This is a genomic window from Acidisarcina polymorpha, from assembly GCF_003330725.1.
Taxonomy (GTDB): Bacteria; Acidobacteriota; Terriglobia; order Terriglobales; family Acidobacteriaceae; genus Acidisarcina; species Acidisarcina polymorpha.
Genome location: NZ_CP030840.1, coordinates 5,467,948 through 5,525,618 on the forward strand (window position 1 = coordinate 5,467,948; position 57,671 = coordinate 5,525,618).

Here is a 57,671-nt window from a genome sequence, read left to right on the forward strand (position 1 = left end):
CTGCGGAACATCAGCATCGATTATGAGATTACGATGCCGCGAAATGCCAATGTCGAAGCGGGTACCGGTTCGGGGGATCTGCGTATCAGTGAGATTAGCGGCGGCCTCAAGGCTGGGACTGGTTCGGGCAGCATTGATGTCCACGGGATTGGCGGTGCCGTCGAACTTAACACAGGCTCCGGCGACATTCACGCCGAGCTGGTCAACCCGAGCATGACCAAAGCGCAGACCGGAAGCGGCAGTATTCGGCTGTACGGCGTGGTTGGATCGCTGAAGGCCGACACTGGTTCAGGAGAGATCGAGATTGAAGGCCAGCCAACCTCCGACTGGAAGCTACAGACGGGCTCAGGGAGCGTAGGCTTGGCGGTTGGCAATTCTCGCTTCAGCCTTGACGCCTCAACGGGTTCGGGAACCGTCCACAGCGATCCGCCGATCACCACCCACGGAAGTCTGGAGCGTCACCACGTGGTGGGAGATATCAACGGCGGCGGCCCAACGGTTCGCGTCGAAACCGGATCGGGCGACGTTCGCATTAAGTAGCGGCGGTTTTCAGCTTGATTCTGCTTACCGTTCACAACGAAATCTTATCAGGCGTCAACGAGAACAGCCTCGGCATGTGACCGAGGCTGTTCTCGTAGTGCTCTTAGGCTTCCTGCTTATCTCGGGTGATCCTCATCTTCCTTCTTTTGAGGAGCCGGCTTCGGCGCTGGTTTGGGGGTTGGTTTTGCCTGCGGATGGGCGGCGGCCGGAGGCGCCGGATGGGTTGCCGGGGCAGCGGCCGGACGAGTCTCCTTCGCTGGCGCTGGGTGCTCTTGGGGCCTTGAATTCTCCTCTGGTCTCGGTGTTTCTGGAGTCGCGGGGCGTTCCGTCGCCGGTCGTTGCGCCGGAGCCGCTTTCGGTGGAGCTTCGGTTCGGGCGGCTGGAGTTTCTGGCTGCGTTTTCACCGGCGCGGGCGCTTTCTCTGTTGGCTGGCCGGGACGTGCGCTGGTCGTCTCGGCGGGTGATGTCGGCTTTGCGACTGGGGTTTTCGCGGCCGGCTCCGGTGCTGCTGCTGACGTTCCTGCCTTCGGCTGCGGCGAGACCGCGGGCTTGCCTGGAGCAGATTTGAGAGCAGCCGCCTTCGCGGCTGGGGGTTGCGCGGTTGCCGGCCGTCCGGCCACCGCACCGGGGACGGGTTTCGGCAGAGAGGTAGCTGGCTGCGGTTTAGGCAGATTGACCGGAGCGAGTCTCGCCGGGTTTGCAGCGGGTGTCGCCTTGGCCAGACCGCGTGGTGTCACCAATGTTGGACGCGCAGCCGGGGCAGCGACATTCTGCTTGGGAACCAGAAGCGGATGGCTCGGCGCGGGCGCTGGAGGCGCGGCGTGCACAGGCGCGGCGGCGAGTTGCTGCTGCATGGCCGGGGTCAACTTTACCGCGGCTTGAGTCACCGGGCGTCCCGAGGACATGGCGGCAACGGGCACCGCCGTCACCTGCGCACGATGAGCGTATTGAATGTTGTTAGTGTTGATCTGGTTGATGTTGTTTACGGTCCGGGTGTTTGTGATGTAGGTGTTGTAGTTGTTGACGATCGTAGTGTTGTGGATGTTGGTGATGTTCACGTTGGTGACGTTAACCTGCCGCGCATAGGCCGGGCTGGCATGGTACCAGGGAACGAAGGGCTCGCCGACGCCGAGCGGGAACCAAGCGGCTACACCGCCACCTCCGCCGCCAATGCCGATGCCAATCGAGATGCCGGGTCCGCCGACGAACGCGACCAGTGCCGGGGAGTAAACGGGTACGACGGCGGGAGGTCCTGGAACCCAGCCCCAGCGCCCTTGAATGCTTGCCCAGCGCCCATAGTGGAAGGGAGCGTAACCCCAGGCGGCATCGTCGATCCAGGTATATCCCCAGGGGGCGACATACGCCCAGTGGCCAAGACTGTAAGGCCTCCAACCAGAGGGCACGCTGGAGGGATACCAGACCGGACCATAATCCGGGGTGGGCGCCCAGCTTCCGTTGGCGTCCAGATCGGAGAATCCTGGTGTTTCCCGGCTGACGTACTGTGCCGATTGTGAATTCAGAATGTCGTGGTCGCGGTTGATGCTCCATTGGTCGAGGGCGTCGAAGGCGGGTAGACCCACTGGATAGATGGTGATCGGGTCGGTCCCCGTCATCTGAACTGCCTGGCCTGCCGTCACTTCTTGATTGAGGCCTTCAGGGCCGGTGATCTGGACGGCGCCTGCATTGACGATCGCATCCGACCCCCCGTCGCCGGAAAAAGCATCGAAGCGGTAATCCCCTGGCTGGGTGATGATCGCCGAGCCATTCGGCGTATCGACCTCGACCGTGCTGCCCGGGTTTAACCCATAGATCCGGACGCGGATCGACCCTGCCGCCAGGCCAATCTGCTCATATTGGTCAGTGAGGTTGGTCAGCGTCACATCGGTACTTTGCCCCATACGGATGTCGGTCGAACCGGCGCCGATCTCGGCGCGCGAATTCTGATCGCAATAAAGGCGATCGCCGCTGGTCATCGGGTAGTTGTTCACGCCTGCTGCCCACTCAGTGGTCCCTGCAGCCATGAAAGAGACGTCTCCCTGGGTGTAGCCGATGCGGGCAACGAGCGCTGGCGGATCGTTAAGGGCGGCTTGAGAATTGTCTTGAGCGAACAGTGCAGCGGCGAGGAAAAAGGGGGCTGCTGCCGTGATTACGGCGAGACCCCGGAGCGTGCTGGTCTTGTTTATGTTAGCTATCTTCAACATGTTTCGTCTCTCCCGGACGTAATGGCCCGTTGCTGCTTGAAACCCAGCTTATTGCGAAATGATTTGGTGAATTGGAGGTGGAGGGTAGACCATCGCGAACCTGTTTTCTGTCTTCCGGCAGGCGAGTAACTGAATGGCTGCGTGTCTATTCCTGGCTTACGACAGCCTTAAGAGCTCTGCGGCGCCAGAGTTCTTCCGCACTCCTGGCTGATCCGACAGGGTAATGCCTTAGAACGTTCCCGAGTATACATCTTGAGGAATTGTGCTCGGAAGTGGTCAGCCAGGTGCCGGCCCTGCGCTACTACCTACTTACATAGCAGTAAGGTCGCACTTTATTCTGGCTAGCATCGGTAATGAATGAATCCATAAATTAGTGATGAGTGAATATTTTGCCACTTGTGCTTGCGACCCATTTCCAAGTAAACGTCTTCTAGGAGAACTCGTACACGATGCTGACAACTCGCGCTTACGCCGTACATTCCGCCACCACCTCTGCTGTCCCTTTTCAGTTCACCTATCGCGACCCGCGCGCCCAGGAAGTGGCGCTCGATATCCAGTTCTGTGGCATCTGTCATTCCGACATTCACCAGGCGCGCAACGAGTGGGGAGGCTCTCTATATCCCATGGTGCCGGGTCATGAAATCGTGGGGACGGTTCGCGCCGTCGGGGCGGAAGTCACGAAGTTCAAGGTTGGAGACTGGGCAGCGGTCGGCGTGATGGTCGATTCCTGCCGGGTGTGTGCCGCGTGCAAAGACGGCGAGGAGCAATACTGCGAAGGCACAGGCACAGTAGCCACCTACAATTCGCGCGATAAACAGGGCAACCTGACCTTTGGCGGCTATGCGGATCACATCGTTGTCGATCAGGCGTATGCATTGTCTCTGCCGAAGAAGCTCGATCCAGCGGCAGCCGCTCCGCTGCTCTGCGCCGGTATAACCACTTATTCGCCATTGAAGCACTGGAAAGCCGGGCCGGGAACGAAGGTTGGGATCGTAGGGCTGGGTGGACTCGGGCATCTGGGACTGAAGTTTGCTCATGCATTTGGGGCACATGTCGTCCAGTTCACTACGTCCGCTGCAAAGGCCGAAGATGCGTTACGACTCGGAGCGGATGAGGTAGTCCTTACAAAGGAAGAGGGCTGGGAGGCAAAGCATAAGCGGAGCTTTGATTTCATTCTCGACTGCGTATCGGCAAAACCACGACGTGAACACTTATCTTGGCCTGTTGAAGAGGGACGCAGTGATGTGTTCCGTCGGTATTCCAGAGGTTCCGGTATCCATTCGCACCTTTGCGGTAATGGGGCGTAGGACGTTTACAGGCTCGGGGGTCGGCGGTATTCAAGAGACCCAGCAGATGCTGGACTTCTGCGGGGAACATGGCATCGTTGCCGACATCGAGATGACGAGCTTTGAGAAGCTGGATGAGGCGTGGGATAGAGTGGTCAATGGCGATGTCAAGTACCGATTCGTGCTGGACACGAAGACTCTCTAGAACGTTGCCAGCCGGGACGATTGCCGGGAGTGGTGTTGCTCCATGGCGCTCCTCTTAGATGACTTGTCGTTAGAGGAGCGCAAACCCAAGCGCTGTGTTGACGATGGTCTTAACGACGCCGAGCGCAGCGTTGATGGCGGCTTCGACGGCCAGCAGCGCCAGGCCCTTCAGTGTTAGCAGTACATTCCGGGAGGCGTTTTTCTGGATGTCGAAGAGGATTGCGGCCTGTTGCTGGTTGATCTGGCCGGCTTTCAGTTGCGCCTCTAAACCAGCCAAGGTCTGGGCGATCTTGAGGAACTCCGTCTTGGCAAATGACTCCGCGTCACCGGCATCGTTCTCCAGAATGGGCAAAGCAGCACCGAGCATCTGAGAGGCGAGGGTTGCTACATCGAGCGCCATTGGCTTACTCCTTTTCCGGACGTGGTTATTTTTGGGTAGCAGGCGCAAGCGCTGCCTTGGAGGTCGTGCCGGTGCGCTTCAAGGCTATTTCGAGCTTGAGAATACTTTCGAAAGAGACCGAGATTCCAGACTGCGCGCTGCTGACGATGGCCGCGGAGATGGGACGGCCGGCACTCTTGTCGAGTTGATGAAAGTCATCGAACTGAGACTGCAGGTTTGTGATCTGCTGGACGAGGATGTCGTATTTCGGCATCGCGACTGCTCTCGCTTTGAGAACGGCCAAGCGGGCGGTGATGTCGTCATAGAAGGCTTGATCGAACGGAGTATCGGGAGTTGATTTTAATTTCGCGAAGTAGAGTTCTGCTTTTTGCTCTATGTCGGTGACGCCTTTGTCGAAGGTCTCATCATAGTCGCCAATGAGTTTGACGGCGCAGCCGCTCAGTGCTGAGCTTAAGATCGCCAACAAAAGTAGAAGACCGGTGACAGAGAGGAGTTGGCCTTGAATGGGCTTGGCTCTTCGGATGGCATTCATTGGCTTGGTCACAGGTTAGATCCAAACGACAGCTTTAAAGCACGGCAAGTATGCATGATCGGGAGCGCGGTTGTACTCAAAAATCTTTAAGGACGTCTACCTGGCTGCGACGAACCCTCATTAATCGGCAACCATGAGCTCGCCGGGAACGATCGGGCGGGTTCGCGGCAGAGCTCCGCGATAGGCTGCAAATCCCATCAGCAGAAGCGCCCCAGCAAAGACGGCCAGTTTGGCGAGACTGGCGGCGCGAGTTTGAGGCAGGAGCTTCCAAAGCACGAGTAGCAAAACCTGAGATACGGTAACTGCCCAAACTGTTCCATAAAAGTAGCGGCGTTCGGTGCCTTCTCCTTTGGTCGAAGTTCCGACGCGGGGCAACGCGCCGAGCGCTCCGAGCAAGAGAATGACTGCGCAAAGCGGCGAGTAGGCATGTTGATAGATTTGCTTCATGTACCATTTGCCAGTGGCTGCGGCGATAAACAGCCCGGCCAGGTTCAACAGTCCAAAGCTAAGCGCGGCGTTCCAGGCAAACGTATAGCAAACCCGCCGGTAGAGTGGGTTCGGCTTGTCTTCATCGAAGCGCAGGATGTAGGGTCGCGGTTCAACCCCAGGCAAACGTCCGCGCAACCCGGCGATCCCTGTAGCCGCTAACACAGCGGATAACCAGAGTAAATTGGCTCGACTGAAACCATGAGCGAAGAGCGTGAACGTCAAGGGCCCGGGCGCGAGAAAGAAGACAAAAATCCAGATCGGCCAATGGGCGAGCCGATAGAGAGCAGTGTTTCGCTCCCGGATCTTCCGTGCCTGGGCGTATTCAAGCTTGCCGGCATATCGCATATCTGAGAATTATGAGGCAATCGATCAGGAGCCGCCGCTATGCTCCGCCGCTGCGTCCGGCTCGGGATAATCGGTATCGTTGTCCTTGATCTGTTCATCTTGATCACGGTGGCCAAGCTGGCCATTTAAAGACTCATCGCTAGGGGATTGGCGTCGATCGGATTCAACGGCGCCCTTGTGCACATCGCTATCTGGGTGGTTCTCTTGTGGGGTATGTTCGGTCATGGCAGTGAGTGGATGAAGCATTGGGACCGGGGGTTGCATACTCGACGTTTGGATGGCCGCTACGCGACTACTGCCGAGAGGCTGACGGTTTTGGAGTGGGGTTGATGCGAACGCCCAGGGCATTCAGGCGGCTGCGCGCCTGCTGGGCTTCCGGGGTTTGAGGATAACGCTGGATGAGGCTGCGGAGCTCGCGAACGCCCGCGTCGCGCTGATTGAGGGCGATAAGGGCCTCTCCTTTGCGAAGCTGGGCTGCCGGGATCTTCGGATTTCCGGAGTACTGCTCGACGGTGGAGTCATAGGCTTTGATGGCGGCCTGATAGTTGCCCTGGCGGTAGGCAATCTCGCCGAGATAAAACTGGGCATTGCCGGCGAGATCGTCCTGGGGATAGTAGTGGAGCAGGTCAGTGAACTCCGATCCAGCGACGTCGTAGCGGGCTGAGTTGTAATCGCGCAGCGCACTCTGGTACAGATCTCCGACCGGCGGAGCCTGGGGGGCGGCTGCTTGCGGCGCCGGGCCCGTCGACGGGCTGGGCGCTGGCATTCCGCTCCCTGGCGCAGCGCCGGTTGGAGCTGCTTGAGGCGTGGAGAGATTCTGCGATTGCGATTGCAGATCCTGTATGGCCTTGTTGAGAGTGGCAACTCTGGCCTTCAGCTCATCGACCGAGTCATTGAGGGTTTGAACCTGGCCCGAGACTCCATCGACCTTGGTCGAGGTGGCATCGCTTTGCGCCTTCACGGTCTGCGACAAGCTTTCCATGGTCGAGGACATTTTGTTGACGCTGTCGGCGGTCTGTTCAACGAGGTGCTGCAGAACTCCCATGCTTTCGGCATTGGCGCGCTGCATCTGCTGCAGACTATCCTGCAAAGCCTGCACCTGGGTCTGCAGCTGGATCATGTCCTTGGACGCGGCAAAGGCGGAGGGAAATGAGAGAAAGATCGCCATGGCAGCGATCGGGGCGATCCTCAGGACTTGGAGTCGAGTCTTCTTCATCGGTTTTAGTCTATTCCACAGAACTGGCCGGAACTCTCATCGACCCAGACGTAACACCAAGAACTTGCAGTCCGGGCCGGCTTGAGTGGTGTCAAACCTAGCGATCGATCGAGAACTGGCCGCGGCGGTTCTGTTGCCAGCAAGTTTCATCGTGTTCGCTGCAGAATTGCTTTTCCTTGCCATAGCTGACAGTACGGATGCGGTCGGGACTGATGTGAGCATCGATCAGGGCCTTCTTAACAGCACTGGCGCGATTTTCACCCAGAGCCAGATTGTATTCGGTAGAACCGCGCTCGTCGCAATAACCTCCGATGACCACTTTAATGTTGGGGTGGGCGGACAGGTAAGCAGCGTCTTTAGCAATGACGCTCTGGGTCTGGGCGGTCACGTCGTAGCTGTCGTAGTCGAAGAAGACGTCCTGGACGTTCTGGCGGAAGCTAGCGTCGTCAGTCATGTTGTTACCGGAATCGCTGGTCGAGGAAGCCATCCCCGAGTTGACCGTGACCCGGGTCGTCGCATCAGCCGAGCCGCCGTCGCCGCGAGCGACCAGGTGGTAATTGGTCGAAGAAGTCGGATTCACGGTCTGCGTTCCCGAACTGGGCACTTTGCCAATGCCATCGATCGAAACATCTGTAGCGTCTGTCGTGTGCCAGGTGAGAGCGACTGCATCGCCCGGACTGACGACTGTCGGTGCGGCCGTGATGCTGGCTGTAGGCGCGGGAGATGTCATTGCCGGCGGCGGTGGAGGAGGGGGCGGGGCCGCTTTCTTTTTGCAGCCGCTCACGACCAGCAATGAGGCCAGAATGGCGAAGGATGCAAGATATTGGCGATGGTAGGTTTTCAAATGTTTTACCCTCTTTAAGAACTGCATGGTTTCGATCTCGTGTGCAAAATCAACCGGAATCATTTCCAACTCCAGTTTGGCATGGAGCTGTTGCTGCCGTGAGTGAGCTGTTGCTGTTGGCTGCCGTCCGCCAGCATGCTCCAGACCTCGGCGCGATGGTTGGTCTCGCGCTCGAAAACGATGTGCCGTCCGTCAGGCGCCCATGACGGAAAGTCGTTGCGGCCAGCGTCATGGGTGAGCTGGGTCCAGCGCTTGCTGGCAATATCCATGATGTAGATGTCTTGTCCTCCCGGCGCTCCCGGCCCGTACTTCCGGTCCCAGGCGAAAACGAGGAATTGTCCATTGGGCGACCAGGAGGGTGAGGTGGCGTAACCGCCGTCGGTCATCCGCTGGACATTGCCGCCATCGGTGTCGGCGGTATAGATCTGGGGCAGGCCGGTGCGGCCGCCGACCCAGGCTATCTGGGAGCCGGTCTTGGGATTCCAGCAGGGCGAGACATTGGGCCCTCGAAAGGACGTCACGGCGCGGGCGCCGCCACCGTTGGCGTCACTGATGTAGATCTGCGTATCTCCGGAGCGGCTGGATGAATAGGCCAGCTTGTTGCCATCGGCGGACCACGCCGGAGACTGGGTCGTTCCACCCGGTGATTGAAAGGCAACGGTCCGGTTCAGCACCAGCGAGTACATGCGGATGCTCCATCCACTGCCGCCGAGCGAAGTGAACGCAATGCGGGAATTGTCGGGCGAGATGTGGGGCGAGAGCGAGATGCTTCCTAGGTGAGTGACCTGACGGGCCCCCTGGCCGTCGTAGTCCATCTCCCAAACTTCTTTCGTGCCACTTTTCGAAGACACGTAGAAAATGTGGGTCTCGGCGATGCCGTTGATGCCTCCGCCAAGGCGGAGGATGATCTCGTCGGCAAAGCGGTGGGCGACGAGGCGGGCATTGTCCTGCGTGGCGACCTCGTTATATTGCTTGCCTAGCACCTGCGGACTCTGCGCGTTCTTGGCGTCGAAGAGCCAGCCGGAGACGACAACCCGGCCCCCGTTCACCGCCAGAGACCCGAAGGCGACCATCTCTGCGTTGCTGGGTGCGTTGGCCCATTCGCCAAGGTTGATCTGTTGCGGCGAGGCGGGAGTGGAGGGCGGCGCGATGCTCTTCGAAACCAGGTCGAAGATGCCGGCGTTGTTCAGGTCGTTGAAGAGGGTGGCGTCGAAGGTCGTCTTGAGCGCCGGGGTCTGCGGATCTTGCGAAGCCGGGGCGAAATCGGCGGCGGCTATGCGGATCTTTTGCGCGCCGAGATTGGTGCCGGTGCGCACCCAATCCTGGGCTCTGGCAACGCTAGAGGCGAGGAGTAAAACAGCGATCGAAACTGCCGACAGTGATACGGCACCAGGGAAGCTGGAAATCCGGGCGATGTTCTTCGTCATGCTCATTTCATGCTAACGCCAAGTCGTTCCTTGCGCTGGTCAATTGATAACCGGCTAGTGCCTTCCCAACTACGTCGAAACCAGCAGCGAGGCTCAATTTCCTTTCATCAAAGCGAACGCTAAGGCAAAGACAAGCGTGTTCCCTCGGCCTTCATCGCGAAGCGCGGCTAGTGATTCGGTCCCGAATATTCACAGTAGTATTCAACGCTGATACTGCTCTGGTTGTACCCGCTCGGCAGTGGACCGAAGGTGTCCACGCGCTGAACGGCGCGTAGACAGGAGGTGTCAAGTGTCGGGCTGCCGCTTGAGGCCATCACATGAACGTTGCTGGGCACGCCATCTCGCGAAACGCTGAAGTTGAGAAAGACACGCGCGCCTGCGGGGGTCGTGGGCTGGACTTCCTGCTGGTACCAGTTGCGGGCGACCGTACGCTTGATGATGTCCACGTAAAAAGGGAACTGCGAGCCGAAGTCGCCGCCTTTGATGTTCACCGGGTTGCTCGGGCCCTGGTTCGAACTGAGGCTGCGGGCCATGTTGGGGGCTGCCTCCCCGTAGGTTGCACGGTTCTGTGGGACGGGCACTGGGCTCGGATAGCGACTGGCCCGGGAATCGACCGGCTGACGCGGCTGCGGCTTTGGAGGAGGCTCATTCTGAGCTACTTTTTTGGGAGGCGCCGGCTTCGGCTGCTGTTTCACCGGGATCGGTATGGCGTCTGGCTCAGGCTGCTGAGTGGCTTTCGGTTGCGGCGCATCCGGCGCCGGAGCGGGGCTCGGTGTCGGCGTCGCCAGCACGCTCGGGGTGGGAGGCTGTTCCTGCGGGAGTGGGACGGCTGGCGCATTGCTGACTAAAGTCGCCTGGATGGCTCCCTGAGTGGTATTCGAGCCCCAACTTTCCCGGTGCAGATGCCCATGGATGAAACTCCAGCCCGCAATCGCCGCCGCCACGGTCAGGTGGAGCGCCAGAGATCCCGCGGTGAACTTGCCGATGTGGTCGTCTTGAGAGTCGAGTTGGATATGTGACGGCAAGGCTCTCTTAGTTTAAGGCAAGCGGTCCTGATGAGATTATTTTGTAGGTTTCGCCGATGCTTCACGCCATTCTTCTCGTTTCGGATTTTGCGCAGCGAAGTGGCGTTTGCGGAAGAGAGTGAGTTCTTCCATCGAAAGTGATGAGCACGCCCGGTGCAGGTGCAATAGCTTTGATAAACTAAGGGAACCGGAGAAACAGGCCGACGTAGCTCAGTTGGTAGAGCAGCCGATTCGTAATCGGCAGGTCAGCGGTTCAAGTCCGCTCGTCGGCTCCACAAAACAGAAGATTCACAGCTTTCTGTCCTCCGCTGCTCGTCTGTAAAAGCCGCTCATTTCAGTTGACAATATGCCGTATCTTTAAGTGCCGCCGTATCGGGTGACTTTCCGATTGAAGTGAACCGTGAGTACTCCGAAGTGACTCCCCAACCATTCTCCGGACTCTGGCCAGGCGTGACATAACGGTTCCGATTGGGATCTACAATGTATCCACAATTTTCCGGTAGGATGCATCCTTAACGTCACCCAGCAAAATGACGTCGCGAAGGATGACGGGCAGCCGCCCGATCGCGCCTCTAACCGCCTTCAGATCGGCGTACGCCCAATGTTACTCGGAACAAATAAACAGGTTGGCCTACGAATAAAAGTCGCCTAAGTCAGTTCTAAAGTTGAGATCCATCCGGGCAGGAACTTTACTGTTCCACCTCGGTGACGACACCGCGTCAAATCGAGGATCTCTCCCAAGGAGCGCTTACTTGCTTAAGTATCGAGCATCGACACGACAAGCAATTTTCTCGCTTCTTCTCCTCCTTTTTCTGCGCCCAGTCAGTTGGACCCAGGAGACTAGCAGCTGGACGCAAAGAGAATTGGCCTGGCGAGAGCATCGTACCGCGCTTCTGCTAAGCGAGCCTCCCCAAGGATGGCTCTCTGTGGTGGGCTTGAACTGGCTTACAGAAGGGGTGTCCGTCTCTGTAGGGTCGGCGAGTGATAACACCGTTCGCATGGATGACTGTTCACAACATCTGGGTGTCTTCCGTCTCAAGAATGGGAAAGTTACCATCTCGCCCCCGGTGGGAGGATTCCCCGGCAGCGTACACATTGACGGTCAACGAGCGAGCGAGCAGACCCTGCGTCCTTACTATGCATCAGAAGAGCCGTCGACAATCAGGGATGGCTCCGTAACGATCTACATCTTGTCGGATGGTGACAAGCTTGGCCTTAGCATCTGGGATACAAAGGCTCCCACCAGGCTACAATTTCGTGGCTTGCAGTATTTTCCGGCAAGCTCCAAGTATTTGATCCACGCTCGCTGGATCCCCTACAATCCGCCTCGGGTGGAAACACACACCTCAATCTTAGGGCTTCCCTCTGAAAGCACGGTGCCTGGAGCGGCGGAGTTCGTCCTCGAAGGCGAGACATTCCGGGTGGAGCCACTTGACATGGACGAAAGTCTGCTGCAGTTCGCCCTGGCCGATCGTACCAACGGGTCTACAACGTATGGCGGCGGTCGCTATCTCACCACCGCTTATCCCGATCACGGCCTGCGAAATCCAGGGGAGATAGTGCTGAACATGAACAGGTTGTACAATCCTCCGTGCGCCTTCACGCACTACGTCAACTGCACACTGGCACCAGCTCAAAACCGGCTCTCGATCAAGTTAGAGGTCGGCGAGAAGAAATACTAGGATGGATAAAGTTGGGCTTTGCCTCGGCTCGTCAAGCTGACGATACAGTACAAAAATGACGCATAGAGAGACGCTGAATAAGAACTCCCAGACGATCATTGTTTGGCTACTCCAAGGGAGTAGATTGTGGATCGCCGTGTTCTAGCATCAGGTGTTTTATAGGCGCCTGCCGCCTCTGGGCTCCCGCCGGTCCTTGGCAGTCGTGCTTGCTCAGCTATTGCCGTGATGTAATCCATTGCTCCCACGTCGAACCGCTCGTCGGCTCCAAGAAGGTCAGTCTTTACAGTAGTTTTAGCTGGTGCCTACCAGCCCGCAGCCCTGACGTCGTGTCGAATGTCTAACTGAGCCCTCGTTCCACCATCACGACTAGGCGCTCGCCCAGCGCCAGCACCATCTCTCGCGGCATCTTGTAGAGCGGTCCTTCGAGCACCAGAAGTGCCAGGCCGTGAACTGTCGACCATGCGAGGTATTCCGCGTCCTGGCGACTCTGCTTGCTGAGAAGACCGCTATCCTGCATGCGGTCCAGAGATAGTGAGAGCAGTTGAAACGGATTCAGCCCCATGGAGGCCGTGTTCGCCGGGTTTTGTTCATGCACAGGAGGGGGGACCGAGAATGCCGTTCGAAACATCCCCGGCTCTTTCATCGCGAATCCCAGATACCCCATACCCACCGCACGCAGACTCTTTCGCGCAAACCCTTGCGGATCGCGTCCTGGACGGCACTTTTTCATCTCAGCTTCGATTGCCCCGGCAAGCCGGGACAGACAGGCCGACCGTACCGCCTCCAGCAGTTCAGCCTGATTGGTGAAGTGCCGATATGCCGCATTGGGCGAAACCCCCGCCTGCCGGGTTGCCTCTCGCAGAATGACCGCATTGGGCCCTCCAATCTGGGCCATCTCCAGGCCGGCCGCTATGAGGGCGTTACGCAGATCGCCATGCCGAAAAGTCTTGCGTTTGCCGGTCGAAATTGGGTTTTTCATCGTCTGTTCAACGAAGAGTGTAACGCGGAAAGATCTCCTTGTGGACAGCATCCACTTTTCGATAGTAATGTATGTGGACAGTGTTTACTTCATTGCGACGAAAGGAAGGTGCAACATGGCAGACGGTTTCATCTGGTACGAACTCGTAACCAACGACGTGGACAAGGCAGCCAGCTTTTACAAGAAAGTAGTCGGCTGGGACATCAAAGACTCAGGCATGCCGGGCATGAAGTACATGATCTTTGGTAAAGACGGCAAAGATGTCGGTGGCATGATGACCTGGGCTGGCGCTGGCGCTCCTGACCTTCCTGCGCAGTGGATGGGTCACATCCACACCGCGGAGCTCGACGAAGAGCTGAAGGCTGTAGCCGCCGACGGCGGGACTATTTTGAAGGACGCTCAGGATATTCCGGGCGTTGGACGTTTCGCGGTCGTGCTCGATCCACAAAAGGCGAAATACATGCTCTTTGAACCGGGTAAACAAGATGCTCCGCCTCGCCTGGATCAGTTGGCGGTGGGTAATGTGGGATGGCACGAACTACTCACCGACAATCAAGCGACGGCTTTTGACTACTACTCCAAGCATTACGGTTGGCAGAAAGATCTCGCGCACGACATGGGCGCCATGGGTACCTATCAAACTTTTCGGACCGATAAGCCTCTTTACACCGGCGGAATGATGAACCGTAAAGGGCCCGGCATGCCAGAAGATATTCCCGCACACTGGCAGTTTTACTTCACCGTCGACAACATCGAGGGGGCTGAGAAACGTGTGATCGAAGCGGGAGGCACGATAGTGCTCCCTCCGATGGACGTGCCCGGAGGTTCGCGCATCCTGCAGGCCACAGACGACCAGAACGGGCACTTTGCTCTCATGCAGGGACCCAACTCCTAACCGCAATTTGCTTCATGCCCAATGCAGCTGCGCTTTGCTCGCACGTGAACGGCTGCAGACCTACGGCGAGTTCCAAAACTGAGAGGAGAGAGCACATGTCTGACAAAATGATCACATGCCTATGGTTTGACCACGGGAAAGCACACGAAGCAGCCGAATTCTACGCCGCCACCTTTCCCAACAGCCGCCTCGGTAAGACCAGCGCCTCGCCCGCGGACACGCCGTCCGGTCCCGAGGGTCAGGAACTCATCGTTGAGTTCTCTGTTTGCGGGCGCGATTTCCTCGGGCTTAATGGCGGCCCGAAGTTTGTCCCCAACGAAGCCGTCAGCTTCGTTATCGTCACCGACGATCAGGCAGAGACCGACCGTCTGTGGAACGCGATAGTTGGCAACGGCGGCAAGGAAAGCATGTGCGGCTGGTGCAAAGACCGCTGGGGCTTTTCATGGCAGATCACGCCGCGTGCCGTGCTCGTCGCGACCCAGGACCCCGATCGAGCTGCCGCCAAGCGTGCGATGAACGCCATGATGACGATGCGAAAGATAGACATCGCCGCGATCGAGGCTGCTCGAGCCGGCTGATACGCGTGAAACCCAGTCTAACGATCCATCTGCAGGGACCGTGACTGCGGATCCCTCGCGTTACTAGACTGAACCCCGCACGACCAGCGATAAAGGAGCCCCGAATGGCCTACAACGCTAATCTCATCCCCGCAGCTGAACTTTCTGCAAAAAACAAAGCGCGCTTCCCCAATGAGAGCCCAGAGTATCGTGAAGCTCGCAATCATCTCCTTACCGAGGAGATCGAACTCCGCCGGCATGTAGAGCGGGTCGCCGCGCATCGCCGCGCCCTCCCTCCCGGGGGTGAAATTCCGGAAGACTATGTCTTCGAAGGATCCAATGGAGCGGTTCGCCTTTCGCAGCTGTTCGGCGACAAGGATACGCTTGTTATCTACAGCATGATGTTCGGACCGCAACGCGAGAGAGCGTGTCCCATGTGCACCGCTATGCTCACGTCATGGGACGGAACTGCCAGAAACCTGCGCGAACGTGTCGCTCTTGCGGTCACCGCGCGCTCACCGATCAAACGTCTCCTCGACTTCAAGAGAGAACGTGGCTGGCAGAACCTCCAGATTTACTCTGACCTGAAAGGCGACTACACCCGCTCCTATATCAGTCCAGACGATGGCGACATACCTGGCCTTACTGTCTTCGCTCGCGGCGGTGGCAAGGTTCGTCACTTCTGGAGCGGAGAGATGAATGATGAGATGGCCGACCCCGGCGAGGATCCGCGCGGAGCCCCTGACCTCGACTCTTTGTGGACCATTCTCGACCTCACGCCCTCAGGCCGCGGCGCTACTTGGTACCCAAAGCTCGAGTATCCCAGCCTGGCAACGATCACATAGTCTCAGACTCTTCGCTACGGAGCTTTATCTCGCAATTCCTCCTGCCGCGAAGTTATCGTCAGCGCATACGACAGTCTACCGATCCTTGGTGATCAGCGAATCGAACCGGTTCGGGGTGACCGCCATCACCCGCGTCACCCTTGCTAGCCACGGTTTCATGGAACAACCGCGTGTTACTGCTCAAGGGGAGCGAGAGCGGTTAGATCAAAGCGATTACGCGAATTGAGGCCTCGACGCAAAGGCGTCCCATGGATGGTCAGATGAGTAGATTGGCGATCGATACATTATGAGACTCTGGTGAAAATGTCCTCGCATATGAATAGGTACTGGGTTATCCACCGCATTTTCACGCAAATCTCTTGAACCTCGGCTGGGGACTCAGCATAATCGAAACAGCGCAAGAGCTGAGGATTGCCGCGAGAGCCACGTGACCCGAATCCGACGTCAAGACGTTCTCCGTTATCTAAAGCTTCACGCCAGGCAACTTCAGGCGTGGGAGCATAAAGGCCTCGTAGTCCGGCGTGATTCGTACTCACTTGAGGAATACGGGCAGCTGCGGACCCTGCGCGATCTCTCAGCAAAATTCTCCTCTTCCAGCATTTGCGCGTCGGTTGGCGCCATGAAGAGTGTTGCCGGCATCGAAAATCCTCTCCTGGAAGCGAGACCAGTGGTCGCAGGGTCGCGTGTGCTTTTCCGTCACCGCGGCTGCGTAACTGAGCCTATCGCTCGCCAGTTCGTCTTCGATTTCGAGCCGGCGTGGAGCGATCCCAATGGGCCGGCGACCGGTAAGTCGGCGACCATCGAGATGCACTCCAATGCGAGGGAAGGTCGGATTACCGAGATGTTCCTCCAGGCCATCCGCTACGAAGATGCGTCGGAGCTCGACCAAGCTTGTGAGGTGTACGAGCGAATCATCGAGAAAGATCCAGGGCATGCGCCAGCTTGCATCAATCTTGGCACGATATGTTACAACCGCAGGCAGTTTGTTCGCGCCGAGCGACTCTATCGAAGCGCGACCGAAGCCGATCCGGAGTATGCTCTGGCTTTCTTCGATCTGGGCAACGTTCTTGACGAGCTCAAGAGACTGCCTGAGGCGATTGCCGCCTATCGTACCGCTATTCGCCTGGTACCTGGCTATGGAGACGCGCACTACAACCTCGCTCTTGCTTGCGAACGAACGGGGGAGCGCCGACTGGCGCTGCGCCACTGGACGGCGTACCTGAAAGTCGACAGCAACAGCCGCTGGGCAGCCCACGCCCGGAAGCAGATCAAGAAAATCCTCGGTACCGAGAGCCTCTCGGTAGTTCACCGTTCTCCCCGCGTGACCGAGCCACGGGCCCTCCGCCGTGCTTCTCCACTTGAGAGTGCGACCGTGCCAACGGCCGGTTAGTCTGCCTGTCTCGGTATTCGGTGGCCGGCTGCCAGCCAAGTCTCTTACCTGCTAAACTCCAGTGTTTGCTCCGCAAGGAGGATGAGTCGAGGCTCCCATTCGCTCATACACCCGTCCATTTGCAGTGACACCCGTGCTGAGGTATCCGAATGTCAGACCTTCTCCATGCCGCTTCCGCCCCGATTGAATCTACTTTGGCGCCGCTAACTCGGTTGAGCGATGACGAACAACTCTTCTGCTCCACAGTCCGCGACTTTGCCCTTGAAAACATTGCTCCGCTGGTCAGGCAGATGGATGAACAACAATGCTTTGCTCCGGGACTAGTGGAGCAGCTCTTCAATCTTGGGCTCATGGGAATTGAGATTCCGATTGAGTATGGCGGGTCGGGTGGAAGTTTCTTTGAGGCCATTCTTGCTGTCGAAGCTATCTCCGCGGTCGATCCTGCGGTGGGCGTTCTGGTGGACGTACAAAATACTCTTTGTGCGAACGCGCTGCGCAGGTGGGGCTCCGAAGAGCAAAAGCGACGCTTTCTGCCTCGCCTTGCCAGTGATTTAGTCGCGGCGTATGCGCTCAGTGAGGCCGGGTCCGGCTCGGATGCCTTCGCCTTGCAGACCAAAGCTGAGAGGCGCGGAGATGGTTTTCTTCTCAACGGTCAGAAGCTGTGGATTACGAACGCCCGGGAGGCGGGATTGTTTATCGTCTTCGCCACGCTTGACCCAGGCGCCGGATACAAGGGCATCACCGCCTTCCTGGTGGAAAAAAACACCCCGGGCTTCTCGGTCGGCAAGAAGGAAGACAAGCTTGGCATTCGCGCCTCGTCTACGTGCGAAATCATTCTGGAAGATTGCCAGGTCAAGGCCGAAAGCCTTCTCGGAGAACCCGGCAAGGGTTACAAAATCGCGATCGAAACTCTCAACGAAGGGCGCATCGGGATCGGTGCACAGATGCTCGGGCTCGCTCACGGAGCCTGGACCCACGCCTTGAGTTATGCCAAGGAACGCAAGCAATTCGGCCAAGCCATTGCGGACTTTCAGTCGATCCAGTTTTCGCTTGCCGACATGGCCACGGAGATCGAAGCAGCCCGCCTGCTGGTCTATAACGCCGCTCGACTCAAAGATGCGGTGCTGCCCTATGTCAAGGAGGCCGCCATGGCAAAATACTTCTCATCGCAGGTGGCAGAGCGAGTGGCCAGCATGGCGGTAGAGATTTATGGCGGCTATGGCTTTGTTAAGGACTACCCCGTCGAAAAATACTACCGAGACGCGAAGATCGGAAAGATCTATGAAGGCACTTCTAACATGCAGTTAGCCACGATCGCGAAGCTGCTCCTGGCTTGATAGCAGCAGAAGATCTAAAATGCTCTCATGATCTGATAGTACTTAGTAAGTAGAAGTATCTAGAAGTTAGATTTTAGTAACTGGGAAATTGCATTCAAGAGGCGATCGGATTGTTCTTGCGCGCCGACCGCGACCCGGAAATGTCCTGGAGACAGCGCCTCATAGTTCGAGCAGTCTCGCAAAACGAAGTGATGTTCCACAATCATGCGCCGCCAAAAATCGGCCGAAGGAATGCGATCGGGAAGCCGAAAGAGCAGGAAATTTGCTGAGGAGGGATAGGGATGGAGGCATAATCTTTCCAGTCCCGCATGAAGATAGACGCGTCTTTCCTCGTTCTTTGCACGCGCGCTTTCGGCGAAGGGCTGATCGGCCAAGGCTGCTGCCACTGCACGAGCCGCGAGAGTTGTAATGGGCCATGGCGGCAGACCATCATTGATCTTGCGGACTATCGCCTCATTTGCGGCCGCGTAGGCCACGCGAAGCCCTGGAACTCCGTGAAACTTAGTCACTGATCGAAATACAATCAGGTTGGAGAAACGATCGACGTCGGCGACGACGGAAGCTGACGGAGTGTAGTCGATGAAGGCTTCGTCAAGAAGAACGGTGATGTTTTCCACCGCCGCTTTCTGCACCAGATGAACGAGGAACTCCCTGTTCGTCAAAATCCCTGATGGATTCTGCGGGTTGGCGAGCAAGATGGCATCGTGGCCGCCTGCCAGGAGAGCTTCGATGCTGTAGTTAAAGTTCGACACCTCGGTGAGGATATAGGGAATGACTTCGATCCGGGCCCGTTCCAGTGTGCGGCGATACTCGACGAAGCCCGGCACCGGAAGCAGACAGCGCTTGATTTTCAAAGCGCGCAGCCCTGCGTCAAGCAGTGGCACAAATCCATTGGCGACGGCGACATTGGAGAATGAGACACCGGCATATTCTGCAATGGAGTCTTTTAGTTCGGTCTCTTCGAGGTCGGGATAAGCGTTCAAGGTCGAGGAATCCTCGAGACTTGCCTGTAATGATGCCAACACTGTGGACGGCGGCCCGTCGGGATTGATGTTCGCGCTGAAATCAATAAGGTCCGATTCCGGTATGTTAAACAGCGCAGCGATCCTGCGTAGCTGACCTCCGTGGATGGGCAGATCCGCGATCATGTTGGGAGCTTCCGCTGCCGGCGTTGACTCCAGAGAAGAAGGCCAGTCGCGGCGGCAACGCCAGCTATGGTTACCAGAGAGACAAGGCGAATTGCCGTCTTTGCCTGAGCAAGCGATGCAGCGGGAAATTCCTGGCCGATGCGTGGCATCGACACGACTTCACCAGCGTAGGTGTTATCTCCCCCGAGCTGCACGTGCAAAGCTCCGGACATGGCGCTCTCGGGTTGACCGGCATTGGGACTCTTGTGTTTGGCTCCGTCCAGCCTCCAGATACGCCATGCTGCTCGAGCGTCGGCTGATCGACCGAGTGCCGAGGTGGCGATGATGCAAGCCGCCGTCAGTCGCGAGGGAAGAAAATTGGCAGCGTCATCGAGCCGGGCAGCAGCCTTGCCGAAGTAGAAATACTGCGTGTCCGCGTGGCCAATCATGGAATCCAGTGTATTCACGGCCTTATAAGCCATGGCAAGAGGAGCTCCGCCGATCGCCATGTAGAAGATTGGAGCGAGGATGCCATCGGAGGCACTTTCAGCCAAAGTCTCGATCAGCGCGCGGCAAATTTCCGCCGTGTCGAGATGTTCGGTATCGCGGCCGACAATTCTCGCGAGCTGGCGACGAGCCCGCGGCAGGTCGTCGACCTCGAGCGCACGAGTCACCAACAAGGCCTCCTGTTGAAGGTTGCGGCCAGCGAGGCATGTCCAACCGAGGAGTACTTCGACTGCAATTCCAAGCCCAGTCGAAGTACGATTGGCAGATTGGACAACGTGTCGAGTCGCGCAATAGCTGGCGCCGACGATGGCAAGCGTGAGAGTTCCGCCGGCGAGTAGTTCGAAGAAACTGCTTTGGCGACGAGGGCGAAGTGCCGCTTCCCCAAGCGTGGTCGCAAGACCGATCATGCGAACAGGATGCGGGAACCACTCGGGATCACCGGCTACTTGATCGATGACCCAGGCGGCAGGAATCAGGACGCTGCGATTCAATGGGCGTGTTCCATCACCACCGACTCGACGCGGGGCTGATAAGTAAGACCCACCCAGTCGAAGATGCGTGGTAAGTCCAGCGACATCCGAACGGCGTCCGCCAGCCGATCTAGGGCTTCTTCCCGTTGCCGCTTCCAATCTTGAAACTCCAGCGCAGGCGTAAGGGCGTGGAAGGCTCGGGCCGCGGTAATGAAAGTGTGCCGGAAGCCATCGTCGTCGAAGATGCCGTGCAGGTAGGTCCCAAAGATGCGCTTGTCCGGCGAGATGCACCCGTCAGGTTGGCCATTATGGAGGACCGAGAATGTCTGAGCGCCCGCAGCGTAGAAGGTCTCTCCGAGATGTATCTCGTAGCCTTGCAAACTCATGGAAGGAATGGCTTCCCCGAATAGCGATGTAACGGCCAGGTATCCGCTTGCCTGCCGGGTGACCTTGTCCGGGTTCATGCGAGTGACGAAGGGAAGCAGACCAAGTCCTTCAGCCTCGTCTTCATGTTCGATGCCGTGAGGGTCGAGAATCCGTTGACCCAGCATCTGAAATCCGCCGCAGATACCAACAACTAATCCTAGCGCTGCCTGGCTGCTGACGACGGCGTCCAGGCCATGCTGCCGCAACCATAGCAAATCGTCAACGGTTTGTTTGCTGCCGGGCAGCACCACGACGTCGGCGTTCGCAATCTCCGAAGAGTTGCGAGAGAAGCGCAGATCGACGGAAGGTTCGTTGCGGAGAGCGTCAAAGTCGGTGAAGTTCGAGAAGGAGGGAAGCGCAACGACGGCAATGCGCAAGGGCCGATCCTTCTCATCTCCGGCAATCCAAGGGCGGAGCTTCGACACGTCGCCGGCTGGTAAGCCGAGGCTGTCCTCTTCATCGAGAGTCAATTGATGAAGAAAAGGAACGACGCCCAGGCAACGCCGTTGCAGCCGATCTTCAATCATGCGAATGCCGGGCTGAAGGAGCGCGATGTCGCCGCGAAATTTGTTGATGACGAACCCGCGAATGCGCGCCTGTTCCGAGGGGTCCAACAATTGGACGGTCCCCAGCAAAGAGGCGAAGACACCGCCGCGGTCGATGTCGCCGACGAGAATACAGCTCGCATCCGCCATCTCTGCCATGCGCATGTTAACGATGTCATTTTCTTTCAGGTTGATCTCAGCAGGAGAGCCCGCACCTTCGAGCACGATGACGTCATTCTGGGAAGCGAGGATCTCGTAACTTTCGCGGATCACGGGCATGAGCTCTTCGACCCGGCGCCGGTGATATTCGAAGGCCGAGAGACTGCGCCATACTTTACCCCGCACAATAACCTGCGAGGTCATGTTTCCAGCAGGTTTTAGAAGGATCGGGTTCATGTGGACCGAGGCTGGGACGCGGGCGGCCTCGGCCTGCAGAGCCTGGGCGCGACCGATCTCCAGGCCCTCAACCGTCGCGGCGGAGTTCAGCGACATATTTTGCGATTTGAAAGGAGCCACCCGAATGCCCTGATCGGCAAAGATACGGCAGAGCGCCGCAGTCAAAAGCGATTTGCCAACATGAGAACTGGTCCCGAGGACCATGATGGAGCGGGCCTTCATGCGGACTTGGCCTCAGCGTTCTTCGAGCCGTCTTGTTCGTGATACATGTCGTAGTGCACCACGGAGTCGAGGGGCACCCGCCTCTCCCAACCACTGCGTTCCAATTCCGGTTCGGTACCGAAGCAGTCGACGTACCCAAGGCAGAGATAGGCGACGGGCACGATCTCCGCCGGAATGTGCAGGATCTCGCGAAGACGAGCCGGATCGAGGATGCTGACCCATCCGACGCCGACTCCTTCAGCCCGGGCGGCGAGCCAAAGATTCTGTATAGCGCAGACGGTCGAATAGATCGCGGTTTCTGGCATGGTGTGACGACCGAGCTGATGGCCGCGGTCGCTTTGCGGATCACTAAGGATGCAAAGATTCTGGGGCGCCTCGAGGATCCCTTCGAGCTTCAAACTCGCGTACTGTTCCCGTCGTTCGCCGGTGTAGCTTCGTAAGGCCAACTCGTTGGCCTCGAGGAACGCTGCGTGAACGGCTTGGCGAATGGCTAAATCGTGAATGACGATGAATCGCGAAGGCTGCATTAGACCAACGGATGGGGCTTTATGTGCGGCGGCCAGCAGGCGGCGCAGGAGTTCGCTGGGCAGAGCTTCGGGAAGAAATCCTCTCCGCACATCGCGTCGCGCGGCGATCGCGCGGTAAACGGCATCGCGCTCCTGCAGTCCAAACTCGTTCGTCACCATGCTCTCGACCATTTTGGCCCGGTTTTTGTATCATCCCGCAGCCGGGCGTCAATGCCTGCGTTGAATTCAATGAGTCGGCCAAAGAGCCAAATCACATCGGATAGGCGATTCATGTAGGCCAGGACCTCCGGCTGAACGACGCCACCATTCTCAACGAACCGGACGGCGCTACGCTCGGCACGACGGCAAACGGTGCGAGCTACCTCGTAGGCCGCGGATTCCGTATGCGCTCCGGGAAGAGACCAGTCGGAGAGAACACCCTCAATGGCTTCGATCTTGTGAACCAGCTCGGTGAGCATGGTGACATCTTCCGCCGAGATGACCGGAGGCCGCTTCTTGCTCTCAGGGGGAGTGGCAAGTGCGGAGCCGACCCGGAAGAGAGTACGCTGAATGGTCTCCGTCCATTCGGCGATCTCCTTGTGTTGGCAGATACTCCGGGCAAAGCCGAGAACGCTATTCAGCTCGTCGACGCTCCCGTACGACTCGACGCGAAGATCGGCCTTTGAAACGCGGATGCCGCCGGCGAGACCGGTCTGGCCGCCGTCGCCTCGTGTAGTTGCAATGCTCATGGTTGCACTCCTGAAAGTTGGGTGGGTTGCACGGTTGCGATGCTCTCTTCGATCGTGACCCGAAGGGTTTTGACAATTGGAGGGCGATCATATTCGATCGTCAACGAGCCATTGAGGAAGTCGGTGACAAACGGGGGCTGTTCACCAAGAAGAACGGATTCAGTGAAAAACCAGGGTTTGATGGCGCCGAGTTCCCCCAAATTGCTGGCCTTGACGATGACGGCAGGAAGCCGGAAAACGCCTGCCCGCAATAGAGCGTAGGCCCTGTGATAGCCGTCGCGCAAGAACCAACGATTCCGATAGGAGGCGACTTCAAAGAAGGGGCTGCCGCTGTCGACGGAAATTGGCGCTCCAGGATCATCGGTCGCGCGTACATGGAGGTTTGGATTCGTTGATCGAAAGATGACCGTGTTGCGAGCGGCATCGCGAACAACTTCGCAGCTGACGGGATCGCGTGATGCAAAAGCGATATCCATCAGGCCGGGCCAGTCTGACTGACGTGGGACTGTGACCGGGGACAGTTTGGGATTGAAAGATAGTCTGCGTTGAAAAGCCAACAGGCGACGGAGATCGACGATGCCGAGCGACCAGTCGAGTCCTAGCATCTCCGTTTGCAGATCGCGTCGCGAAATATGGCGATCGAAGGCCTCCCGGAAAGCGATGGTCTCATCGACGCACACCGGATCGAGGCTCTCAAACGGCGGACGCTCCGCGACCAGCCTGCGTGCCTCTCTGTTTTTTCTGCGGCTTAAGGCGTGTGGACGAAACTCGTAATCGTCGAGCCCCCATGCTGCGATTTCCAGGGTGCGGATCGGCAACATCATAAGAGCACCTCTTGAAACGATCGGCTCGATTGAAAATAGCGCAGCGTGGAACAGTAAGGGATGCTTCGCGCCCATGAGTCAGTGCCGTCGACGCCGCACAGCAAGCGAAGAACGCTGCGTATCACTCCGGCATGGGTGACCACAGCGAGTAGCCCGCTGTTGAGCCGATGAAGAAGATTTTCTGTCTCCGCACACACTCTTCTTTCAAAGGATTCGATCGATTCACCTTGCGGTGCGGAGAGTTGCGGAAACTCATTGACCCAGCGCGCCGCATAGTTCGAGTCGAGCGTCTCGATCTGCTGCCAGGTGAGCCCTTCCCAAAGACCAAAATGTATTTCCCGCAACCCTCTGCTGGTGAAACAAGGAACGGCATGTGTCTCAGCCAAAGCCCGCGCAGTTGTATGGCAGCGTTGCAGGTCACTCGAGTAGACGGCATCAATGCGCTCAGAACGCAGGGAGTGGAGGAGCCGTTCGACTTGCCGAAAGCCGTCGTCATTGAGGGCAGGATCAGAGTGCCCGCAAAAAGTTCCGGCCATATCTGTCTCGGCATGACGGATGAACAATAGATCGTTCATGCCACCCACACTCCGGTAAGGTACACAGCGATCTCCGTCAACTGATTCGTGGCGCCAAAACAGTCTCCAGTGACCCCGCCTATTCTGCGTTTGTAGTAGCTAGCACTTAATAGTGCGATTAGCAGCGTTGCCGCGATCGCGGCCACCGAACTTCGCTTCAACGCGATGAGGACAATCCCGAAGCTGAGGATGGAAGCTGCAATGAGGGTTCCTCGAGTAGTCAGTCTGGCGATGCGTGCTCCTTGACTTGCCGCTGGCTCTTCCACGGGGTGGCGAGCGGGCGCGAGATAGTAGCTTAGGGGGAGCGTCGTCCAGCGGCATAGAACGTGTGCGGCAATGAGGTACTGGGCTATCTGGTTCAAGGGCAGTGCCGCCAGCAAAAGCACGCGTGCAAGGATGCTGAGAATCAGGGCTGCGGCTCCATAGCTGCCGATCCGGCTGTCCTTAAGAATCGCGAGGACCTGCTCCCGCTTCCACCCTCCTCCGAACGCGTCTGCGGAGTCGGCGAGACCGTCTTCATGCAGGCATCCGGTAAGCAGCACGAGTAAGGATATAACCAGCAGCGCAACAATCAGCCGGGGCAGATGCGGTGCGAGGAGGAGATGCGCCACCGCCGCCGCGCCACCAATAAGCAGGCCCACGACCGGAAAGAACTTTACCGCTCGCGAGAGTGAGCCGGGATCATAAGCTAGTTTTGGTACCGGGATCCGAGTCAGGAACTGGACGGCGACGAAGAAATCCAAGCCGCTTCTTTTCAGGTAAGTTGCTCCGCTCATGCAGAAGCCTCATTGACTCCAGCGGAAGCGAAGGTGGCCATCTGCGAATATAGAGCGATGGCCGATTCAATGATGGGCATGGCGAGCACAGCGCCACTCCCCTCGCCGAGGCGCATTTCCAGGGTAAGGACCGGAGTTAGCCCGAGGTAATCGAGTAACAACTGGTGGCCTGGCTCTTCGGATCTATGTCCGGCGATAAGGTAGCCGCGAACATCGGGGCAGAGCGCAACCGCAAGGGCGGCGGCTGCAGTAGAAATGAAGCCGTCAATCACGATCGCGATGCGGTGTCGTGCTGCGACCAGGACCATTCCCGTAATCGCGGCGATCTCAAGACCGCCGACGCAGCTTAAAATCCTGAGCGGCGATGGTGACCCCTTGACCAGAAAGTGTTTCTGGAGGATGGCTCCGACCATGGCTATCTTTCGCCGATGCGCTTCGGCGTCCAGGCCCGTGCCGCGGCCGGTCGCCAGCGCTGCAGGGGACCCGGTGAGAGCGCTGGTGATGGCGCTGGCCGAGGTCGTGTTGCCAATGCCCATTTCGCCGACCGCAAGCAGCGTGTGTCCCGCAACAGCGGCATCCTCGGCAAGTTCGGCACCTACCTCGAGCGCCCGCGCGAGCTGTTCGTCCGTCATCGCCCGGACGTGCAGCATGTTTCGTGTTCCTCGGCAGACCTTGCGGTGCAGCAAGCCAGTGTCGTCAGCGAAATCTGCGTCGACACCAACATCGACGACATGCAACTCGACGTCGTGCGCTCGCGAAAGGACGCTGACTGCGGCTCCTCCATTGAGGAAGTTGAACACCATCTGCTGGGTGACCGCGCTGGGGTAGGCGCTAACCCCTTCGGCGGTAACGCCGTGGTCGGCGGCGAAGACATACACGGCCTTGCTGAGTGGCAGAGTTGGAAATTCCGGCCGGATGGCCGCTATCTGCGCGGCGAGATCTTCAAGTCTGCCGAGACTGCCAAGGGGCTTCGTGAGAGTGTCCAGATAGGAACGGGCGTGCGTTCGCCGAGCCTCTTCCGGCGCCCTAATCCCCTCGACGAATTTGGCTACGGCCTGTTCGCTGATCGCTGTCATAAGGCTTCTCGCACGAGCCGCTCTTCCCCAAAAAAGGGAACGCCCCGATGGACAGCCAGCCGACGGACAACCAAATGGATAACCTGTGATCTCATGACCGTGTTATTCAACAGGCGGGGGCCGTGGATTGGCAATGCTACAGAGAGACTGGGAATGACAGCCAAGCTAGTGCGCCTCATGAAGATACCAGGCTGTTGGATTGGCTGGCGAGCGCAGCTTCAACCAAGCTTAGAGCGATCGACGGCTGCGCGCGAAAGTGCAGGTGGATGTAACTGGCGAGTACGTTGGCCACCCAGTAACCTTCGTCCTCTTCCCGTCCGGAGAGGGAATAGCGAACACGATAGCGGGTCTTCACATTTGCTTCGTTCACGATGCGGGAGTGGTGGAAGCTGTGGCCACGGATCGTCTGACCACGATGACCAAGCAGGCAGTCTTCTGCGAGTTCGACAGTGACGTAGCCAAAGTTGACCAACCCGCGGGTCATCTCCACCGCGAAGGGTAACAACCCAGCCATCGGATAAGCTGCGCCGTCAAGCGTCGTGAGCTGCTGAGACAGAAAGATCATGCCTCCGCACTCCGCATAGACAGGTCGCCCCGATGCGGCAAAGCTCCTCACTGCATCGAGCATTGCGGAATTCGATGCAAGATGGCCGGCATACAGTTCCGGATAGCCGCCACCAAGATATAACCCATCCAAATCCGGGGGTAGGGAAGTGTCTTCCAAAGGGCTGAAGGGAACAATCATCGCGCCGAGCCGGCGAAGCAGATCGAGATTGTCTTCGTAGTAGAAGGAAAATGCCCGGTCACGTGCAACTCCAATGCGAACTTTGCCGGAGTTCGACAGCGCTGATGTAGCAGCGTTCTGATTCCAATCGAGCCCGCATTCGAACGTAAGCAGCCGATCCATGTCCAGGTGTTGTTCTACGAGCGCCGCCATTTGATCCAGGAGGTTTTCAAGCGGTTCACCAGTCTCCGATTCTTCTGGAGTGTAGAGTCCGAGGTGCCTCTCCGGTATAGCGATCGCTGGCTCGCGCGGCAGCCAGCCAAGAATCGGGGTTTTGCAGGAGGAGGCAATTGCTGTTCGCAGCATCTCGAAGTGACGCCCGCTAGCGACGCGGTTGAGGATGACTCCAGCCAGGTGCAGCTCTGGATCGAAGAGTTCAAACCCGAGTACCACCGCGGCGATGCTTCGTGCGCTCTTGCTTGCGTCGAGCACCAGAACGACGGGCAATCTCAGCAGCTTCGCGATCTCGGCGCTGCTGCCTGCTTCTGTCCCGCCGTCCTTCCCGTCGTAGAGGCCCATCATGCCTTCCACGAGGAGAATATCCGCTCCCACGGAAGCCTGTTGAAGCACGTCGCAATTGGCATCTTTGCTAAGCATCCAGGTATCGAGATTGCGGGCGATTCGTCCCGAGATTCGGGTGTGATGGCCGGTGTCCAGAAAGTCCGGGCCGCCTTTAAAAGGCTGGACCGTATAGCCGCGATGGCGCAGTGCCGCGGTAATGGACATCGCGACGGTCGTCTTGCCGACCCCGCTGGATGTCCCCGCAATCAGGAAGCCTTTCATCGTTGCGCTCCGTCCAACGAACCTTTTATGGTTAATGGCAATCCAGCAACCATCAGCAGGACGGTATCAGCAACCGCCGCAACGCGCTGGTTGACTTCACCGATCAGATCGCGAAAGCGGCGGCCCAGTGCATACGCGGGGACAACGCCACTCCCGACTTCGTTCGATACTAAAATCACGCGACATGGGACCGTTTTGAGCGCCATGCAGAGATCGTCAATCTGGGCCTGCAAGCCGGGTTCGTCGTTTTCGTAGGACTCGAGCAGGTTGGAGCCAAAAAGGGTGAGACAGTCGACCAGGATCGTGTCGCAGTCACGCTCGTGCGAACGCACGATTCGGCCGACGGCGAGAGGCTCCTCGACGGTGATCCAGTGGGCTGGCCGTTCCGAGCGATGACGGGCGATCTTACGGTGCATCTCTTCGTCGTCGCGCCGCTCCGCGGTGGCAACAAATACGACCCGGCTGGATTGATCCGCCAGTTGTTGCGCGTAGCGGCTCTTGCCGCTGCGGACGCCGCCTAAGACAAGGATGACCGAATTTCCTTGGATCTGCTGACTTCCCTGGATCTGCTGCATGTGACGCTGCTTCCTGACTTCCGACGCGCGGAAAGCAGAGCGGGAACTTAGGTGTAGGCAGCGGCTGCACTGCCTATGTAGGGCGTGCAAGCATGCTCTTCAACTCTCCCATCGAAGTTGAATCAAGCCCGAATCTTCTGGCCGGTCTTCTGACTCACGCATCAACGAACTCGGACGGCCTTCCCAGGATCCTCGACCCAAGTGGCTTCACATAGATTGCCAAGTTCTCAGCGCATACAGCTACGGGGTAGTGACGGACTCACACCGTCTTCCCGAACACCAGATAACCAAGTATAGCTTGATCGAAGAGGCCTCGGTATCACAAAACAGCCTCCAACTGGATCCTGAACAAGCCTCCGTGTCATCGCCCATTCCTGGCTTGAGCGATCTCGATTGGTGCATCCTCTGCCTGCCCAAGTTCACCGAGCGTCAGGTAACGCGCGCCCATCATTTCCGCCAGTTCAGTGCATCTGCCAACCCGCGGCCCCGCGCTCTCGGTGTCCACGACGATTGCCTTGCAGTGGATCCCGGCGGCTATTTCTGCGGCTTCCTGCCAAGCATCTCCACCATGAAGAGGAATATTGGCCCGGCCGTCCGTAAGCAGAATAAGGAGTGTGGATGGGGTGACCAAATTTCGCGCAAGATCGAGGGCGGCGGCCAAAGGGGTTCGGCCACCCGTAGGAAGATATTCCAGCTTAGTGAATGCGTCAGCAAGTACCTGTGTCGGCTCCAGAAGCACCTCAGCGGAGACGCCCCGGAACACGACCATGGCAACTTCGTCGTCACGCTTGAACGAGCGTGTCAGCAGGCTGGAGATCGCGCCCTTAACCGTCCGCATCTTTTGTTGAGCGGCGTGGGAGCCACTCGAATCGATCACGAAGAGATAGCGGGTTCCCGCGCGTGATTTCCTCACCCGTTCCTGCAAATCCTCAAGCCGTGGCTGTGCACTTCCGGTCTCGCGCAGGCTATGACTCAGAGTGGCAAGCAGATCAAGCTCGACGGGTCCGCTCGACCGCCTATTTCCAGCAACTGGGCCTAGAAACGATGCGTCCAGCCTCGGTCTTCCTCCGCTGCCAGCCACTGCGCTAAAGTTAGCCTCGATCGCCGGCGTTTGCGCCAGGCGAGGAGGGAAGATGCGTTCGATGGCAGGTTCGGCGCCTGAGTCCGGAGCATTCTCCGGTGGAGACGGTTGTTGCGGAGCTGCTTGCGGAGGATATTGCGGGGTTGACGAACGCACACCCTCGCGCAGTCGATGATTCAGGGCTAGCGGTAAGACCGCGGCAACGTGCAGTGACTCAACCGAAGCATCGCCGTTGAGAGCGGCATAAGCGATGGCCGCCCGCACCACCGCCAAATCAGCGCGCATCGAGCGGACGCCACGCTCGCATACGGCGGCGCTGATCTCTCCAAGCACGGCGCTCGAGCAAGCCGTCTGGTCGAGAGCGGCTCTGGCAGCGGCGATCCGATTGCGCAACCCCTGCTGGTCTCCGGACCATCTCTCCGTGAATTGAACGGGATCGTGCTCAAAAGCGATCCTATGCTCGAGAACCAGCCGGCGTTCGGCAAGATCAACGGGAGCAGCGACGGTGACCGATAGCGCGAAGCGATCAAGCAACTGGGGACGCAGAGAGCCTTCTTCCGGATTCATGCTTCCGAGCAGGACGAACTGCGCTGGATGACTGGCGCTGAACCCGTCTCGCTCCAATACATGGACGCCGCTGGCGGCGGCGTCAAGTAACGCGTCGCCGAGGTGCCCGGGTAGCAGGTTCACCTCATCCACGTAGAGGACGCCGCCGTGCGCCTCCGAAAGCATGCCCGGTTTGAGGACCGGGTTCCCCTTGAGCGTCTGCTCGAGGTGGAGCCCTCCCAACAGCCGGTCTTCCGTAGCCCCGACCGGAAGATTGATAAAAGGCGCCGGAGCCGGCAGCAATGCAGCGAGCGCCCGCGCCGTGGTGGTTTTGCCGGAGCCCTTGTCTCCCCGCAGCAACACGCCCAGCCGCCAATCGACTGCGGCGAGCAGAAGAGCGAGCTTCATCTCGCTTTGACCGACGATTGCCGCAAATGGGTAGGTAGCCGGTCTCATGAGACTGCCTCGCGCTTCCGTTCCCCTTGCGCCTCAAGCAGGGCTTCTGAGTCGAGTAGAACTCCGCGTAACGCTGCGAGAGTTTCCGGCGCGGGATGCTCCCACAGTTCACGCTTCGCGGCTTCAAGCAGGCGCTCGGCAATCGCGTTCAAAGCCCATGGGTTGGATGTGGCGAGGAAATCCCGCATCTCGGGCGCGAGCGCATAGTGCTCCGCGAGACCCTCGTAGACAAAATCAGGAGCGATCTGCGCGGTAGCGTCAAAGCCGAAGATGTAGTCCACCGTCGCTGCTAGTTCAAGACCGCCCTTGTAGCCATGACGCTTGATGCTCTCGATCCACTTTGGATTGACGACGCGGGAACGGTAAACGCGCAGTGCCTCCTCACGCAGATCGCGCACCTGGGCCGATTCCGGCCGGGAACTGTCGCCGAAGTAGGCCTTGGGCTGGGTGCCGGTCAGCGCCCGGATCGACGCGATCATGCCGCCGTGGAATTGAAAATAGTCATCGGAGTCGAAGATGTCGTGTTCTCGGTTGTCCTGATTGTGGAGAGCCACTTGGATAGACTTGAGGCGCTCAGTGAAGACAGGCTGGGCATCGACACCATCGACGCCCTTGCCGTAGGCATAGCCTCCCCAGGCAAGAAAAGCCCGTGCGAAGTCGCCATCGCTCTGCCAGTTGCCGGTCTCGATCAGGGGTAGGATTCCGGCTCCATAGGAGCCTGGTCTCGAGCCGAAGATACGATACCTGGCTTGTGCTTCAGCCTCGTGCGCTGGAAGCGCCGCGGAAAGTTTGAGATCGTCGAGATAGTGTTTGCGGGGGAAGTTCTGGTCGACCGGCTCGTCGAGTTCGACGACCAGAGAGACAGCATGATCGAACATCTCAATGAGATGGCGGAAGGCATCGCGGAAGAATCCACTGATGCGCAGAGTGACGTCGACGCGGGGGCGGCCGAGCTGTTCGAGCGGAACGACTGAGACTCCTTCAAGACGACGCGAATGCGCATTCCAAAGTGGCTCGACGCCCAGCAGAGCAAAAGCTTCGGCGATATCGTCGCCGTGGGTCCGCATCTGCGATGTGCCCCAAACGCTCAGGCCCATCATCTCCGGATATTTGTGTTCTTCTTTGTGAAAGCGTTCAATGGCTTCGCGCGCGAGCTGTTGGCCTACCCGCCATGCAGCCTGCGAAGGCAGCGCACGGGGATCAACGGCATAAAAGTTTCGACCGGAGGGCAGGATATGAGCCATGCCTCGAGTCGGCGCTCCAGCCGGACCCGCAGGAACGTACTTTCCTTCGAGAGCGTCGAGAAGATGCTCGATCTCGTCGCCCGACTGCTCAAGTTTAGGAACGAGCTCGTTGCAGGCGAAGCTCAGAACGCTGGCAATGTCGGCCGATTCAATGCCGAGGACAGCGCGCTGCACCTCGCCGATTAACTCACTGCGGAATCCCAGGCTCTCGAGCATCGTGAAGAGATCGAGAGCAGCCCGTTCGATAGCCTCTAGTACATCACCGCCGGTGTGGCAAGACTGACCCAGGATCTCACGGGTCTGCTCGAGTCGTTTTCCAGCATGATCAAGCAACGCAGAAAGATCGAAGCCGAATGCCGCCGCCAGACTGCTCTGAAGACCAGGCACACTGAAGTTTGAAAGGCGGGTCAGCGATCGCAGCATCTCGGCCGGTGGGGGCATCTGACCGAGAACATGAAGGCCATCGCGGATCTGCGCCATCCCTAACTCGCAAAGATAGCCGTCGAGGTCTTCGATCAAGTGGGCCACTTCGTTTCCGTTCATCGAGGCGAGAGTAGCAGGAATGCCCTCCGGCGTGAGTGCATCGTCCCACTCGTGTGTGTGGTCGCCGCGCTCCCGGGTGAGCATTGTTTTGAGGTCGAGGTCGGCTCGCAGGTTGGTTCGCTGCACCAGTTCCCAGATCTGTTGCTGGAGGTAGGGCAGCTTCACTGGATCGAGCTTCTCGACCGAGTAATATTCGTTAACCAGTTGGTTCAGCTCGGCTAACGGGCCGTAAGTCTCGGCCAGCGTCATAGGCGGGGTAAGATGGTCGACGATCACCGCGTGAGCGCGGCGCTTGGATTGGCTGCCTTCGCCAGGGTCGTTGATAATGAACGGATAGATCAGCGGCAAATCACCGAGCAGAAGGTCTGGATAGCATTCGCCGGATAAGCCGACCCCCTTGCCGGGAAGCCACTCCAATGTCCCATGCTTACCCATGTGGACGATGGCGTCGGCGCCCCATCCGCCTTGGGCTTGTGGAGTGCCGAGCCAGCGATAGAATGCCGTGTAGTGATGGGTCGGCGGGAGATCCGGGGTGTGATAGATGGCATCCGGATCGATGCCATATCCGCGGGGAGGCTGAAGCGCGATAAGGGCGTTGCCGATCTCCATTGCCGCAAATAAATAGTCTTGATCATCTGCCCAGGGCTCTTCGCCTTCAATGGAGACGATCTTTCCGCCGATCGTCGGCAGCAACTTCTTATCAGTCTTTTTGGCTGGGCGGGTACTAGGTCCATGGTCCTGAGGCTGCCCCCAGAAGTCCTGCATCCTGCGCGCCGGGCGTTCAGGGAATTCAGAAAATATCCTGCGGTAAGCAGCCCGCGAAAAGCGCTTAGCCTGGGCGGGATCCAGTGGATAATTCCCATCGTAAGTCCCGTGTTGGAGAAGCCTTTGCATGAACTCGTCGGACGTCTCTGGAGGCGGGGAGATCGCGTACCGCCTCGCTCGCATTGCCTGCAGCGTTATGAGCAGACTTGCCGGAGTGTCCAACCCGACAGCTCCCCCGACCTGGGACGCCTTTGCTGCGGAGTTGGTCAGAACAAAAGCCACTCGCCGGTCCCGGTTGGAGATGCGTCGCAGAGCGGCCAGTCGGCTCGCAATCCCCGCAACCCGTTCAACCCGCTCCTCATGGGCCACATACAAACTTTCCGTATTCCCGCCGTGGAGTTCCTTGAATGAGACCGGCACCGAAATGATGCGTCCATCGAACTCTGGAATGGCGACGTTCACGGCAGTGTCGACTGCATTCAGCCCACGGCGCGATCCCTCCCAGGCTCCGCGGGGCGACTGGCAGGCGATCGCCTGGACAACCGGGATCCCCAAATCGCTGAGCGACTCGAGCGCTGTACCGGGCAACGATATCGTACCGGTATTGACCTCTCCGAGCGCGAATGACAGAGTGGAGATGAGGACGCTGGCGCGCCCCTCGATAAGCTTGAACACCGCCGGTCGCCCGTCCTCTTTTGCCTTCAGACTGGAAGTAAAGACACAAAGAGCATTGACGCCTTTTTCCTGCAAAGCCAAGGCAAGCGTATCGATGAAACCAGTATTGCCGCTCATCCGGTGAGCGCGATAGAAGAGTACGGCTACGGTTGGCTTTGCGGCGTCGGCCTGTCGGACCCAATCTTCGATACTAGCGACTTCGATGTCGGGCAGATAGATACCATGCTCAGGAGTGGGCGACGGCGGGGCATAGCCATAGCCGGTTAGCATCAGGCGGTCCGAGAGACAGCGAAATAGTTCCGCAAAGTTAGCGACACCGCCCAGCGAAAGGTATATCCCAGCAGTCTCCAGGACATCCGCTGGGACGTTGATGGTCTCACTGAACTCTGAGCTGTTCTCACCGCAACCGCTGACCAGCACCAGGGATTTACCGCCCTCGATGCAAGCCGCCCGCAACCGGTCATATCCAGGAATCGAGTGCAGTGGCCCATGACAGCGTACGACGATGATGCGGGCCTGTCCCAACTCTGCCTGGAGGAGTACTTCAAGCTGCTCTTCAGTGCGCAGAGCGTTCAAGGAGAGAGCGCCGACGCGAAGCTCCGGCGGAAGAATCTCGGACGCCTTCATCAAGGTCAGCAGGTCAGTGTCTGCATGGGAAAGCAGCATGATGCCGCTCGCGGGCGCGGTCTTCGATGGGGCGAGTTGTGGCCCTGTCGAGGGTGGCGTCCGGACGTCCCAGTCATAGTAGTTAAAGACATATTCGCTGAGTTCGGCCTGCGGCTGAAGAAAGCGATCGGCGGCAAGCATCGCATCAATGTAGTCAAAGATCTGCCGGATTAGCCAGGCGCTGTTCACCGAATGAAACCAGACCGATTTCCCGTCGAACACCAGACTCACCACGTTCGCCAAGGCACATGGCCCGAGGCAACCGCCCTTGGTGAGATGGACCTGGTTGCGGATCTTCCGCCGCAGCCACTCCTCGGTGTAAACCTCGACCGGGATTGCGGCGTATCCACGCTCGGTGATTCCGCAGCAGCATCCGCTGTAGCAATAAGTCAAGTGAGCGCGGTGCTGAATGATATTGAATGCGCGGCCGTCGGCGCGAATGACTCGCTGGCGATGAGATAACGACATGACTAAGCCTCCTCCAGGAGTCTTCCTTGACGCGCTACCCAGTCGGGGCCGCCAATCATTGAGGGGTCAAGACTGCTATAGCCGTGAGGCAGCAAATCAGAGATGAAGCTTTGCGGGTTAAAGCGAGAGCCAAGCGCTATCTCAACGGGGCGCAACGCGATGGTTGTGTCCGGAGGCAGCAAAGACGGACGCGAAATTTCTTGAGTCCAACTCGTCATCGAGCGCAAAGTTTCTGTTCTCCGCAGAACGTTGCAACATCAACCCTGGCAGGTCTCCTGGCTCAAAGCGGCACATTCATGCCGACCGCCGGCCTTCCCCAGCAAGCGGCTGAGTGGCACTCTTGGCGGCGCTTCTTTGTTTACAGTGGCGGGACCGCGCCGGTATCTCTCCGGACTTCCCTTTTAAGCCCCATCGGGCACCTTGGGTTACTTAATTTGTACCACGGTTGCCGAAGGGACGACGGATAGCTACTACCCTCCGTGGGAATCGCCACGCATACGGAAACTTCGATAGATCCAGTTGCGAGCAGGGGCTGGTCGTCAAGCTCGTGTGATCTGGATATTCATCTTTTCGTAAGGCATGGTCAGCACCGCCGGCGTGGCTCGCTCTGTGATAATTCCACTGATTCCAGCAAGCGACACGACGACATAAGGGGACGCGGCATTGAGCTTCTCGGAGGAAGCGAGCACGATAGTCTCTGCCGCTGCCCGACTCAACGCTCGTTTCACCGCAGCTTCCTCGTAGTCGCCAGTCGTCAAGCCGGCTTTAGGATGGACGCCGGTCACCCCCATAAAGAAGGTGTCGGCATGAATCTGTTCAATCGACTCGATCGCCGCCGCGCCGACAGCCACAATAGAGTGTTTGAAAAGACGGCCCCCAATGAGGATGACCTCCGCCAATGGATGTTCGATAAGTTCCAGAGCCACCGTCGGACTATGAGTGACAATCGTTGCTCTCAGGTCGTGTGGGATGTGCCGGGCGAGTTGGCGAGCAGTGGTCCCCCCATCCAGAATGACCACCTGGCCGGGTTGAATCATCTTCGCTGCTGCTCGACCGATGGCGAGTTTGCCTTCGGAGGTAATGGACTCCCGCCGCGCGAAGTCAGCGGTTGCTGGAGATGCCGGCAAAGCGCCGCCATGAACTCTTTGTAAGAGGCCCTCCTGGGCCATCTCCCTCAGGTCGCGCCGAATCGTGTCTTCCGAGACGCCCATCAACTGGCTGACGTGCTTCGCCACAACCTGGCCATTTTCTTTGAGGAGCGAGAGGATTTGCTGTTTGCGATGCGTGGTCAACATTTGCCTATGCACGATAATACTTGACAATGCACGAAATTGCACGATAATGTCGAAACATGATCGATGCTCTGCAGGGTTACTCCATGAACGAACGGGTGCGAATCAAGAAGGTCGAGACGCTGTCCGCTGATTGGTACGTGCTAAAGAAAACGACTTTTGATTTTCTGCGAAGCGACGGTAGTTGGCAGCAGCAGAGCCGGGAGACCTATGACCGAGGCAATGGCGCCGCCATCCTGCTCTACAACGCCGACCAGCGCACTGTTGTGCTCACCCGGCAATTTCGGTTTCCGGCCTTCGTCAATCGACATCCGGGGTTGCTCATAGAGGCAGTCGCGGGGCTGCTCGACGAGGCCAGTCCGGAGGACCGGATCAAGGCCGAGGTTGAGGAGGAAACCGGCTATCGTGTGCACCACGTCCGCAAGATTTTTGAAGCGTTCATGAGTCCAGGTTCGGTCACGGAGAAGCTCTATTTCTTTGTAGCCGAGTACGACGCCAGCAGCAGAGTGACAGCGGGCGGCGGAAATGAAGCAGAGGGTGAGGATATCGAAGTTCTCGAGCTCCGAATCGAGGAAGCCATACAAGGGATTAGCAGCGGAGTGATCCAGGATGGCAAGACCATCATGCTTCTGCAGCACGCTTGCCTATACATCTTCAATCGGACTGAACGGGGACCCCAGCATGTCTAACCGGTCGCTGATGATCCTAATAGCTGGTCCATACCGGTCTGGTACAGACGACGATCCGGAACTGATGGCGCAGAATCTGCGCGCGCTGGAATCCGTGACGCTCCCCCTTTTTCGCGCCGGGCACATCCCGCTCATTGGCGAATGGATTGCCTTACCACTGCTTCGAGAAGCAGGCTCAGTTCGCCCCGGAGACGCCATTTACGATGAGATCCTTTATCCGATCGCAAACCGCCTCCTTAGCCGCTGTGATGCTGTACTCCGTCTTCCCGGCGCTTCGAAGGGAGCCGACGAAGATGTACGCCTTGCTCGGGATAGAGGGCTACGGGTCTTCGAAAACTTAGCTGAAGTGCCGGGGTGCGCTTGAATTTCAATTGAAGCTGGGCGTCACGCGCGGAAATACTTGACGCGCCTTCATCCTCCTGACGCGCCGAGCTTCTTCCAAACGCTTCCGTCCGGGTAGTTGTAGTCCCGCAATGTCTGCGGGTACATTTCTATGCTATAACCCGGCACCGCAGGCAACACATAATGGGCATTTCGGATGCGGACCGGATCCACGAAGTGCTCATGAAGATGGTCCACAAATTCTGTGACCCGGTTTTCCATGGAACCGGAGATACAGAGGTAATCGATTGCGGACAGATGTTGCACATATTCGCACAATCCCACACCGCCAGCGTGCGGGCAAACCGGAATTTCAAAGCGAGCAGCCATCAGCATGACGGCCAGGTTTTCGCCAACTCCAGCCAGTCGGCAACTATCAATTTGACATACGTCGATGGCATTCGCTTGCATAAGTTGTTTAAAGAAGACGCGGTTCTGGCAGTGCTCACCAGTCGCGATTCGAACCGGTGACACCTCGCGTTTTATGCGCGCGTGGCCGAGAATATCATCGGGGCTCGTGGGCTCCTCCATCCACCAGGGGTCGAACTCAGCCAGCTCACGCGTCCGTCGGACCGCTTCCTCGACGCCCCACTTCTGGTTGGCATCCATCATGAGTTTATTGCTGGTACCGATCTCGCTTCGAATGAGCGCCGCTCGTCGTTTGTCGTGCAGAGGCTCGCCGCCTACCTTGAGCTTGAAGTGGGTCCATCCATCGGCAAGGCCGTCGCGGCATAGCTGCCGAATCTCATCATCGGAATAACCGAACCAGCCGGCTGACGTGGTGTACGCAGGATAGCCAGATTGCTTGAGAACCTCGAGCCGCTCGTTAAAGCCAGTTCGTTTTTGTTTCAGGTGTTCAATTGCCCATTCCGAAGTGATAGCGTCGTCGATGTAACGAAAATCGATGGTTCGGACGATCTCTTCGGGCGTCATATCGGCGACCAGCTGCCATAGAGGTTTGGCTTCGACTCGAGCGTAGAGGTCCCAGACGGCGTTGATCAGGGCGGCCGCGGCAAGGTGAATCACTCCCTTCTCCGGCCCGAGCCACCGGAACTGGCTATCATTGGTGAGCTGCCGTGAGAAGGCGCCGAGATCATCCGTGATCGAACTCAGAAGACGGCCGCGAACATAGCGTGCAAGGTACTGAGCGGCGCTAACACAGAGCTCCGTTCCGCGGCCCAGGGTAAATGTCAGACCATACCCAACAAGGTCGCTATTTGTCTCCAAAATGACATAGGCGGCTGAGTAGTCCGGGTCCTTATTGACGGCGTCCGAACCAATTTTCGCCCGAGACGTAGGAAACCGAAGATCGAGCACGCGCACCTCGGTGATTTGTATATCGGAAAGACTCAAACGTTCCCCTTTCTTACTGTCTCCAGATGTCTCGCAAGGCCGCTGATTGCGGTACATAGGTTAATCCTCATGAATTATCTCAGCCTGGCGGTTGGTGGGCCACAGCGGCAGCTGAGCTTCAGGTCAGACCCATTGGCTGAGGTGGAGATGGACGCCCAGTACGCTCATCAAGTACGCCCATCCTAGCCAACCGGAACGTCCCTTGTTGCTATTGCCGGCCAGGTCGAGACCCTCAGCTTCGCTTGGCCAGGCCCGCCCCTATACACAATGCAATGTCGTTAGAGGTATTGTAAGTAGGCAACATTCGGCGAGGATCAGCAGGCAAGAGCGAAGGAGTATCGATGTCTTCGTCGATGAGGGGACCAATGAATCAGCCCAGCGGGCCAACAAGGACAAACGAGGTGCTACTGGTTGCCAGCGGAGATCTTCGGCAATCAGCGAATAAGGTTTGCTGGCCAGCACAGGCAGAGATGGAAGTCCGGCTGACAGAAGCCTTTGCTCAGGAAGGAGCCATTCTCCGGCGGGCGCATCCCTATATGGAGCATCTTGAGCACGGCTTCATCTTCAATCAGCGAATGGGGATGGATGTTTTCGCGACCATCGACCCTAACGCGCCACTTGTGGTCGCGGAGGCGGTATGGCAGTACAGTAACCACGTACTTGCCGGCCTTAACAGCCATCGTGGTCCTATTTTGACGGTTGCGAATTGGTCGGGACAATGGCCTGGTCTCGTCGGCATGCTCAATCTAAACGGCTGCCTTTATAAGTCTGGAGTGCAGTTCAGCACGCTGTGGAGCAAGGATTTCACCGATGATTTCTTTCGCCGAGGTCTGCGCCAGTGGCTGCAGGAAAAGAGAATCGATCACGATCTCAGCCATGTGCACGAACTGCACATCTCTGAGTTGCCGAAGGCTGATGCAGACTTAGGAGTGGCCCTCGCTGACGAATTGATGACGCGCAAAGCCATTATTGGGGTTTTCGATGAGGGCTGCATGGGCATGTACAACGCGATTATCGAAGATTACCTGCTTCATCCTACCGGCATTTACAAAGAACGCCTTAGTCAATCGGCATTGGTGGCGGAGATGCGGGAAGTCTCCGAGGAAGAGGCACAGCGGGTTCGCGACTGGCTGGATGCGAGCGGCCTTACCTTCCGGACCGGCAAGAATGAAGAAACCGATCTAACGGACAACCAAATCCTTGAGCAATGCAAGATGTACATTGCGGCATTGCGAATCGCCGATCAATTCGGATGTGAAGCGATCGGTATTCAATACCAGCAGGGATTAAAGGACATGGCCCCGGCATCGGATTTGGTCGAGGGTCTGCTTAACAATGCAGAGCGGCCTCCCGCATACGACAAGTCCGGCAAGGAGTTGTATGCTGCACGTCCGCTCCCGCACTTTAACGAAGTCGATGAGTGCGCCGGTCTCGATGCGGTCGTGACGAACCGCGTCTGGAGTGCAATGCAACTTGACCCGGCGACCACCTTGCATGATGTGCGTTGGGGCGAGAGCTATCAGGGTGACGGCATCAACGGATTCGTCTGGCTGTTTCAGATCTCGGGCGCCGCGCCGGCCTCTCATTTCATCGACGGTTACAAGGGGGCAGTCAGCGAACGACAGCCTCCCATGTATTTTCGCCTAGGCGGCGGAACGTTAAAGGGGATCTGCAAGCCCGGAGAAATCATTTGGAGTCGAGTGTTTGTCGAAGGCGGCAAGCTCCATGCCGATCTGGGGCGGGCTACCGTGGTAGCCTTGCCATTACAGGAGACGGAGCGCCGCTGGAAGTCGGTCACCTCGCAATGGCCTATCATGCATGCCATGCTTCACGGTGTCAGCCGGGATCAATTTATGGCGAGGCACCATGCAAATCATCTCAATGTGGCTTACGTGCCCTCGAGTGATGTCGCGAAGAAAGCTCTTGCCGCGAAAGCAGCCATGATGTTGCATCTAGGTATTCGAGTAAACCTCTGCGGCACCGAAGCCTAGAAACGCCAGGAGCCAGATCAGGTCGGAATGGACAATGCTAAAAAGATTCGGAAAGTCTCTTGTATTGACCCTTTTGGCCGCGGCTTTTCTTATAAGCAACAAAGCGGAAGGAGCAACGTCGTTGGATACTCCAGATAATTGGCTGGTGAAGGTTCGCCGTATGATGCCCTTGCTTGGTCATCGCAATTGGATCCTGGTTGTAGACTCCGCCTATCCGCTGCAAACATCGCCAGGGATAGAGACGATCGAGACGGGTGAAGACGAGATAGATGTCGTGGAGAAGGTGCTTGACCAGGTCGATCACTCCATCCACGTGCGGCCGATGATTTATATGGATGCGGAGTTGCCGTTTGTTCCGGAGCGCGATGCTCCAGGAGTGACTCGCTACCGCCAAGAAATTCAACGCGTGCTAGGAAATCGACCAATGACATCGCTCCCGCACGAAGAGATCATCCGCAAAGTCGGCGAAACCGGACGATCTTTTCATATCCTGGTGCTTAAGACCAAGTTGACCATTCCTTATACTTCGGTATTTCTAGAGCTCAACTGCAAGTATTGGAGTGACTCCGCCGAAGCAGCTCTGCGCAAAGCAATGAAAGATCCGGCAGGAAAGTAGACAGTCGAGTCCCTCGGCGTCCGTGCGGATGTTTAGCTGCTTTTTTCGGAGAACTGAAGTCGCTACCAACGCGAAGTTTTGACGGCAAAAGGAACCACCGTTTCGCCGGCTGCGTACTGCAGGGAATGAGCGGAGGACTCCGATGCGTCGTTTGATTCAGCCCCTTCTTGTAATGAGTATCGCCTTGGTGGCCATCGTAAGCAGCAAGGCGACCTATGCATCGGTTCAACCGGGAAGCTGGACGACTGCTCCTTGCACTGACGATGAGGTCAATACCCACAACCGCTCCTGGTGGGGCCATCAGCAGCAGGTCTGTGAGTTGCGAACCGCGACCATCAAACTGGGCTCCTCGCATCTGGCGGTCAAGAGCGAGAATGGCGGCATTGAAGTCACCGGAGAAGATCGTAGCGACGTAGCCATCGAAGCCAGGGTCAGGGCTTGGTCTGGTTCCGAGTCAGATGCCCGGGAGATTCTCAAGCAGGTGTCCATCGAGACAGCCGGAGATAGTATTCGGGACAACGGACCCCATTTCCACATTGGAAACTCCGGTTATGCCATCAACTATCGTCTCAGGGTCCCTCGAAGCCTCGCAGTCGACCTGAAGAGCAGCAATGGCGGGATCGACATAGCCCATCTGAATGGGGACATTCACTTCGAGACTACCAATGGCGGGGTCGGCCTGAACGATCTAGCCGGGGATGTTCACGGACAAACCGTCAACGGCGGCATCGATATCGTGCTCACCGGCGAGAGCTGGAGCGGGCGCGGCTTGAAAGCCGCCACGACTAACGGAGGAATCACCCTCAAAGTACCCAGTCGCTACTCCGCCCATCTTGAGACAGGAACGGTGAATGGCGGTATCCATCTGAACTTCCCTATCACCATCCAGGGCGAAATCAAGAACCATCTGTCAACCAACTTGGGCGTAGGCGGCGCTACGATCGAAGCCTCCACCACCAATGGCGGAGTAGAGATCAACCCCGCCGATACCACCAATGGTTCTCTGTGAATAGGAGACGCAATCACAAGCGGCAGATGAGTAACTCCCGCTCGTAGACCATCTCTGGAGGTAAGTGGTCGTGCAGAGCGATGAATAGCTCTTCGTGACCCATGACTTCCTTGCGCCAGGCGGCCCGGTCGACATTCTGCAGCTGCTCGAAGGTCTCCATCGAGAAGTCAAGACCGCTCCACTCGATGTCCCGGTAGTGCGGGGTCCAGCCGATAGGGGTCTCTTTTCCCTGAGCCCGGCCGCGAACTCGATCGACAATCCATTTCAAGATGCGTATGTTCTCTCCGAAGCCGGGCCACAGGAAGTTGCCGGCGGCATCTTTCCGAAACCAATTCACGTGGAAGATCCGTGGGGTCACGTTGAGAGTGCGCTGCATCTTGATCCAATGCCGGAAATAATCCCCCATGTGATAGCCGCAGAAGGGAAGCATGGCCATGGGGTCACGCCGCACTTGACCCACCGCTCCGGCTGCAGCGGCTGTAGTCTCTGAGCCCATCGTCGCTCCGGCATAGACTCCCGAGCTCCAGTTGAAGGCTTGATAGACGAGTGGAATCGTCCCTGAGCGCCGTCCGCCGAAGATCAACGCGCTGATAGGAACGCCTTGTGGAGCCTCCCAGTCGGCATCGATACACGGGCACTGGGAAGCCGGAGCAGTGAAGCGGCCGTTGGGATGCGCGGCCTTGGCGCCGGTCGCCTTTCCAATCGCTGGCGTCCAGAGCTTGCCTTGCCAGTCAAGACACTCAGCGGGGGGCTCATCCGTCATGCCCTCCCACCAAACACCACCGTCTGGCGTCAGCGCGACATTGGTGAATATGGTGTTGCGGGACAGCGCCGCCATCGCGTTGGGATTGGTCTTCACCGAGGTCCCCGGGGCCACGCCGAAAAACCCTGCTTCCGGATTGATCGCCCGCAGCTGCCCGCTGGCATCGGGACGGATCCAGGCTATATCGTCGCCAACCGTCCAGACCTTCCAGCCTTGGAAGCCCTTAGGTGGGACCATCATGGCAAAGTTGGTCTTGCCGCAAGCGCTTGGAAAAGCCGCGGCGACATAGGTCTTCTCGGTCTTCCCAGAGGCGTCCGGTGGGCTCTCGACACCCACGATAAGCATATGTTCGGCCATCCAGCCTTCGTCGCGAGCGATGTTCGATGCGATGCGCAGCGCGAAACACTTCTTGCCGAGCAGGGCATTGCCGCCATAGCCGCTTCCGTATGACCAGATTTCGCGAGTTTCGGGGAAGTGGACAATATATTTCTGGTCATTGCACGGCCATGGCAGATCGGACTCACCCGGCGCCAGCGGCATGCCGACACTGTGCATGCAGGGAACGACCCGTTTCTCATCGCGATCAATCTCGCGGAAGACCGGTAGCCCGATGCGCGCCATGATTCGCATATTCGCTACGACATACGGGGAGTCGGTGAGTTGCACACCAATCTGCGACATCGGCGAGCCGACGGGGCCCATGCTGAACGGCAGCACATACATCGTCCGTCCCCGCATCGCACCGCGAAAAAGCTCCTTGAGCTTCTTCCGCATTTTGAATGGATCTTCCCAATTATTGGTCGGTCCCGCATTGTCTTTGGAGAGCGAGCAGATGAACGTCCGCTCCTCGACGCGGGCGACATCCCGGGCGTCGGATCGAGCGTAATAGCAGCCGGGCCACTTCTGTTCGTTCAGTTTGATAAACGTGCCGTTCTCGATCAATTGCGCGCAAATGGCCTCATACTCTGCTTGAGAGCCATCCACCCAGTGAATTGCGGCGGGCTTGCTCAGATCCGCCATCTTTTCTACCCAGCGCAGCAAGTGCTTGTTTTCGGCGAGCGGGAGCGAGGAACCGTAAGGAAGTGGAGCTGAAATCGTCGATTCATTGCTTTTTCTCATAGCCAGCCGTTTCGCGGACCTCCACGTTCGACGAGCGTTGCAGGAATTCTCCAATCCAACAACGGGAACAGAGGGGAGGCTTGACTCCGCGAGGATCCTGGAACTGCTCGTGTACCGATTTTACTTGCGTGGCCGAAGATCATGCTGCATTGTATCTATCGGAATTGTTGCTCTATTGTTTTCGATGTAAACTCGTAGAGCAGTTTGCCCCCGGTGGGGGGCGATCGCAAGTGGGCGAATACGAAAGCGGGAGTCGAGTATGGCCAGTGTTACCGAGACCCAAACAACGCTGCACTACCTGAAGGATCTATGGGACGACGCCCTCGCGGCGACGCTCGATCAAGCGGAACTGCTGCGCTACCGCTCGAACCTGCTCGGATCGGACCTCCGTATTACGAACTTTGCCGGAGGGAATACGAGTTCCAAGATTCTCGAAATCGATCCCCTCACCGGCGAAAAGCGGGAAGTTCTATGGGTGAAGGGAAGCGGCGGCGATCTCGGAAGCATGAAACGAGGCGGACTGGCCACTCTGTATCTTGAAAAGCTCCATGCCCTCGAACAGCTCTACCGGGGCGTCGACTTCGAGGACGAAATGGTCGACATGTACCCGCTCTGCACCTTCAAGAACAACCCGGTCGCCGCTTCGATCGACACGCCGCTGCATGGTTTTCTACCCTTCCCGCACGTCGATCACCTGCATCCGGATTGGGGCATCGCCCTCGCCGCCTCCGCCAATGGCCTGGAGAAGATGGCCGAGTTCAACCAGCGGTATGGTCATCATCTCGTCTGGGTTCCCTGGCAGCGGCCGGGCTTCGAGCTGGGCATCATGATGAAGCGGACCATCGAGGCCAATCCCGCCTGCGACGGCATCGTGCTCGGCGGCCATGGGCTCTTCACCTGGGGTAATACCCACCGCGAGTCTTACCTCAACACCATCACGATCATCGATCAGCTCGGCCAGTTCGTGAACGAGCATATCGCCCGGAGGGGCGACGCGATCTTCGGCGGCGTGCGATACCAATCTCGCGAAGATAGGACGAAACTCGCGATGGAGCTGTTCCCCTATTTGCGCGGGCAGGTCAGCAGCAATCGCCGGGTAATTGGCAGCTATTCGGACCTGCCTGAAGTGTTGAGATTCGCAAACTCTAAGGATGGCGAAGCACTGGCTTATCTCGGCACCAGCTGTCCCGACCATTTCATCCGTACTAAGATTCGCCCGCTGTATGTGAAATGGGATCCATCGGGCGACTTGGCGGGGTTGAAATCAGCCATCGCCGATGGATTGAAAACCTATCGCAAAGAGTATGCCGAGTACTACAAGACCCACGCCGAGCCTGACTCCCCGGCAATGCGCGACGATAATCCGAGCATCGTCGTCATTCCTGGCTTGGGGATGTTCAGCTTTGGCAAGAGCAAGACAGAATCGCGGATTACCGGGGAGTTTTACACGAACGCCATCCATGTCATGGAGGGGGCGAGCGCCATGGCGGAGGGTGTCGCTCCAAAGGAGCTGCCCCAGGCGGGTCCGGCTGCGCCGACCTCGGCGTTCAAGGTGCACACAAATTACGTGGCCCTTCCAGCATTAGAGGCATTCCGGATCGAATACTGGAAGCTGGAAGAGGCCAAGATCCGCCGGCAGCCGGCCGAGAAACAGCTGAGCCGGCAGATTGCCGTGATCATCGGAGGAGGCAGCGGGATCGGCCGGGAGGTGGCGCTGCTGGCAGCAGAGCGGGGCGCCCATGTGGTCGTGGCTGATCGCGATCTAACCGGAGCCGAAGCTGTCGCCGCAGAAACCAAGGCTGTCGCCGGCAAGGAACACGTTACCTCGGTCAGCGTCGATATCCGCAGCCGCGAGACCATTCGCGAGGCCATCGCTAAGGCGGTGCAGGCCTTCGGTGGAGTCGATATCCTGATCAATACCGCGGCCATTTTTCCGGCCTCGCCCGACGGCATTATCACGGATGCGCAGTGGGCTTTGACGCTAGAGGTCAATGTGACGGCCAACTACCTGCTTGCCGACGAAGCCACCAAGCTTTTCCGGGACCAAGGTCTGCCAGTGAGCGTGGTGTTGACAAGCTCGGCAAACGCGGTCGTTCCGAAGCGCGGCAGCGAAGCCTACGACGTCAGCAAAGCCGCCCTCAGCCACCTTGTGCGCGAGCTCGCGGTCGGACTGGCGCCGCTCGTTCGAGTGAATGGCATAAGCCCGGCCACCGTCGTCAAGGGATCGACCATGTTTCCGCGCGATCGGGTGGTTGCCTCGCTCACAAAATATTCGATTCCTTTCGAGAGCACCGCCAGCGACGATGAACTTCGCAACCAGTTGGCGGGCTACTATGCAAAGCGGACCTTAACCCATCAGCCCATCGATCCCAAAGACTGTGCGGAGGCAATACTATTCCTGGCGGGGCCAGCCGCGCGGTGCACCACGGGTCATCTCATTCCGGTCGACGGTGGTTTGACTGAAGCTTTCTTGAGGTAGGCAGAAGAGGGCGAGGCGGTGAACGCATCGGAGCAGGGAAGTGACAAGGGGAACGGCGGCCTTTTCTCACGCCGATCCACCCCGCCGATGGTGGCTGTCGACCTGGGCGCGGGCAGTTGCCGCGTCTCATTGCTGCGCTGGGTGAATGGTGCTCCCGACGTCAGCGTCCTGCATCGATTTTTAAATGCACCAGTACCCGATGGGCACTCGATCCGCTGGGACCTGGATACAATCTGTGCCGGAGTCGAGTACGGTCTACGCCAGTGCGCCGAGCAGAGTGATCAACCAATTGCTTCGATCGGGGTCGATGGTTGGGCGGTCGACTACGTTCGCCTCAAGGACGACGGGATGCCGCAAGCTCCCCCCTTCTGCTATCGCGATCCGCGGAACGAGCCTGCGGAGCTGGCAGTTCACCAACGAATCAGCGAGCCTCAACTCTACGCCCTGACCGGACTTCAGCGGCTGGGATTCAACACCATCTATCAGTTGTTTGCCGACAAACTTGCCGGTATCCCCGATGCTCTGCCCTGGGTGAACCTGCCGGAGTATGTGCTTCACCGGCTGGGTGCCCGACGCGTCTCCGAATATACCAATGCCACCCACACCGGCCTGATCGATCTCCGGACGAAGAGCTGGTCCCTTGAAATCTTCAATGTTCTCGGCTTTGACCTTTCGGCCGCGCCGGAGCTTGTGCCCTCTGGCACCGACCTCGGCCTGCTGCAAGGTCCGCTGGCAGCGCTGCCGGCGTTTAAGGCGACCCGGCTCATCGCACCAGCCTGCCACGACACCGCCTCGGCCATCGCGGCTATTGCCCACCAGGGTGACGACTGGGCCTATCTCAGTTCCGGGACGTGGTCGCTGCTTGGGACCCTGCAGGCTCAACCGCTTAATTCCGAAGCCGCCTATACTGCCAACTTTACCAATCTTGGCGCAGCTGGCGGAGGCATTTGTTTTCACAAAAGCGTGAACGGGATGTGGCTGATTCAGCAGTGTCTCGATCACTGGACGAGGTCCGGTTCCGCTCTGAATCTCTCCGAACTGATCGAGGCGGCAGCGAAGTTGAATCCGCCGGAGGTCCTACTCGAAGTAGACCATCCTGAGTTGATGCTACCCGGCGATATGCCTGGACGCATTAACAAGCGCCGCGCCGAGGCGGGATTAGCCGGTATCCCCGAGGATCGAGACCACGCGCCAGCCTTCGCCAGCCTGATCTTCCACAGCTTGGCGGCGAAGTACGCCGAGGTGCTGCGCGAGCTGGCGCAGGTGACCGGCAAGCACTTTAACACTCTGCACGTAGTGGGTGGAGGAGGACGCAATGCTTTGCTCAACCGTCTGACGGCGGAAGCGACCGGGCTGGAGTTGCGCTTAGGTCATGTGGAGAGTTCGACGATCGGCAATCTGGCGATCCAGATGGCGGTCTTCGACCACCGCGAGCGTCCAGGCGCCTCCCTGTCGCTCGAACAAATTGGTCTCTGCGCCTGCCAACTGGAAGCTGCTCGCTACGAGTAGCAGTGCGCTTGCTGAGCGAGGATCACCCTTTTTCTGCCGCTGCAAGTAGGCGTCTAGACCCGTATACCAAGCGTCTACAATCCAAAGGTATGTTGAGAGGGAAGCATGGTCGACAGGTAGCTCTGCGCTGCGCTTGTGTGGCGCTGCCGGTCGCCCTCTTGCTTGCCCTTGCAACCTCCTCGAGCGCGTACACCGTGGATCTGGCAGTCCATACCGACCCGCTCAACTACGACCGGGAAGTCCGGGAGGCCTATCAGCACTTTTACAATCTGGACTACGATGGGGCGCTCACTCGCTTCGAGCAAGTACGCGCCGCGCATCCGGCCGATCCGATTGCGGCCGCATATGTGCTGAACTGCGTCCTTTTTCGCGAACTGTACCGGCTCGATCTTCTGGACACAACTTTTTATGCCAATGACGGATTTCTGACCGGAAAGCACACTGTCGCCGAAGATCCGGCTGTGCGCGATCAAATCAACGGACTCGCCGATCAGGCGATTCAACTGGCAGACGACGAACTGAAGGCCCATCCCGACGATTCGGACGCGCTCTTCGCTCGCGGTTGGGCGCGCAGCCTCAAGGCCACCTATCTGGCGATGGTCGAACGAGGCTTTGGCGCCGGGCTGCATCTGGCGCTTCAGGCGCGCAGCGATCACGAGCACCTGCTGCAGAAAGATCCGCAGTATGTCGATGCGAAGATGGTTGTTGGCGTCTACCAATACGTCGTCGGCAGCCTGCCCTTCGCGTTCAAAATGCTGATTGGTTTTGCGCGAATGGGCGGATCTAAGGCAAAGGGTATGGAGTTGCTCCACGACTCCGCCGCTCATGGCGTCATTACCTCCGTCGAATCTCGAACCTGTATCGCATTATTTCTCCGCCGCGAAGGCCAATACAAAGAGGCTGTCGCCATTGTCCAGAGTCAGGCCAAAGAGTATCCCCGTGATTTTCTTTTCGCCCTGGAAGAGGCCAACCTGCTCAAGGATGACGGCCAGGGACGGGCGGCGATCGACGCATACCGAAAACTACTGAATGAAGCGAAGACGCCCGGCCATTATCCAAACCCTCATCTGGAGTTGGCCTACTTTGGTTTAGGCGACACCTTGCGCGGCCAGAAAATGTACCCAGAGGCCGTGAGAGCCTACCAGTTTGCTACTCAGCAACCAACCGTCAGCCCGGAGCTAAAGCGCCGGTGCCTCTTAGCTGCCGGACAGGTTTACGACCTCATGAATCTGCATGACAAGGCGCGCGGGGAGTATCTAGCCGTGGTCGCTGCCGGCCCGGACACCAGCCAAGCCGAGCAGGCCCGAAAGTACATGCGGACCGCCTTCGCGCAATAACCAAAAGCGAGGAACTTCTGGTGACTTGCGTGACAACGATCCACATGAACGGAGACCGCGACGAACAACTGTCCTATTTGGAGGTTAAGACGGTCCTGTATATAGCATCACGAAATCAGGGAACCATTTCGATGCGAAGACAGTATTTACTAGGTTAGGCTGAGGCGCAGCGAATCCTAGAGATTCGCGCCGCGGGCTGTGGCACAATGGCAATCCAAGAGGTTCGTCATGGCAATGTACTGCAAGAGCTGTGGAAATTCAATCACTGAGGGCGCCCGCTTCTGTTCTGTTTGTGGGGCGGAAGTCGCTCCTCCAGTCTACGGGACTTACGCTCCGGTTCCGGCCCGTCCCCTCGTTCGCCCGCGCACTGGACGCATGATCGCGGGGGTCTGCCAGGGTCTCGCCAATCAGTATGGTTGGGACGTCACCTGGGTACGGGTGATAGCGGTGATCTCTGCGATCTTCGCCGGCGGTCTGGGCGCAATCGCCTATGTAGTGTTTTGGGTCGTGACGCCAGAGGAGCCGCTCGCGCTGCCGCCTGGGCAGTCCTATACTCCAAGCAGTTAGTGGCGGCCGACGATACTCGTCTGGTCGCTATCTCTGGATGGCCGCCGGGTGAAGCTCTGCTAACTCAACCCGGTTTCGTCCGCTTCGCTTGGCACGGTAGAGGGCCTCGTCCGCAGCTGCGATCAGGTTTTCGGGTGACGTGTCCGATGTCGGCAGCATGGTAGCCGCGCCGACGCTCGCGGTCACAAACCGGTCAACGGTCGAGCCCTCATGCAGGATCTGTAGGGACAAGACCGCGCTGCGCATGGCCTCCGCGACCTTGGCTGCACCGATCAAGTCGACGTCCGGCAGAATGGCGGCAAACTCCTCTCCCCCGTAGCGAGCGGCAATCTCGCCGGCGCGGCGTAGTGGGCTCTGCAAGGCGCTCGCAATCCGAGACAGGCATTCGTCGCCAGCAGGGTGCCCATACAAGTCATTCAGAGCCTTGAAGCAGTCCACATCGATGATCAGCAGGGATAGCGGACGCCGATTGCGCAGCGCCCGCTTCCACTCCAACTCAAGGCTCTGGTCGAACTGCCGCCGATTGGGAAGACCGGTCAGTGCATCGTGGAGCGAGAGCTGCTTCAGCCGCGAGTTGGCCTCGCGCAACGCATGCTGGCTTCGAGTCAGCGCGTGTTGGGCGTGCATGTAAGCGCTCTGCAGCAGGGCGGCGCGGAAGCAATAGATCAAGAGCGACAGCGCGATAGCTGAAATACCCAGTTCGAAGTGATGACGTGCGACTAGAGCCCCCAGAGCCAGGACCGCCAGCGTGAACAGAATGGGGCTGCCATTATTCAACACCAGGGCGAAGGAGTTCATCTCGATCGCTGCGCTCTCCGACTCCGGATCGGCGACAACCAGCCAGCATCCGGCGGTCAGCACCAGAAAGAGAAGATCTCCTAACAGATCGCGATATTGCCCAATGGGCAAAAGGTTGAAGACGCACGAGCCCCGCAGCGGCGTCGCCAAGACAGCAAAGAATAAGAGATAGACGAAAAGGATCTGGTAAAGCGCCTTCTCTTCGCTGTGCGGTCGGGCAAACAAGCGCAAAAGAGAGGCACCTGCCAGCAACCACGCTCCCGTCCCATAAATGATCGAAAGGTTGGGGTTGCCGATGTTCGAAGAATAAGCAAGAGGATGAGACAAAGTTAATTCGATGTACACCAGGATTACGGCAAACACTGCCTGGAAGCTGTCGATCAACACAAACAGGACGGTATCTCGTCCTTCATTGGAGGTCGAGATGGCCAGTAACACCGGAATGCCATAGACCAGGAAATAAAATTCCGGTCCCAGTTTGTCGAATTGAGCCAGCCAAGGTAAAACCAGCCTTAGCAGGAACATTGTCGCGCCGATAGCCCAAAGGGAGAGCGCACTAGCGACGAAATCCCATTTTCTGCGGACTGGTCCCGATGTCCCCGTACTGCGGGCATAACAGGCCACAGCGGCCGAAATCGCACATACCAGCACGAAGACGAGAGAGAGCCGGGGAGATTGTCCGGAGACGAAGAGCGCGATCGCGTGCAGGGCGAGCAGAAGCCCTATGCCTGAAAAGACCCGTCTTCGCGTCATACCAGACTCATCGTCCATTTTGGGAGAGAAAAGCGGTGTTTCTTTATGACAGGAGAAGATAGCCTATTCTTGGCACTTTCAGTGTGCCTGTTTTCGAACTCATTGCAGTCAGTTGAATGCGAGGCATTTATCTTTCCAGGTTCCTTTAGTGCTAATTCTGGCAAGCGGTCTCAGAATGCCCGTCTTGCTCCTCTTCACACTTTGGCTCGGAAGTATAACACGCCAGTTTACGTTTACTCGGCGGACCAAATCGTTGCTCGCGTCCGGATGTTCGCGAGGGCCTTTCAAGAGATTCCCCATCTTGTGTGTTATTCGGTCAAAGCGAATTCCACGCTCGCCATTTTGAAGTTGATCGACCAGCAAGATGCGGGTTTCGACATCGTCTCAGGGGGAGAGCTGGAGCGCGTCCTGACTCTGGGCAAAAAAGCGGCGCATCGTGTGGTGTTTTCCGGAGTCGGGAAGACTGCTGTCGAATTAGACCTCGCCTTGCGCTCTGACATTTTAATTTTCAATGTAGAGAGTGAAGCGGAGATCGAGCTGCTTGCCGAACGCGCTCGCAAGCTCCGCATTCAGGCGAAGATAGCCTTGCGCGTCAATCCCGATGTCTTTGCCGAGACCCATCCGTACATCTCGACCGGCCTGCGGGAGCACAAGTTCGGCATAGATATCCGGAAGGCGCGGGCAGTGTACCGGGCCGCCGCGAAGTTCCGCTACCTCGATCCCTGCGGCGTCAGTGTCCACATCGGCTCACAGATCCGCAGCGCCGAGCCTTTTGGAGCCGCTATCTCCCGAGTCGTTGACCTTGTCGTGCAACTCCGGCGCGACGGTCTGAACATCCGATACGTCGATGCTGGCGGAGGCCTCGGCATTGATTACCATGCCAATGCCGGGACGGCCGGATTGGGCGGCAGCTTCGATGCCGAAGCGCATGTTCACGCTTATGCCAAGACTCTCTCTGAACCGTTGCAGCAGCTGGAAGGAAACGTCACGCTCTTACTTGAACCAGGCCGCTTTCTGGTCGCGCAAGCCGGTCTGCTCCTCACCCGTGTCCTTTACGTAAAGAAGAATGGAAAGAAGACATTCGTAATCACGGACGCGGGGATGAACGACCTGATTCGTCCGGCGCTCTACCATGCGCATCACGAGATTGTGCCGATCGAACCCAGACCAGGGCGCAAGCGGCTGGTCGATGTTGTGGGTCCGGTCTGTGAGACGGGCGACTTCTTTGCCCGGGATCGTTTGCTTCCCGAGTTGCGCGCGGGCGACCTGGTTGCCATTCTCGATGCGGGCGCCTACGGTAACTCGCTCAGTTCCAACTACAACTCCCGTCCTCGTCCCGCTGAGGTACTCATTGAAGGCAGGCACACCCGGTTGATCCGGCGACGAGAGACGATTCAGGATCTTATTCGGCCCGAGCTGGAGGTGTGAACGCGAGCGGGATAAAGAAACGACGCGGTTTTCAGGTATCGGCAGAGGGGGCGAATGCCCCCGAAGAAGGGATGAAACTGGCGGGATAGTCTTATATCGAAATTACAGAATAATGTTTACGGATTCAGCAGCGAATTCGCTCCAGCGGTACTCTTCTGGGCCCCGATTGCGTACGGTAACGAAGCCTGGTTGCTGGGCTCTGCCTGAGCTCCATCATGGTTGGGCCCAAGTCCGAGCTTGATTAAGGCACGCGAATCGGGAGTAATCTTCGTCTGCCAACCCTGGTCTGCCTGAAACTTGGTCATGGCTGCCTGGCTTTCGGCATCCCACTGGCCGCTGGGTTCGCCCGACAGGTAGTGTTCACGGATGAGCGCAGTCTGGATCTCACGAGCGCGTTCTGGTTCGATCTGACGCTGGCCGTGAATCTGATGGGAGGCCGACTTCTTCTTGACCGTTTTGGAGTGACCGGACGTAGCGCTACGATGGGTACGTGTCGCGGACGCGGGGAGTGCCCACAGGGCGCCGGCGAGAGCGACTGCGGGAATGACTATCTTGCAAGCTCGAACTGAAAGCATGCGGAACCTCACATCGAAAAGGTAACGTCGTTACTTTGTGGTAAAGCGATCTTTCTTCAGGTTAATCGGCGCCTTCCAGGATTGCAACAAAAGAGAGCCGGCAACTGCATATTGGCAGTTACCGGCACCCAAATAGACACCTGGCCGAACCAAAAAGGATCCTAAGGCAAGGTTCCAGCACGGAAGACGCTTCCGCTCTTTGGGCTTCGTGGGTCAATGAGTTCAAGCACCACGTCCTGACCAGACTTCAGCGCGGAAATTGCCGAGCGGAACTCCTGAAGGTTAGCGACCTTCTGTTTGTTGACGCTGATAATGACGCCACCTTGGGCAACGCCAATCTCGTCTGCAAACGAGCCCGGTTTTACCGCTTGCACCAGGACGCCATGAATCCCGGTCTTAGCTGCCGCAGCCGCCGGCACGTCACCCACGGTGAGGCCGAGCTTCGTCTCGCTGCCGTTTTGCTGGTCCTGGCCCTGGCTGTCGTCGCTTTCGGCAACTTGGTTGTTGGCGAAGACCTTGCTGCGATCACCGATGGTGATTGTGGCTGTCTGATTGCCGCCATTACGAAGATAGCCGAGCTTGGCTGTGGAGCCTGGCCGGCGTCCCGCAATCTCATTGACTAAATCGTCACCATCCTTGATCGGCCTTCCATCGATCGAGACGATAATGTCGCCCGCCTTGAGCCCACCCTTGTCGCCGGGTCCACCGGGCTGAACGAAGCTGACCAGTACACCTGTTTTGAATCCATAGACGCGGCCTACAGCACTGGGCAGGTCCGGCTGGAATTGAATGCCAATGGACCCCCGGGTGACCTTGTGGTCCGGCCCAATCAGCTGGTTATAGGTGCTGACAACGGTGTTGGACGGCATCGCGAACCCAATTCCCTGGTAGCCCGCCGACTGGGTATAAATGGCCGTATTGACGCCGATGACTTCCCCATCCATATTCAGCAGCGGTCCACCCGAGTTACCAGGATTGATCGCTGCGTCGGTCTGGATGAAGTGTTGGAACTGGCCTTTCACGCCTTTTTCGATGGTGCGGTTCTTAGCCGAAACGATGCCCGCGGTCACCGTCTGTGACAGATCGAATGGGCTTCCAATGGCGATGACCCAGTCGCCAACTTGTTCGGAATCAGAATTGCCCAGCTTTACGGTGGGCAACGGCTCTTTCGGTTCGATCTTGATGACCGCGATATCGGTATCTTTATCGACACCGACAACCCGGGCGGGGCGACCCTGCTCGCCCTCTGGATCGGTGGACAATTTCACAAAGATCTTGTCGGCTTTATCGACAACGTGATTGTTGGTGATGATGTAGCCTTTCGGGTCGACAATGAAGCCGGATCCGAGAGACTCACGAACGCCACCGCCGTCCTCAGGGCCACCCTGGTCGGGACCGCCGAAAAAGCGATTGAAGAAATCCTGGAATCCCGGAGGCACGTTCTGGCCCTGGCCTCCTTGACCGCCCTGCCCGCCCTGATCATCCTGATCGTCGTCGTCGCCCGGCGCCTGCTCGTCATCCGGGGAACTGGGCGCCTGCTGACGGCTATGGGGGTTCTTCCGGCGCAGGGAAGAACTCGCCTTGGGTAGCGTCTCGGTATTGATGTTCACTACCGCCGGACCCACCTGCTTGGCGATCTGGGAAAACGTGTTCGAAAGCACTTTGGGATTGGGAACCCGTAGCGGGCTTGCATCCGAACTATCGACCTTGGCTTCCTGTCCCTTGACGCCATGCGCCACCACGGAGCCGATGAGAATACCGGCAGACAGTGTGGCAAGAATTGTAAAAGTAGTAGCGAGTCGGCTAACGCGGAGCCGCTCAAGCAGCGATTTCATTCAGGTCTTACCTCGTGTGTTCAGGAGACGTAGTGGGCCAAAGACCCAACAACCTAGTATATCGAGTTCATTGCAGCCGGTTTGACGGGCAGGGCTTAATCCATAGCACCCTGCACAAATAGACGTCATACCAGCGCATTCAGTCACTGCCCGTGCCTATCAGATGCGGCTCGTCCGAGGCGGGTTCAGGCTACGGCCGGTTTGTTGGAGACAACAAGGCGTTTGTCTCGATCTGGGCCGTGAAAAGTTCGGTGAGCCCGATTCCGGCAAGGATCAGAAGGGCGCCAAGAGCCTGACTCTGGCCGAGTCCTTCGTGAAGAAAAAGCAGGGACGTAATCCACGCAAATACGGGTTCGCCGGCAAGGATTAATGCGGTGTGGCTAGCAGCCAGATGTTGCTGTGCCCAACTTTGGATAGTAAAGGCCGCTGCCGTGGACAGGACGGCGCTGACCAGCAAGGCGACCAGAAGTCGCAACGTCAGGTAAATTCGCGGATGCTCCAGCAAAGGCAAGCTGATCCCCATGAACAAGGTGCAGAAACCGATCTGCAGCAAGGCGAGCTGCTCAAAGTGAATGCGTTTCGCCAAGTGGGCGAGAGTCAATAGATGGAAGGCAAACGAGAGCGCGCAGCCTAAGGTAAGTAGGTCGCCCCGGTTGATCCCTGCCATCCGCCAGCCCCCGGCTCGAGAAAGAACTCCGGGAGCGGTCAACAATGTAATCCCTAACAATGCAACCGCTGCACCCGCATAGGCGTTCCATCCAGGGCGCAAGGATCCCGGCGCCCGAACTGCGGGCATCACTGACAAGAGAGGAACTAGCACCACGGTCAATCCGGTAAGAAAAGCCGATTTGGAGGGTGTGGTCAGCGCCAATCCAGAGGTTTGGAATTGATAGCCCAAAGCCAGGAAGAATCCGGCGACAGCGCCTCCAGCGAGGGTCTGTGCGCTCAAAGCCGGCAGATGGCGCCGATAGATCACGATCAGGCAAACCGACGCCAGCGCCATGCGAATCAGATTGAAGAGCAAGGGTGAGATGTCGCTCAGTGCATCCTTGACCAGGACGAAAGACCCGCCCCAAACCACAACTACTGCAAGCAGGAGCAGGTGCGCCAGTAGTCTCTGCGACTTACCAGATTGAGGGTCTTTAGCGGCCAATGGAGAATCCACACCAGCGAATTTTGGCGAAGAGTTAATCGGCTGAACCCGCAAGCGCGAGCAGCAGGAGCAGAATTCGTCGCAATCCGGTCTCGCGATCTCGTGAGTCGTACCACTCCGCATAGGTATGAACCCCGCCGCCATCTCCACCTGCGCCTATACTCACCGCCTCGATGCCCAGCGACAGCGGAATATTCGCATCCGTAGAGGCGGTTCGCAGCTCGGTACGAATTCCCAGGTGGCGGTCGACGGCTCGCAGCGCCTCGAGGATCTTTGCGTCTTCCGGCAACGCTGCCGCCGGTCGATCGCCGATTTTCCTTATGGCGAAACCAACAACCTTAGCGCTACCCTTAGCGCCCCCCGGTCCATTCCCCCGCAGGACCTGCCGATTCGCCGCAAGCACGACATCTTCAACCGCGCGATGCAGTTCGACTTCCAGCCGAATGAGTTGCTCAGCATCGGTCGAGCGGAAGTCAAAGCGGGCGGACGCACTCTCCGGTATGGCGTTTACGGAAGTTCCGCCTTCAATCGTGCCCACGTTCATCGTCGTTCTGGGGGATTCGCCCAGCTTCAACTCCGACAGCCTTGAAATAACAGTGCTTAGCAGGACAATTGGATTGGGCGTCCCGGCATCGGTCCACGAATGACCGCCCGGCGCGGTAATCGTTACCATGAAGCGGCGGCTGCCCAAAGCCTGACTCACGACGATCTCATGCCCCGCTCCGTCAAGGACCAGGTTCGCAGCGATCCGTCCTCGCCATGGCGGTTGCAGATACAGATGCCGCATTCCTCGGAGGTCTCCATCTCCCTCCTCACCGACATTGCCAGCGAAGAGGATTCCGCGCTGAAGGGGGAGCACGATCGCGCTCTCTGCGATCGCCTTGAGAGCTGCGGCAATCGCCAGTAGACCCGCTAAACCTGCTCCGTTATCGCAGGCGCCCGGAGCTTGGAGCCGGCTGCCTTCTCGTTTAGGCCGAATGGGCAGCCCGGGAGGAAAGATGGTGTCGATATGTGCCGAAAGAAGGATCCAGCCAGCCTCGGGCGC

At 58.1% G+C, this 57,671-nt stretch carries 50 protein-coding genes, 1 tRNA gene and 2 riboswitches (2 of these 53 only partly in view); of the genes, 20 read left to right on the forward strand and 31 right to left on the reverse strand.

The features are described from left to right. Positions 1-540, forward strand: partial view of a DUF4097 family beta strand repeat-containing protein gene (locus tag ACPOL_RS23255; RefSeq protein WP_236656976.1) — the 3' portion only. Its footprint begins 345 nt before the window's first position; only the last 540 of its 885 coding nucleotides appear in the window; its start codon lies off the left edge, out of view; its stop codon occupies positions 538-540. A gap of 116 nt (positions 541-656) precedes the next feature. Here the strand turns inward: ACPOL_RS23255 and ACPOL_RS23260 are convergent, their stop codons facing one another. After that, positions 657-2,741, reverse strand: a complete 2,085-nt coding sequence (locus tag ACPOL_RS23260; protein WP_114209168.1) for a DUF6600 domain-containing protein — start codon at positions 2,739-2,741, stop codon at positions 657-659. A 449-nt stretch (positions 2,742-3,190) separates the two neighbouring features. Here ACPOL_RS23260 and ACPOL_RS23265 point away from each other — a divergent pair, with 449 nt between their 5' ends. After that, the gene (locus tag ACPOL_RS23265; RefSeq protein ID WP_338026704.1) at positions 3,191-4,048 is read left to right on the forward strand and encodes an NAD(P)-dependent alcohol dehydrogenase; all 858 of its coding nucleotides are present in this window, start codon (positions 3,191-3,193) and stop codon (positions 4,046-4,048) included. Next, positions 4,038-4,232, forward strand: coding sequence for a hypothetical protein (locus tag ACPOL_RS35770; RefSeq protein ID WP_338026705.1), 195 nt, complete (start codon positions 4,038-4,040; stop codon positions 4,230-4,232). Before ACPOL_RS23265 ends, ACPOL_RS35770 begins: the two co-directional genes overlap by 11 nt. Before the next feature lie 69 nt (positions 4,233-4,301). On the opposite strand, the gene ACPOL_RS23270 is transcribed toward ACPOL_RS35770, so the two are convergent. The 8 genes from ACPOL_RS23270 to ACPOL_RS23305 form a co-directional block, all read right to left on the reverse strand. Next, positions 4,302-4,631 carry a hypothetical protein gene (locus tag ACPOL_RS23270; protein WP_114209169.1) on the reverse strand — a complete coding sequence of 110 codons (330 nt, stop codon included), beginning with the start codon at positions 4,629-4,631 and terminating at the stop codon, positions 4,302-4,304. 25 nt (positions 4,632-4,656) lie between these two features. Beyond that, positions 4,657-5,175 (reverse strand): hypothetical protein, encoded by a 519-nt coding sequence (locus ACPOL_RS23275; protein ID WP_150133111.1) that lies wholly within the window; start codon positions 5,173-5,175, stop codon positions 4,657-4,659. A gap of 108 nt (positions 5,176-5,283) precedes the next feature. After that, complete coding sequence (locus ACPOL_RS23280) at positions 5,284-5,997, reverse strand: hypothetical protein (RefSeq protein WP_114209171.1); 714 nt, start codon at positions 5,995-5,997, stop codon at positions 5,284-5,286. Between the two features lie 24 nt (positions 5,998-6,021). Beyond that, entirely contained in the window at positions 6,022-6,261 is a 240-nt protein-coding gene (locus ACPOL_RS23285; RefSeq protein WP_236656977.1) for a hypothetical protein, read from the reverse strand. A 28-nt stretch (positions 6,262-6,289) separates the two neighbouring features. Further along, positions 6,290-7,213 (reverse strand): tetratricopeptide repeat protein, encoded by a 924-nt coding sequence (locus ACPOL_RS23290; protein WP_114209173.1) that lies wholly within the window; start codon positions 7,211-7,213, stop codon positions 6,290-6,292. Between the two features lie 97 nt (positions 7,214-7,310). Then, on the reverse strand, positions 7,311-8,120 hold the full coding sequence (locus tag ACPOL_RS23295; protein WP_236656978.1) for an OmpA family protein: 810 nt from the start codon (positions 8,118-8,120) through the stop codon (positions 7,311-7,313). Beyond that, a complete protein-coding gene (tolB, locus tag ACPOL_RS23300) occupies positions 8,117-9,484 on the reverse strand; it encodes a Tol-Pal system beta propeller repeat protein TolB (protein WP_114209174.1) in 1,368 nt (455 codons plus the stop codon). Before tolB ends, ACPOL_RS23295 begins: the two co-directional genes overlap by 4 nt. A gap of 167 nt (positions 9,485-9,651) precedes the next feature. Continuing rightward, the gene (locus tag ACPOL_RS23305; protein ID WP_114209175.1) at positions 9,652-10,509 is read right to left on the reverse strand and encodes a cell envelope integrity TolA family protein; all 858 of its coding nucleotides are present in this window, start codon (positions 10,507-10,509) and stop codon (positions 9,652-9,654) included. 199 nt (positions 10,510-10,708) lie between these two features. Here ACPOL_RS23305 and ACPOL_RS23310 point away from each other — a divergent pair. Both ACPOL_RS23310 and ACPOL_RS23315 read left to right on the forward strand, forming a co-directional pair. Beyond that, positions 10,709-10,784, forward strand: a tRNA-Thr gene (locus ACPOL_RS23310). Between the two features lie 723 nt (positions 10,785-11,507). Beyond that, positions 11,508-12,191 (forward strand): DUF1684 domain-containing protein, encoded by a 684-nt coding sequence (locus tag ACPOL_RS23315; RefSeq protein WP_236656979.1) that lies wholly within the window; start codon positions 11,508-11,510, stop codon positions 12,189-12,191. A 337-nt stretch (positions 12,192-12,528) separates the two neighbouring features. Here the strand turns inward: ACPOL_RS23315 and ACPOL_RS23320 are convergent, their stop codons facing one another. Further along, a complete protein-coding gene (locus ACPOL_RS23320; protein ID WP_114209177.1) occupies positions 12,529-13,170 on the reverse strand; it encodes a TetR/AcrR family transcriptional regulator in 642 nt (213 codons plus the stop codon). A 115-nt stretch (positions 13,171-13,285) separates the two neighbouring features. Between ACPOL_RS23320 and ACPOL_RS23325 the strand changes: the two genes are divergently transcribed. The 5 genes from ACPOL_RS23325 (at position 13,286) to ACPOL_RS23345 (ending at position 18,194) form a co-directional block, all read left to right on the forward strand. Continuing rightward, entirely contained in the window at positions 13,286-14,065 is a 780-nt protein-coding gene (locus ACPOL_RS23325; RefSeq protein ID WP_114209178.1) for a VOC family protein, read from the forward strand. A gap of 95 nt (positions 14,066-14,160) precedes the next feature. Continuing rightward, the gene (locus tag ACPOL_RS23330) at positions 14,161-14,643 is read left to right on the forward strand and encodes a VOC family protein (RefSeq protein WP_114209179.1); all 483 of its coding nucleotides are present in this window, start codon (positions 14,161-14,163) and stop codon (positions 14,641-14,643) included. Between the two features lie 104 nt (positions 14,644-14,747). Then, positions 14,748-15,467, forward strand: a complete 720-nt coding sequence (locus tag ACPOL_RS23335; protein WP_114209180.1) for a DUF899 family protein — start codon at positions 14,748-14,750, stop codon at positions 15,465-15,467. 427 nt (positions 15,468-15,894) lie between these two features. Then, positions 15,895-16,857 carry a tetratricopeptide repeat protein gene (locus tag ACPOL_RS23340; RefSeq protein WP_114209181.1) on the forward strand — a complete coding sequence of 321 codons (963 nt, stop codon included), beginning with the start codon at positions 15,895-15,897 and terminating at the stop codon, positions 16,855-16,857. A gap of 149 nt (positions 16,858-17,006) precedes the next feature. Then, the gene (locus ACPOL_RS23345; protein ID WP_114209182.1) at positions 17,007-18,194 is read left to right on the forward strand and encodes an acyl-CoA dehydrogenase; all 1,188 of its coding nucleotides are present in this window, start codon (positions 17,007-17,009) and stop codon (positions 18,192-18,194) included. 59 nt (positions 18,195-18,253) lie between these two features. Here ACPOL_RS23345 and ACPOL_RS23350 read toward each other — a convergent pair whose 3' ends face one another. The 14 genes from ACPOL_RS23350 to ACPOL_RS23420 form a co-directional block, all read right to left on the reverse strand. Continuing rightward, positions 18,254-19,342 carry a pyridoxal phosphate-dependent aminotransferase gene (locus ACPOL_RS23350; protein ID WP_114209183.1) on the reverse strand — a complete coding sequence of 363 codons (1,089 nt, stop codon included), beginning with the start codon at positions 19,340-19,342 and terminating at the stop codon, positions 18,254-18,256. Next, entirely contained in the window at positions 19,339-20,319 is a 981-nt protein-coding gene (gene cbiB, locus ACPOL_RS23355; RefSeq protein ID WP_114209184.1) for an adenosylcobinamide-phosphate synthase CbiB, read from the reverse strand. Before cbiB ends, ACPOL_RS23350 begins: the two co-directional genes overlap by 4 nt. Then, entirely contained in the window at positions 20,316-21,887 is a 1,572-nt protein-coding gene (locus tag ACPOL_RS23360) for a cobyric acid synthase (RefSeq protein ID WP_114209185.1), read from the reverse strand. Before ACPOL_RS23360 ends, cbiB begins: the two co-directional genes overlap by 4 nt. Then, positions 21,884-22,573, reverse strand: a complete 690-nt coding sequence (gene bluB / locus ACPOL_RS23365; protein WP_236656980.1) for a 5,6-dimethylbenzimidazole synthase — start codon at positions 22,571-22,573, stop codon at positions 21,884-21,886. Before bluB ends, ACPOL_RS23360 begins: the two co-directional genes overlap by 4 nt. Further along, positions 22,567-23,142: a cob(I)yrinic acid a,c-diamide adenosyltransferase gene (locus tag ACPOL_RS23370; RefSeq protein WP_114209187.1), complete on the reverse strand. Its 576-nt coding sequence runs from the start codon at positions 23,140-23,142 to the stop codon at positions 22,567-22,569. The genes bluB and ACPOL_RS23370 overlap by 7 nt, the downstream gene beginning before the upstream one ends. Then, the gene (locus ACPOL_RS23375; RefSeq protein WP_114209188.1) at positions 23,139-23,966 is read right to left on the reverse strand and encodes a hypothetical protein; all 828 of its coding nucleotides are present in this window, start codon (positions 23,964-23,966) and stop codon (positions 23,139-23,141) included. The genes ACPOL_RS23370 and ACPOL_RS23375 overlap by 4 nt, the downstream gene beginning before the upstream one ends. Next, positions 23,963-24,541 carry a histidine phosphatase family protein gene (locus tag ACPOL_RS23380; RefSeq protein ID WP_114209189.1) on the reverse strand — a complete coding sequence of 193 codons (579 nt, stop codon included), beginning with the start codon at positions 24,539-24,541 and terminating at the stop codon, positions 23,963-23,965. The genes ACPOL_RS23375 and ACPOL_RS23380 overlap by 4 nt, the downstream gene beginning before the upstream one ends. Next, positions 24,538-25,317, reverse strand: a complete 780-nt coding sequence (cobS, locus tag ACPOL_RS23385; RefSeq protein WP_114209190.1) for an adenosylcobinamide-GDP ribazoletransferase — start codon at positions 25,315-25,317, stop codon at positions 24,538-24,540. The genes ACPOL_RS23380 and cobS overlap by 4 nt, the downstream gene beginning before the upstream one ends. Then, entirely contained in the window at positions 25,314-26,393 is a 1,080-nt protein-coding gene (cobT, locus tag ACPOL_RS23390) for a nicotinate-nucleotide--dimethylbenzimidazole phosphoribosyltransferase (protein ID WP_114209191.1), read from the reverse strand. The genes cobS and cobT overlap by 4 nt, the downstream gene beginning before the upstream one ends. A 175-nt stretch (positions 26,394-26,568) precedes the next feature. After that, positions 26,569-27,960: a cobyrinic acid a,c-diamide synthase CobB gene (locus ACPOL_RS23395; protein WP_114209192.1), complete on the reverse strand. Its 1,392-nt coding sequence runs from the start codon at positions 27,958-27,960 to the stop codon at positions 26,569-26,571. Further along, on the reverse strand, positions 27,957-28,535 hold the full coding sequence (gene cobU / locus ACPOL_RS23400) for a bifunctional adenosylcobinamide kinase/adenosylcobinamide-phosphate guanylyltransferase (RefSeq protein ID WP_114209193.1): 579 nt from the start codon (positions 28,533-28,535) through the stop codon (positions 27,957-27,959). The genes ACPOL_RS23395 and cobU overlap by 4 nt, the downstream gene beginning before the upstream one ends. A 122-nt stretch (positions 28,536-28,657) precedes the next feature. Further along, a riboswitch (cobalamin riboswitch) is annotated at positions 28,658-28,834 on the reverse strand. A gap of 62 nt (positions 28,835-28,896) precedes the next feature. Further along, positions 28,897-30,618, reverse strand: coding sequence for an ATP-binding protein (locus ACPOL_RS23405; protein WP_114209194.1), 1,722 nt, complete (start codon positions 30,616-30,618; stop codon positions 28,897-28,899). Next, positions 30,615-34,979 (reverse strand): cobaltochelatase subunit CobN, encoded by a 4,365-nt coding sequence (locus tag ACPOL_RS23410; protein ID WP_114209195.1) that lies wholly within the window; start codon positions 34,977-34,979, stop codon positions 30,615-30,617. Before ACPOL_RS23410 ends, ACPOL_RS23405 begins: the two co-directional genes overlap by 4 nt. 248 nt (positions 34,980-35,227) lie before the next feature. Then, a riboswitch (cobalamin riboswitch) is annotated at positions 35,228-35,417 on the reverse strand. Between the two features lie 101 nt (positions 35,418-35,518). Further along, positions 35,519-36,274, reverse strand: coding sequence for a DeoR/GlpR family DNA-binding transcription regulator (locus ACPOL_RS23420; protein WP_114209197.1), 756 nt, complete (start codon positions 36,272-36,274; stop codon positions 35,519-35,521). A gap of 56 nt (positions 36,275-36,330) precedes the next feature. On the opposite strand from ACPOL_RS23420, the gene ACPOL_RS23425 reads away from it, so the two are divergent. Together ACPOL_RS23425 and ACPOL_RS23430 are read left to right on the forward strand one after the other, a co-directional pair. Then, entirely contained in the window at positions 36,331-36,960 is a 630-nt protein-coding gene (locus tag ACPOL_RS23425; protein ID WP_201758943.1) for an NUDIX domain-containing protein, read from the forward strand. Continuing rightward, complete coding sequence (locus tag ACPOL_RS23430) at positions 36,953-37,324, forward strand: DUF4406 domain-containing protein (RefSeq protein ID WP_201758944.1); 372 nt, start codon at positions 36,953-36,955, stop codon at positions 37,322-37,324. The genes ACPOL_RS23425 and ACPOL_RS23430 overlap by 8 nt, the downstream gene beginning before the upstream one ends. Positions 37,325-37,371: 47 nt before the next feature. On the opposite strand, the gene ACPOL_RS23435 is transcribed toward ACPOL_RS23430, so the two are convergent. Next, the gene (locus ACPOL_RS23435) at positions 37,372-38,751 is read right to left on the reverse strand and encodes an enolase C-terminal domain-like protein (protein ID WP_114209198.1); all 1,380 of its coding nucleotides are present in this window, start codon (positions 38,749-38,751) and stop codon (positions 37,372-37,374) included. 308 nt (positions 38,752-39,059) lie between these two features. Here ACPOL_RS23435 and ACPOL_RS23440 point away from each other — a divergent pair, with 308 nt between their 5' ends. The 3 genes from ACPOL_RS23440 (at position 39,060) to ACPOL_RS23450 (ending at position 42,310) form a co-directional block, all read left to right on the forward strand. Continuing rightward, positions 39,060-40,685 carry a fucose isomerase gene (locus ACPOL_RS23440; RefSeq protein ID WP_114209199.1) on the forward strand — a complete coding sequence of 542 codons (1,626 nt, stop codon included), beginning with the start codon at positions 39,060-39,062 and terminating at the stop codon, positions 40,683-40,685. A 121-nt stretch (positions 40,686-40,806) separates the two neighbouring features. Next, a complete protein-coding gene (locus ACPOL_RS23445; protein ID WP_150133113.1) occupies positions 40,807-41,301 on the forward strand; it encodes a hypothetical protein in 495 nt (164 codons plus the stop codon). Between the two features lie 142 nt (positions 41,302-41,443). Next, the gene (locus tag ACPOL_RS23450) at positions 41,444-42,310 is read left to right on the forward strand and encodes a DUF4097 family beta strand repeat-containing protein (protein ID WP_114209201.1); all 867 of its coding nucleotides are present in this window, start codon (positions 41,444-41,446) and stop codon (positions 42,308-42,310) included. A gap of 13 nt (positions 42,311-42,323) precedes the next feature. On the opposite strand, the gene ACPOL_RS23455 is transcribed toward ACPOL_RS23450, so the two are convergent. Continuing rightward, complete coding sequence (locus ACPOL_RS23455; RefSeq protein WP_114209202.1) at positions 42,324-44,192, reverse strand: phosphoenolpyruvate carboxykinase (GTP); 1,869 nt, start codon at positions 44,190-44,192, stop codon at positions 42,324-42,326. A gap of 259 nt (positions 44,193-44,451) precedes the next feature. Between ACPOL_RS23455 and ACPOL_RS23460 the strand changes: the two genes are divergently transcribed. The 4 genes from ACPOL_RS23460 (at position 44,452) to ACPOL_RS23475 (ending at position 50,084) form a co-directional block, all read left to right on the forward strand. Further along, positions 44,452-46,671 carry a bifunctional rhamnulose-1-phosphate aldolase/short-chain dehydrogenase gene (locus ACPOL_RS23460; RefSeq protein WP_114209203.1) on the forward strand — a complete coding sequence of 740 codons (2,220 nt, stop codon included), beginning with the start codon at positions 44,452-44,454 and terminating at the stop codon, positions 46,669-46,671. An 18-nt stretch (positions 46,672-46,689) separates the two neighbouring features. Beyond that, positions 46,690-48,180, forward strand: a complete 1,491-nt coding sequence (locus ACPOL_RS23465; protein ID WP_114209204.1) for a rhamnulokinase — start codon at positions 46,690-46,692, stop codon at positions 48,178-48,180. Positions 48,181-48,269: 89 nt separating this feature from the next. Beyond that, complete coding sequence (locus ACPOL_RS23470) at positions 48,270-49,517, forward strand: tetratricopeptide repeat protein (protein ID WP_150133114.1); 1,248 nt, start codon at positions 48,270-48,272, stop codon at positions 49,515-49,517. A gap of 228 nt (positions 49,518-49,745) precedes the next feature. After that, the gene (locus tag ACPOL_RS23475) at positions 49,746-50,084 is read left to right on the forward strand and encodes a PspC domain-containing protein (protein WP_114209206.1); all 339 of its coding nucleotides are present in this window, start codon (positions 49,746-49,748) and stop codon (positions 50,082-50,084) included. 27 nt (positions 50,085-50,111) lie between these two features. Here ACPOL_RS23475 and ACPOL_RS23480 read toward each other — a convergent pair whose 3' ends face one another. Beyond that, positions 50,112-51,635, reverse strand: coding sequence for a GGDEF domain-containing protein (locus ACPOL_RS23480; RefSeq protein WP_161557533.1), 1,524 nt, complete (start codon positions 51,633-51,635; stop codon positions 50,112-50,114). Positions 51,636-51,680: 45 nt separating this feature from the next. Between ACPOL_RS23480 and lysA the strand changes: the two genes are divergently transcribed. Next, the gene (gene lysA, locus ACPOL_RS23485) at positions 51,681-53,063 is read left to right on the forward strand and encodes a diaminopimelate decarboxylase (protein WP_114209208.1); all 1,383 of its coding nucleotides are present in this window, start codon (positions 51,681-51,683) and stop codon (positions 53,061-53,063) included. Between the two features lie 116 nt (positions 53,064-53,179). Here lysA and ACPOL_RS23490 read toward each other — a convergent pair whose 3' ends face one another. The 4 genes from ACPOL_RS23490 to ACPOL_RS23505 all read right to left on the reverse strand — a co-directional run. Continuing rightward, positions 53,180-53,638 carry a peptidoglycan-binding domain-containing protein gene (locus ACPOL_RS23490; protein WP_201758945.1) on the reverse strand — a complete coding sequence of 153 codons (459 nt, stop codon included), beginning with the start codon at positions 53,636-53,638 and terminating at the stop codon, positions 53,180-53,182. A gap of 161 nt (positions 53,639-53,799) precedes the next feature. Beyond that, a complete protein-coding gene (locus tag ACPOL_RS23495) occupies positions 53,800-55,473 on the reverse strand; it encodes a trypsin-like peptidase domain-containing protein (protein WP_114209209.1) in 1,674 nt (557 codons plus the stop codon). A gap of 190 nt (positions 55,474-55,663) precedes the next feature. Then, positions 55,664-56,626: a DMT family transporter gene (locus tag ACPOL_RS23500; protein ID WP_236656981.1), complete on the reverse strand. Its 963-nt coding sequence runs from the start codon at positions 56,624-56,626 to the stop codon at positions 55,664-55,666. Between the two features lie 34 nt (positions 56,627-56,660). Then, positions 56,661-57,671 carry the 3' portion of a M20/M25/M40 family metallo-hydrolase gene (locus tag ACPOL_RS23505; RefSeq protein ID WP_114211007.1) on the reverse strand. 264 nt of this gene lie beyond the right edge of the window, so the window shows 1,011 of its 1,275 coding nt (coding positions 265-1,275); its start codon lies off the right edge, out of view; it ends in the stop codon at positions 56,661-56,663.

Bases quoted from the DNA above. Each gene is read 5' to 3' on its own strand.
- ACPOL_RS23450 (WP_114209201.1), top strand. From the start codon at position 41,444: ATGCGTCGTTTGATTCAGCCCCTTCTTGTAATGAGTATCGCCTTGGTG.
- ACPOL_RS23410 (WP_114209195.1), bottom strand. From the start codon at position 34,979: ATGTCGTTATCTCATCGCCAGCGAGTCATTCGCGCCGACGGCCGCGCA.
- ACPOL_RS23295 (WP_236656978.1), bottom strand. From the start codon at position 8,120: ATGATTCCGGTTGATTTTGCACACGAGATCGAAACCATGCAGTTCTTA.
- ACPOL_RS23470 (WP_150133114.1), top strand. From the start codon at position 48,270: ATGTTGAGAGGGAAGCATGGTCGACAGGTAGCTCTGCGCTGCGCTTGT.
- ACPOL_RS23460 (WP_114209203.1), top strand. From the start codon at position 44,452: ATGGCCAGTGTTACCGAGACCCAAACAACGCTGCACTACCTGAAGGAT.
- ACPOL_RS23325 (WP_114209178.1), top strand. From the start codon at position 13,286: ATGGCAGACGGTTTCATCTGGTACGAACTCGTAACCAACGACGTGGAC.
- ACPOL_RS23440 (WP_114209199.1), top strand. From the start codon at position 39,060: ATGAATCAGCCCAGCGGGCCAACAAGGACAAACGAGGTGCTACTGGTT.
- cobT (WP_114209191.1), bottom strand. From the start codon at position 26,393: ATGACAGCGATCAGCGAACAGGCCGTAGCCAAATTCGTCGAGGGGATT.
- ACPOL_RS23490 (WP_201758945.1), bottom strand. From the start codon at position 53,638: ATGCTTTCAGTTCGAGCTTGCAAGATAGTCATTCCCGCAGTCGCTCTC.
- ACPOL_RS23285 (WP_236656977.1), bottom strand. From the start codon at position 6,261: ATGCAACCCCCGGTCCCAATGCTTCATCCACTCACTGCCATGACCGAA.
- ACPOL_RS23265 (WP_338026704.1), top strand. From the start codon at position 3,191: ATGCTGACAACTCGCGCTTACGCCGTACATTCCGCCACCACCTCTGCT.
- ACPOL_RS23455 (WP_114209202.1), bottom strand. From the start codon at position 44,192: ATGAGAAAAAGCAATGAATCGACGATTTCAGCTCCACTTCCTTACGGT.
- ACPOL_RS23495 (WP_114209209.1), bottom strand. From the start codon at position 55,473: ATGAAATCGCTGCTTGAGCGGCTCCGCGTTAGCCGACTCGCTACTACT.
- ACPOL_RS23480 (WP_161557533.1), bottom strand. From the start codon at position 51,635: ATGACGCGAAGACGGGTCTTTTCAGGCATAGGGCTTCTGCTCGCCCTG.
- cobU (WP_114209193.1), bottom strand. From the start codon at position 28,535: ATGCAGCAGATCCAGGGAAGTCAGCAGATCCAAGGAAATTCGGTCATC.
- ACPOL_RS35770 (WP_338026705.1), top strand. From the start codon at position 4,038: ATGGGGCGTAGGACGTTTACAGGCTCGGGGGTCGGCGGTATTCAAGAG.
- lysA (WP_114209208.1), top strand. From the start codon at position 51,681: ATGACAGGAGAAGATAGCCTATTCTTGGCACTTTCAGTGTGCCTGTTT.
- ACPOL_RS23280 (WP_114209171.1), bottom strand. From the start codon at position 5,997: ATGCGATATGCCGGCAAGCTTGAATACGCCCAGGCACGGAAGATCCGG.
- ACPOL_RS23345 (WP_114209182.1), top strand. From the start codon at position 17,007: ATGTCAGACCTTCTCCATGCCGCTTCCGCCCCGATTGAATCTACTTTG.
- ACPOL_RS23405 (WP_114209194.1), bottom strand. From the start codon at position 30,618: ATGAGACCGGCTACCTACCCATTTGCGGCAATCGTCGGTCAAAGCGAG.
- cobS (WP_114209190.1), bottom strand. From the start codon at position 25,317: ATGAGCGGAGCAACTTACCTGAAAAGAAGCGGCTTGGATTTCTTCGTC.
- ACPOL_RS23395 (WP_114209192.1), bottom strand. From the start codon at position 27,960: ATGAAAGGCTTCCTGATTGCGGGGACATCCAGCGGGGTCGGCAAGACG.
- bluB (WP_236656980.1), bottom strand. From the start codon at position 22,573: ATGGTGACGAACGAGTTTGGACTGCAGGAGCGCGATGCCGTTTACCGC.
- ACPOL_RS23335 (WP_114209180.1), top strand. From the start codon at position 14,748: ATGGCCTACAACGCTAATCTCATCCCCGCAGCTGAACTTTCTGCAAAA.
- ACPOL_RS23475 (WP_114209206.1), top strand. From the start codon at position 49,746: ATGGCAATGTACTGCAAGAGCTGTGGAAATTCAATCACTGAGGGCGCC.
- ACPOL_RS23420 (WP_114209197.1), bottom strand. From the start codon at position 36,274: ATGTTGACCACGCATCGCAAACAGCAAATCCTCTCGCTCCTCAAAGAA.
- ACPOL_RS23350 (WP_114209183.1), bottom strand. From the start codon at position 19,342: ATGATCGCGGATCTGCCCATCCACGGAGGTCAGCTACGCAGGATCGCT.
- ACPOL_RS23380 (WP_114209189.1), bottom strand. From the start codon at position 24,541: ATGAACGATCTATTGTTCATCCGTCATGCCGAGACAGATATGGCCGGA.
- ACPOL_RS23360 (WP_114209185.1), bottom strand. From the start codon at position 21,887: ATGAAGGCCCGCTCCATCATGGTCCTCGGGACCAGTTCTCATGTTGGC.
- ACPOL_RS23375 (WP_114209188.1), bottom strand. From the start codon at position 23,966: ATGATGTTGCCGATCCGCACCCTGGAAATCGCAGCATGGGGGCTCGAC.
- ACPOL_RS23315 (WP_236656979.1), top strand. From the start codon at position 11,508: ATGGATGACTGTTCACAACATCTGGGTGTCTTCCGTCTCAAGAATGGG.
- ACPOL_RS23435 (WP_114209198.1), bottom strand. From the start codon at position 38,751: ATGTACCGCAATCAGCGGCCTTGCGAGACATCTGGAGACAGTAAGAAA.
- ACPOL_RS23425 (WP_201758943.1), top strand. From the start codon at position 36,331: ATGATCGATGCTCTGCAGGGTTACTCCATGAACGAACGGGTGCGAATC.
- ACPOL_RS23370 (WP_114209187.1), bottom strand. From the start codon at position 23,142: ATGAGCATTGCAACTACACGAGGCGACGGCGGCCAGACCGGTCTCGCC.
- ACPOL_RS23430 (WP_201758944.1), top strand. From the start codon at position 36,953: ATGTCTAACCGGTCGCTGATGATCCTAATAGCTGGTCCATACCGGTCT.
- ACPOL_RS23270 (WP_114209169.1), bottom strand. From the start codon at position 4,631: ATGGCGCTCGATGTAGCAACCCTCGCCTCTCAGATGCTCGGTGCTGCT.
- ACPOL_RS23320 (WP_114209177.1), bottom strand. From the start codon at position 13,170: ATGAAAAACCCAATTTCGACCGGCAAACGCAAGACTTTTCGGCATGGC.
- ACPOL_RS23290 (WP_114209173.1), bottom strand. From the start codon at position 7,213: ATGAAGAAGACTCGACTCCAAGTCCTGAGGATCGCCCCGATCGCTGCC.
- tolB (WP_114209174.1), bottom strand. From the start codon at position 9,484: ATGACGAAGAACATCGCCCGGATTTCCAGCTTCCCTGGTGCCGTATCA.
- ACPOL_RS23330 (WP_114209179.1), top strand. From the start codon at position 14,161: ATGTCTGACAAAATGATCACATGCCTATGGTTTGACCACGGGAAAGCA.
- ACPOL_RS23260 (WP_114209168.1), bottom strand. From the start codon at position 2,741: ATGTTGAAGATAGCTAACATAAACAAGACCAGCACGCTCCGGGGTCTC.